The following is a 55831-nucleotide window of genomic DNA, read 5'->3' on the forward strand; positions in this document are numbered from 1 at the left end:
AACGAATTAGTGAACTCGCACAATTGCGAGCGAAGCGAAGCAATCCAGTTCAGTGCACCGCGCTGGATTGCTTCGTCGCTTCGCTCCTCGCAATGACGAGCGAGAAACGAAATCCCTTACGCCTTTTGCAGCAGCCCTTCGCTCTTCATTGCGTCTTGCACCTTCGGCCGGGCGGCGACGCGGGACTTGAAGGCGGCGAGGTTGGAGTAGGGGGCGAGGTCGATCTTCATCCGGTCGCACCAGCTCAGGATCACGAACAGATAGCCGTCGGCCACCGTGAACGACGAGCCCATCAGATAGTCCTTGCCGGCGAGCTGCTTGTCGACGTAGCCGAGGTGGCGGGCGATGCGGTCCTTGAAGAAATTCTTGGCGTCGTCGCCGAGCGTCGGGGCGAACAGCGGGCCGAAGCTCTTGTGCAGGTCGGTCGAGATGTAGTTCAGCCACTCCTGCAGCCGGTAGCGCTCCATCGTTCCGGCTTTCGGCGCCAGCTTGCCGGAGCCTTCCTGGTCGGCGATGAACTGCACGATCGCCGGCCCCTCGGTCAGCACCGAGCCGTCGTCGAGGCCGAGCGCCGGGACCGAGCCCTTCGGGTTGATCGCGGCATAGTCGTCGCCGTTCTCCAGCTTCTTGGCTCGGATATCGACCTTGACGAGGTCGAACGGCAGGCCGGCTTCGCTGAGCGCGATATGTGGCGACAGCGAACAGGCGCCTGGCGAGTAATATAGCTTCATGGGCGGCTTCCTCGGGTGGGATTGGATTTGTCGGCACGGGCGATTAAATGCCGGTGCATGGGCAAGTCAAGATTGATGCACCTGCATACACTGCGCTACAGTCGCTGCGGATGGACGAGCCGATGAAACGCAAACCGTCGACCGAGGCCACTGCCGCCTGGGTCCGCCTGATGCGGGTCCGGAGCCGGGTATTGGACGCTGTCGAGCAGGATCTGAAGAGGGCGGGCTTCCCGCCGCTGGCGTGGTACGACGCGCTGCTCGAACTGGCGCGCGCGCCGGGCGGGGAGATGCGCCCGGTCGAGCTCGAAAAGCAGATGCTGATCCCGCAATACTCCACCTCGCGCCTGGTCGACCGGCTGGTCGACGAGGGGCTGGTGGTGCGCCGCGAATGCCGCAGCGACAAGCGGGGTCAGTTCGTCGAAATCACCGAAGCGGGGCGCGACTTGCAAAAGAGAATGTGGACCGCCTATTCGGCGGCGATCGAAAAACACGTCGGCTCGAAATTATCCGATGCCGACGCGGTCAGCTTGTGCGGTCTACTCGACCGGCTCGGCTGCGCGTGCAACGGCTCCGCCGCTGCGCTCGATGCGCGAGACACCGCAGTCTCGCGATGATAAACAGCTCTCGCTTCGTGTTCGCGGTTGCTTCCGGCCGCGGTTTCCACCACCCCGCGTCGCCCGATCTCGCGCGCTTCTTTCGGACTTCCCATGGCGCGTGACCAGCTCGACATGACCCCGCTGAATTCGCGCGACGAACTGGTCGCGTGGCTTGAAGCGGGCGTAAAATCGCCGGCCGAATTTCGTATCGGCACCGAGCACGAGAAGACCCCCTTCACGCTCGACGGTCATCGCCCGGTGCCCTACGCCGGTGCGCGCGGCATAGGCGCGCTGCTCGACGGCATGCAGATCCTGCTCGGCTGGGACCCGATCATGGAGGGGCCGCACATCATCGGGCTGCACGACGTCACCGGCGGCGGTGCGATCTCGCTGGAGCCGGGCGGACAGTTCGAATTGTCGGGCGCACCGGTCGAGACCGTGCACCAGACCCACGCCGAACTGATGGCGCATCTTTCGCAGGTCCGGGAGGTCGCCACCCCGCTCGGCATCGGCTTCCTTGGCCTCGGTCTGACGCCGTCGTGGTCGCGCGGCGAAATCCCGGTGATGCCGAAGGGCCGCTACAAGATCATGACCAACTACATGCCGAAGGTCGGCTCCTACGGCCTCGACATGATGTACCGGACCTGCACGGTGCAGACCAATCTCGACTTCTCGTCCGAAGCCGACATGGTCAAGAAGCTGCGGGTGTCGTTGGCGCTGCAGCCGGTCGCGACCGCGCTGTTCGCGAACTCGCCGTTCACCGAGGGCAAGCCGAACGGCCTGTTGTCGTTCCGCTCCGAGATCTGGCGCGACACCGACAATGATCGGTCCGGCATGCTGCCGTGGGCGTTCGAAGACGGCATGGGATTCGAGCGCTGGGTCGACTACGCGCTCGACGTGCCGATGTACTTCGTCAAGCGCGGCGACGACTACATCGATGTCGCCGGTTCGTCGTTCCGCAAGTTTTTCGACGGTAACAACGAGAAGCTGCCCGGACAGCGTCCGACGCTGTCGGACTGGGCCAACCATCTGTCGACGATTTTCCCCGAGGTGCGGCTGAAGCGGTATCTCGAGATGCGCGGGGCCGACGGCCAGCCATGGGGCCGCCTGACCGCGCTGCCGGCGTTCTGGGTCGGGCTGCTGTACGACGATGCCAGCCTCGACGCCGCCTGGGAGCTGGCCAAGAACTGGAGCGCCGAGGAGCGCCAAACGCTGCGGGACGAGGTTCCGCGACTCGGGTTCAAGGCGAAGATCGGCAACCGTAGCCTGCTCGAAGTCTCCAAGGATTGCATGGCGCTGGCGCATGCGGGGCTGCGTCGCCGCGGCCGGATCGACGGCTCCGGTCTCGACGAATCGCGGCATCTGGCGCCGCTCGACCGCATCCTCGACAGCGGCCGCACGCCGGCCGAAGACATGCTGGAGAAGTATCACGGCGTCTGGCGCGGCTCGGTGGAGCCAGCCTACGACGAATACGCGTTCTGAACGCTGGCGGACCAAGACCACGCTGGTCCGCGGCGTTCATCCCCCATACAGGTTGTCAGCCGTCAGATGAAGGCTTGGGGCTGCGCTCCGGACCGGCCCGAGGTTCATCGGCCGGGATTCCGAGCCTAACGCGAAAGCAAGTGTGAATGCGAAGCGGCCTGCTCAGGGCGTGTTGGCTCGTGCTCGCCGTGGCAGCGGCGACGCTGTCGCCGCATGCGTCGTGGGCACAGGCGAATTTCGACCGGATCGGCGGCGACTATCTGCGCACGCCGGTAACCAGCGGCGATCCGGCCGAATGCGGACTGATGTGCGAACGCGACAAGCGTTGCCGGTCGTGGACTTTCAGCTATCCGCGCTCGCCCGAGGACGGGGCGATGTGCTGGCTGAAGAGCACTGTACCGCCACGTACACCCAGTTCGTGCTGCGTCTCGGGTGTCCGTGGTGCCGGGGTGCTGGAGCCGCGCAACGATTCCAACGAAGTTTCGATCGATCGTTACGGGGGCGACTATCGCAATTTCGAGCTGAAGGCCGGCGAGGGTGACGAGGCTTGCAAGGCGGCCTGCGTCGACGAGCACAAATGCCGGGCTTGGACCTACGCCCGCCCGGGCTATGTCGGGCGCAATGCGCGCTGCTTTCTGAAGAGCCACATCAAGCCGCCACGGCGGAAGCCTGGATTCATTTCGGGCGTGGTCAGGTAACATCCCGGCTTGTCCCAGCGTATCTGTTGCGCGCGGCCGAAGCGGCCCTGCGCTTGCAACGGAGGACTACGCCATGTCGCCGACCATCACCCGGAAGAGCTTCAACCGCGCTATGCTGGCAGCTGCCGTCGCCGCGCTGCTGCCGCTGTCGGGGGCGCTGGCTTCGACCGCCAGCCCGTACACGCCGGCAGCCTTCAAGGCGGCGCAGTCCGCCGGCGAGCCGGTGCTGATCGAAATTCACGCCGATTGGTGCCCGACCTGCAAGGCGCAGACGCCGATCATCCAGCGTCTTGCGGCCGATCCGAAATTCGCCAAGCTGAAGATTTTCCGCGTCGATTTCGACGGCCAGAAGGACGTGGTGAAGCAGTTCGGCGCCACCATGCAGTCGACCCTGATCGTGTTCAACGGCGCCGCCGAAAAGGGGCGCTCGGTCGGCGACACCAAGGAAGCCTCGATCGCATCGCTGCTCGCCAAGGCGCTTTGACGCCGTGACCGCGCTGGCACTGGCCTTTGTTGCCGGGCTGCTGTCGATCCTGTCGCCCTGCGTGCTGCCGCTGGTGCCGATCGTGCTCGGCGCCGCGGTGGCGCAGCATCGTCATGGGCCGCTGGCGCTGGCGGCGGGGCTGGCGCTATCGTTTACGCTGATCGGGCTGCTGGTCGCGGTGGCGGGCTTCAGCCTCGGCCTCGACGCCGGATTCTTTCGCGCGTTGGCGGCGGTGATCATGATCGCGCTCGGCGCCGTGTTGCTGGTGCCGTCGTGGCAGATGCGGCTCGCCGCTGCCGGTGGTCCGATGTCGAGCCTGGCGGATCAGTATTTCGGCCAAGCCTCCGGCTCGGGTCTCGCCGGGCAGTTCGGCATTGGTCTGCTGCTCGGGGCGGTGTGGTCGCCCTGCGTCGGGCCGACGCTCGGCGCGGCGTCGCTGCTGGCTTCACAAGGCCGCGATCTTCCGATGGTGGCGCTGACCATGGCGATGTTCGGGATCGGTGCGGCGCTGCCGCTGATCGCGCTCGGCCTGCTGTCGCGGGCGAGCCTGATGGCGGTCCGCGGCCGGCTGTTGTCGGCCGGCAAGCTCGGCAAGGCGGTGCTCGGCGTGGCCTTCGTCGCGATCGGCATTGCGATCGTCACCGGCCTCGACAAGCAGATCGAGGCGGCGCTGGTCGCCGTCTCGCCAGACTGGCTCACCAATCTGACGACGCGCTTCTGAGGGCGAGCGCGCGTCGCCCTCAATGCACCGAGGTGAAGAACCGCGCCACCCGGAAGCCGGACAGCCAGTCGGTGATCGGCTGACGGCGGACGCCGGGATTCCACGAGCCGACGATGGCATCGACGCGGCCGACAAGATCGTCGATCGGCAGCATGCCGACGCCGCCGTCGCGCACTGAGACACGGCTGTCGGAGGAGTTGTCGCGGTTGTCGCCCATCACGAACAGATGGCCGGGCGGCACCGTCACTTCCGGCGTGTTGTCGAGTCGGCCGTTATCGTAGAGCTTGAAGATCGGGTGGGCGACCCCGCCGGGCAGCGTTTCGATATAGCGCGCGGCGGTCTCGTAGGAGCCGTTGTCGTCCTCGGCCCGGCCGGTGCCATCCGCCGTCACCTTGGCGGCTTCGCCGTTGATGAACACCCGGCCGCCGTCGATCTGCACCCGGTCGCCCGGCAGGCCGATCACCCGCTTGACCCAGACCTGCGAGCGGTCGCCGGGCCAGCGGAACACCACCACGTCGCCGCGATGCGGGGCCGAGCCGAACAAGCGGCCGGTTTCCGGAAACGCCACATGGATCGGCAGCGACGCCGACGAATAGCCGTAGGGATATTTCGAGGCGAGCAGCGCATCGCCGATCAACAGCGTCGGCTCCATCGAGCCGGACGGCACGTAGAACGGTTCGGCCAGAGCCGCCTTGCCCACCAGGACGATCGCCACCACCGCGGCGAGCTGCGTGAACTGCGAGCCCCAGCGCCGCGCCTTGCTCGCGGCCGTCTCCGTCTTCGTCGTCATCCGCCGGTGCCTCCGACCGTAATCTTGTCCATGCGCAGCGTCGGCTGGCCGACGCCCACCGGCACGCCCTGGCCGTTCTTGCCGCAGGTGCCGATGCCGTCGTCGAGCTGCATGTCGCTTCCGATCATGGAAATGCGGTGCAAATCGGTCGGGCCGTTGCCGATCAGCATCGCGCCCTTCAGCGGTGCGCCGATCTTGCCGTTCTCGATCTTATAGGCCTCGGTGCACTGGAACACGTATTTGCCCGACGTGATGTCGACCTGACCGCCGCCGAAGTTCGCCGCGTAGATGCCGTTCTTCACCGAAGCGAGGATTTCGGCCGGGTCGCGCTGGCCGGCCAGCATGTAGGTGTTGGTCATCCGCGGCATCGGCACATGGGCGTAGGACTGCCGGCGGCCGTTGCCGGTCGGCTTCATGCCCATCAGCCGGGCGTTCTGACGGTCCTGCATGTAGCCGGTGAGGATGCCGTCCTCGATCAGCACGGTACGGCTGGTCGGAGTGCCCTCGTCGTCGATCGACAGCGAGCCGCGCCGCGCCGAAATCGTGCCGTCGTCGACCACGGTCACGCCCTTGGCGGCGACCTGCTGGCCCATCAGGCCGGCAAAAGCAGACGTCTTCTTGCGGTTGAAATCGCCCTCGAGGCCGTGGCCGACCGCCTCGTGCAGCATCACGCCGGGCCAGCCGGGGCCGAGCACCACATCCATTTCGCCGGCCGGGGCCGGCACCGATTCGAGGTTGACCAGCGCCTCGCGCAACGCGCCGTTGGCGGCGTCACGCCAGGCCTTGGTCTCGATGAAGCGCGCATAGGGCTCGCGGCCGCCATAACCCTTGGAGCCGCTCTCCTGCCGGTCGCCCTGGCCGGCGACCACCGAGACGTTGACCCGCACCAGCGGGCGGATGTCGCGGTAGCTCTCGCCGTCGGGGCGCAGGATCTCGACCACCTGCCAGGTGGCGCCGACCGACACCGACACCTGTCGCACCCGCGGGTCCTTGTCGCGAATATAGGCGTCGATCTCGCCGAGCAGCTTGACCTTGGCCTCGAAGCCCGGCGCGTCGAGCGGGTTGTCGTCGCCATACAGCCGCACATTGGTGTGCGCCGGCGCCACTGCCAGCGTGCCGCTGTAGTCGCCGCGCACGGCCGCGACCGCGTCCGCGGCGCGGATCAGCGCCGGCAGCGACACGTCGGAGGAATGCGCGTAGCCGACCGCGTCGTCCTTAACGGCGCGTAAACCGAAGCCCTGCGCGGTGTCGTAGGTCGCCTGCTTCAGCCGGCCGTTGTCGAACGCCAGCGCCTCGGTCTGGCTGTATTCGAAAAACAGCTCGCCATCGTCCGCCCCCTGCAGCCCCCGCGCGATCTCGCGCCTCACCTCGTCGCGATCAAGATTGGCGCGGTCGAGCAGGGAAGTCGTCGCTTGCGGAGATGTCATCAACAGGGCCCTCGGATTCGCGGACAACGGATCTCCGCCGACCGTCGGGTCGGCAGCATCCGCAATAATTCAGCTTCTCCTAGATAGGTGAGAAGCCGGCCCGCGACGAGCCCCGCCCGATCAGAACTTCGCGACGGCCGGGCCGAACGTCATGCTGACGCCGAACTGGCCGCCGAACGTGGTGACCTGAGACTGTCCCATCTGGCCGATCACCGCCGCATAGCCGGTGACGTTGGAGGCGATCTTGTAGCGCGTACCCAGCATCGCTGTTCCCCAATCGCGACCGAGACGGACTGCAGGCAGCGAGTAGGCCGGCGCGTTGACGTCGGTGGTTAGGCGCGCCGTCACCAGCCGATCGAGATCGGCCCATTCGTGATTCCACACCAGTTTGCCGAACGGCTGCCAGACGCCGAAATCCATGCTCGCCTGATAGCCGAGCTCGCTGATGGCCGAGTTGCGGAACTGCGTTTCGAACGCCAGCGCCGTGAAGCCACCCGTCGTCGCCGTGTAGGGATCGGTTTCGGCGAAGTTTCCGACGCGAATGCGCTGGAGCAGGATGCCGGCCACCGGGCCGTGCGACACCGCCCAGGTCGGGGCAGGTGCCTTGACCGGCAGCGCCGCGGTCGCACCGCTGCGCGAGCCGAACAGATATCCGCCTTCCAACGCAAACGAGTAGTTCGTGCCGCTGGTGCGGCCGACGTTGGCGATCGTCGTAATGCCGATCGGAACCACGCGGTTGACGTCGTACTTGGCGGCGCCCGCGGACGCAATGGCGTTGGCCCACACCGGGCCGGCCGCCACGGCGCTGTATACGCTGCCGGTGAATTCCGACTGCTTGTAGTCGCCGCCGAGACTGAACGTCTGTTTGGTATCGCTGAGCGAGAACGCGGCGCCGACCAGCCAATTCTGCATCGCCTGGTAATCGAAACCGATCGTGGTGGCGACCGGAGTGCCGGGATCGTCGGGGAAGCCGGTATTGCGGTTCGTCATCTTCAGCGACGACACGTCGCCCGCGGCCCAACCTCGGAAGGTGCCGACCGGTCCCTGCGCCGAGGCAGGAAGCTGATTACGAATCATCTCGACCACGCCGCTGCGCGTCTTCACCGGCGCTTCGGCCAGATAGGAGATCTGGCTCGGGGCGACGATCAGGCTGTAATCGTAATCGGCCTGGATCTTCTGTCCTGACACGGAAAAGTGCTCGTCGTCGCTGTAGAAACTGGTCTGCTGCGCATCCGCCGATCGCAGATAGGCGTAGCGGTTGCTCGGCGTCGTCGTGTTGACGCACCACTGGCCCCATCCGACGTTGGGTCCGCCTCCGCTCTGCAGAACACAGGCCGATCCCGTGTTGGGACCAGCGATGCCGGGCACCACTGTCGCGCCCGTGTAGCCGAACAGTTCGGGTGTCGATTGCACCGCCAGCCGCATGGCGCGCAGATCCGACGGGATGATGTTCACGCCGGCCGCCTTGACGGCATTCCACATCGACTGCGTCCACAACACGCCGAGCGCGCCCGACCCGGGCGAGCCGTGGACGACGATGTATTGCGCGCCGGCATCCTGTAGCGTGCGCAGCCCGGCCGCGAGCTGCGTCGTCTGTCCGACCAGATAGCTCCGGCGTGCAGCGGTGGGAAGGCTCTGAGCGAAGGTGATGTCGTTGCCGCCGGTGCCGACCAGATACAAGCCGTTTGGATTGGCGACGCCACTATTGGCGGCCAAGTAGTTGGCGATCTGCTGGACGGTCGAGGGCAGATTCGGGTTGGGGTTGAGGTTGCCGTCGTTGCCGTTCCGCGGCACGGCGGCCGTCAGGGCGCCCGAGATCGCATAGTTGGTGCCGCCAGCCTGGTTGGCGGGCATCGCCGTCAGGCCGAAACGCGAGGCGAGCACCGCGCCATTGGACAGCGAGCCCAATGCACCGACCGGCGCGCCGTTGCCGCCGGCGGCGATCGAATTTGTTATCACCCTGTCCTTGTTGGTATTTCCTGTCGCGTTTGAAGGGAGTGCGGCCTGCCACCAACCGGAGTCGATGGTGCTGTCGCCGAACGCCAGGAATTGGCCGAATTGCTGCGCCTGGGCCGCGCCGGATTGAACGGAAAGACAGATTAAAATTCCCGCAGCCAGACAGCCGGGCAGTCGCATGGTGTGACCGTGCACAGTATCCCCCAAAATTTACATGTACCGAATTTGTAAATGATGAAGGCCGACGACGGCCGAGGCCATCACCCGAATGGGGGATTAGTAGAAATTGGGACGGAGTGTTGCATAATTGCCACCGGTGGTTGCGTAGTCCCGCACCCGGCTTTGCTTGACAATATATCGCGCGCGATATAAATCACCCTCCATGAAATCGCCCTCGACAGTCTCCCGCGAGACGCGCGTCGCCGACAAGCAGAAGCTGGAGAACCAGCTTTGCTTTGCGCTGTATTCGACGCTGCTCGGGGTCAACAAGGTGTATCGCGGCCTGCTGCGCGAGTTCGATCTGACCTATCCGCAGTATCTGGTGATGCTGGTGCTGTGGGAGAAGGATCGGGTCAACGTCTCGGAGATCTGTGAGCAGCTCTATCTCGAGACGACGACGCTCACACCGCTGCTGAAGCGGCTCGAAGCGCGTGGGCTGATCAGCCGGCGACGTTCGGCCGAGGACGAGCGGCAGGTGATCGTCAGCCTCACCGAGGAGGGGCGGGCCCTGCGCCAGCAGCTCAAGCATGTGCCGGACTGTCTCGGCGCCGCGATGGGCGGTTCGCTCGACGACATCGTGGAGTTGCGCAACAAGCTGACCAAGGTTCGATCTAAATTGTTTCAGGCCGCCTGATGCGGAAGGGGCCCCGACAAATCGAGGAAGCGGTGCAAAAATATCGCGCACGATAATTATGCGAGCGATTAAAATCGATCGCAGAGTTTCCCAGGACCATCAACCCGAGAAGGACCACACCATGTCAGTCGAGAAAGTTCTCTACCGCGCCACGGCTACTGCAACGGGAGGCCGCGACGGGCGCGGCGTCAGCAGCGACGGACATCTCGACGTCGCTCTGACGACGCCGAAGGAGCTTGGCGGCGCCGGCGGCGCCGGCACCAATCCGGAGCAATTGTTTGCGGTCGGCTACTCCGCCTGCTTCCTCGGCGCGATGAAGTTCGTGGCAGGACGCGACAAGCTGCCGATCCCGAAGGACGTCAGCGTCACCGGTTCGGTCGGCATCGGTCCGATCCCGACCGGCTTCGGCATCGAGGTGGAGCTGAAGATCAGCCTGCCGGGCATGGACCCGGCGCAGGCGCAGACGCTGGTCGATCGCGCGCATATCGTCTGCCCGTATTCCAACGCCACGCGCGGCAACATCGACGTCACGCTGACGCTGGTCTGAGCGGCCGGGCCGCCTCGCCAAGGCGGCCGTTGACAACACTGACGTCATCGCCCGCGGATGCGGGCGACCCAGTATTCCAGGGCGCTTGTTGGTTCGCCGCGCGCTTGCCACGGAAGCTCTGCGATACTGGGTCCCCCGCATGCGCGGGGGATGACAGCATCATTCTGTTCACGGGCTTCTTGCCCAAAACGAGGACGGCTTGCGTTGCGCCGTCGTTCTTGCGCAGGGCGGCCTACGGCAGCTTGTCGTAGCCTTCGCCGAGGCCGTTCAGGCTGAGCGGGAAGCCGATGCCTTCTTCAGGCGTCTCGAAGATGATGAAGGTCGCGGTCTTGGCGCTGCGCAGCTGGGCGAGCAGCTTGTCGTCCATCACCACTTCCGCGACGCAGCCGTTCGGCAGGCAGCGCACGAAGCCGGCGCGGCCGATGTCCGCATTGTCGAGCTTGAGGCCGAGACCTGACGGCAGCAGCACGCCGAGCGGTGCCACCACGCGCATCAGCTTGCTCTTCTGATCGGCGGTCTTGAGAATGATGACGGTCAGGCCGGCGTTGGAGCGATCCTCCGCGACCACGCTCTGAATCAGCGCGCACTGCTCGGCCTTGGCGCCGGGCGGGGTATCGCAGCGGATCTGCCAGTCACCATGCACGGACTTCACCGCGCCCTGGGCCTGGGCCGTGCTGCTGCCGGCCACAGCGGCCAGCGCGATCAACCCGACCGCCAGCATGGCCCCCGACGCTGTGCGGCGGCTGGAGGCAAGGATCGGCGAAAGTCTGGCAAGGCCCATCAGAGGTGTTTCCGAGGTCGTAACGGGTGAACGATGTGGTTTGCGGCGGGTCCCGACTGACCGCCAATGACGGCGCCATGAAGGCAGCTCGCGCGCCGGCGAATCAGGCTTCCGTGACGTTCGGGTGCTTTGCCTACAGCGAGGCGAGCATCTGTCAAGACGGCCTCACATTTCCTGGTGGTCGTGTCAGTGTCCGGCGACGCAATCCATCGCCGATCAGAAGTTGAACCTGTTGTTTGTGCGAGCCCGTCTCAATCCTCATTGCGAGGGGCGCTGAATTGTGTTTCAAAAGTACAATAAGAAGCGTTCGCACTTTGGCTACGCTTTTGTGCCGGGCGCCAAAAAACTGCACGGTTGGTCACGCCGATACGGCGGGCTTGCTGTGACTAGTCATAGGGAGCGCGGCGGCATGAAGGTGTCGAAGGGGCGAATCGGGCGGTGGTCGCTGGGGCTTGCGATCGCTTGCTGTGCGGCAGCGGTCGGCGGGACCGCCTTTGCCGAAATGGGGCAGCCTGCGCCCTGGGAAATGACGCTGCAGCAACCCGCCTCACCGGTGATGCAGAACATCGTCTGGTTTCACAGCTTCCTGCTGTGGCTGGTCACCCTGATCACACTGTTCGTGCTGGCGCTGCTGGTGATCGTGGTGGTGAAGTTCAACGCCAAGGCCAACCCGGTCCCGTCCAAGACCACTCATAATACGCTGATCGAAGTCGCCTGGACGATCGTGCCGGTGCTGATCCTGGTGGCGGTCGCGGTGCCGTCGTTCCGGTTGTTGTTTCTCGAACTGGATATTCCGAAGCCGGACCTCACGGTGAAAGCCACCGGCAACCAGTGGAACTGGACCTACACCTATCCGGACGACAAGATCGAGTTCACCTCGATCATGCTCACCGACGAGGAGCGGGCCAAGATGAATCCGGTTCCGCCGCGACTGCTCGGCGTCGACAACGAGATGGTCGTGCCGGTCGACAAGGTGGTGCGGATCCAGACCACCGCAGCCGACGTGATCCATTCGTGGGCGGTGCCTTCGTTCGGCGTGAAGATCGACGCCGTTCCCGGCCGGCTCAACGAGGCGTGGTTCAAGGCGACCAAGGAAGGTCGCTATTACGGTCAGTGCTCGGAGCTGTGCGGGCGCGATCATGCGTTCATGCCGATCGTGGTCCATGTCGTGAACGAGCAGGAGTATCAAGCCTGGAAGAAAAAGCAGCAGGTGGCCTCGCGCAAGCGTGACGAGTCCTACGCCTCGGCCGCTTCCGCCACGCGTTGAGCGCGGCGGCAGCGGAGACGTCGAACGGGGACCGTGAGGTCCGAGGTTTTCAAGTCAGGATCTGAAGATGGCAATGGAAGCTGCAAGGGTCGCTCATTCCGATCACGCGCATGACGATCACGCACATGCGCATCCGACCGGATGGCGGCGCTACCTGTACTCGACCAACCACAAAGATATCGGCACCATGTACCTGGTGTTCGCAGTGATGGCCGGCATCATCGGCGGCGCGATGTCGATCGCGATCCGGATCGAGCTGATGTATCCCGGCGTTCAGATCTTCCACAATTCCCACACCTACAACGTGTTCGTCACCTCGCACGGCCTGATCATGATCTTCTTCATGGTGATGCCGGCGATGATCGGCGGGTTCGGCAATTGGTTCGTGCCGCTGATGATCGGCGCGCCGGACATGGCATTCCCGCGCATGAACAACATTTCGTTCTGGCTGCTGCCGGCCGCATTCGCGCTGCTGATCATCTCGACCTTCGTCGAGGGCGAGCCGTCATCGAACGGCGTCGGCACCGGCTGGACGATGTACGCGCCGCTGTCGACCACCGGGCATCCAGGACCTGCGGTGGATTTCGCGATTCTGGCGCTGCATCTGGCCGGCGCATCCTCGATTCTCGGTGCGATCAACTTCATCACCACCATCTTCAACATGCGCGCGCCGGGCATGACCCTGCACAAGATGCCGCTGTTCGTGTGGTCGGTGCTGATCACTGCGTTCCTGCTGTTGCTGTCGTTGCCGGTGCTCGCCGGTGCCATCACCATGCTGCTGACCGACCGCAATTTCGGAACGACCTTCTTCTCAGCCGAAGGCGGTGGCGATCCGCTGCTGTTCCAGCATCTGTTCTGGTTCTTTGGCCACCCCGAAGTCTACATCCTGATCCTGCCGGGCTTCGGCATGATCAGCCAGATCGTCTCGACCTTCTCGCGGAAGCCGGTGTTCGGCTATCTCGGCATGGCCTACGCGATGGTGGCGATCGGCGTGATCGGTTTCGTGGTGTGGGCTCACCACATGTACACCGTCGGCATGTCGAGCACGACGCAGGCCTATTTCGTCGCCGCCACGATGGTGATTGCGGTGCCGACCGGCGTGAAGGTGTTCTCCTGGATCGCCACGATGTGGGGCGGTTCGATCGAGTTCAAGACGCCGATGCTGTGGGCGGTCGGGTTCATCTTCCTGTTCACGGTCGGCGGCGTCACTGGCGTGGTGCTGGCGAATGCCGGCGTCGACCGGGTGTTGCAGGATACCTATTACGTCGTCGCGCACTTCCACTACGTGCTGTCGCTCGGCGCGGTGTTCGCCATCTTCGCCGGCTGGTACTACTGGTTCCCGAAGATGACCGGCTACATGTACAGCGAGACCATCGGCAAGCTGCACTTCTGGCTCACCTTCATCGGCGTCAACATGGTGTTCTTCCCGCAGCACTTCCTCGGCCTGTCCGGGATGCCGCGACGCTACGTCGATTATCCGGACGCCTTCGCCGGCTGGAATCTGGTGTCGTCGATCGGCTCCTACATCTCCGGCTTCGCGGTCTTGGTATTCCTTTACGGGATGACGCTTGCCTTCATTCGCAAGGAGCGCGCGGCGGACAATCCGTGGGGCCCCGGCGCGACCACGCTGGAGTGGACGTTGTCGTCGCCGCCGCCGTTCCACCAGTTCGAAGTGCTGCCGCAGGTCCGTTGAGACCGGTCCTGGAACCTGCATCCGCTGCCGCTGTTGCGCTAGCGGGTGCAGTTCGAAACGAAAGGTGAGTCCGTGTCGGTCATCGATGCCAATCCGATCCCGCTTGCGCCCCGGATTTCCGAGGCCGGCGTCGCCGACTACATCGCACTGCTGAAGCCGCGGGTGATGTCGCTGGTGGTGTTCACCGCGCTGGTCGGCCTGCTGATGGCCCCCGGCAGCTTCCATCCGGTGCTGGCGATCACCGCGATCATTTGCATCGCCGTCGGCGGCGGCGCCGCCGGCGCGTTGAACATGTGGTACGAAGACGACATCGACGTCAAGATGACCCGGACCGCTAACCGGCCGATCCCGCGCGGCCGGGTGACGCGGCCGGAGGCGCTGACCTTCGGCATGACGCTGGCGTTCTTCTCGGTGGTGACGCTCGGCATCCTGGTGAACTGGATCGCAGCCGCACTACTCGCCTTCACCATCTTCTTCTACGTGGTGATCTACACGATGTGGCTGAAGCGCTGGACCGCGCAGAACATCGTAATCGGCGGTGCCGCCGGTGCGCTGCCGCCGGTGGTGGCGTGGGCGTCGGTCACCGGATCGCTGGCGGTCGAGCCGATCCTGCTGTTCCTGATCATCTTCTTCTGGACGCCGCCGCATTTCTGGGCGCTCGCTCTGTTCCGCAACGACGATTACGCCCGCGCCGGGGTGCCGATGCTGCCTGTGGTCGCCGGTCCCGATCACACCCGGCTGCAGATCCTGCTCTACACCGTTGCGCTGGTCGCGGTGGCGGCTGCGCCGTGGCCGCTCGGCTATTTCGGCGCGATCTATGGCGTCGCCTCGCTGGCGCTCGGCGGCTGGATGCTGGTGCTGGCGGTGCGGGTGTATCGGCAGCGCTCCGGCAGCGCGGCGCTGCGCGCGACCCGGAATTTATTCAAGTTCTCGATCCTGTATCTGTTCGCCCTGTTTGCTATCCTCCTGGTCGAGGTCGTTGTCGCGGCGGTTCTGCGGCTGATCGGATGATGGAGGACGCGATGGAGCCAGTTCACAAGCCGCCGCCGGGCATAGTTCTCACCGAGGCACAGAAGAAACGCCAGCGCGAGCGTTCGATCGCGATCGCTGTGGCGCTCGGCGTGCTGGTGGTGCTGTTCTTCGCGGTCACCATGGTCAAGGGCCCCGCGGTCTTGCACCGGCCGATCTGAGGATGCCGACGATGTCGCCTCCGCCCTCCCAAACTCCGCCGCAACCCGCGCCGCATCGCGGGCTCGGGCGTGATACGGCGGTGGCGGCGGTGTGTGGTCTGGTGGTCGCGCTGATGGTCGGTGCGTCGTTCGCCGCGGTGCCGTTCTATAACTGGTTCTGCCGCACCACCGGCTTCAACGGCACCACACAGGTGGCGCGCGCCGCGCCGAGCGCCGCGCCGCTGGCCCGGACCGTCACGGTCGGCTTCGATTCCAACGTCAATGGCCTGCCGTGGAAGTTCGAGCCCGAGCAGCGCGAGATCGATGTTCCGATCGGCAAGGTGGTGACGATCTACTACCGCGTCACCAATCTCTCCAAGCACGCCACCACCGGACAGGCGGCCTACAACGTTACGCCGCTGACCGTCGGATCCTACTTCACCAAGATCAACTGCTTCTGCTTCACCGAACAGACCCTGGCGGCCGGTGAAAGCCGCGACATGCCGGTAGTGTTCTACATCGATCCGGCATTCGCCGCCGATTCGGAGAACGACACCGTCAAGACCATCACCTTGTCCTACACCTACTACCCGGTGCGCGATCCGGCGCCGAAGCCGGTGGCTTCGAGCGAACCGGCACCGCGCAAAGGCAATCTCTGATAGGAAACGCGGCAACAAGAACAGACCGGGACTTAAAGTAACGCCATCCCGGAGGGACCGAAACGGAGAGCGACCATGGCCACGGCGCACGTCAAGCACCACGACTATCATCTCGTCGATCCGAGCCCCTGGCCGTTCGTCGGCTCGGTGTCGGCGTTCGTCATGGCGCTCGGTGCGGTATCCTGGATGCACCAGATGTATCAGGGCGCACCGATCGTGTTCGGCGTCGGGGTGATCGGCGTGCTCTACACCATGGCGAGCTGGTGGAGCGACGTGATCCGCGAGGCGCAGTATCAGCACGACCACACCCGCGTGGTGCAGCTCAGCCACCGCTACGGCATGATCCTGTTCATCGCCTCCGAAGTGATGTTCTTCGTCGCCTGGTTCTGGGCCTATTTCAACTCGGCGCTGTTTCCGGCCGACCCGGTCCACGCTACCCGCGATGCGCTGTTCGGCGGGGTATGGCCGCCGAAGGGGATCGAGACGTTCGATCCGTGGCACCTGCCGCTGCTCAATACGCTGATCCTGCTGACCTCCGGCACCACGGTAACCTGGGCGCATCACGCTCTGCTGCACAACGACCGCAAGGGACTGAAGCAGGGGCTGATCTTCACCGTCCTGCTCGGTGCCACGTTCTCCTGTGTGCAGGTCTACGAATACAGCCACGCCACCTTCTCGTTCGCGGGCAACATCTATGGCGCCACCTTCTTCATGGCGACCGGCTTCCATGGCTTCCACGTCCTGGTCGGCACCATCTTCCTGCTGGTCTGCCTGATCCGCGCCTATGCCGGCCATTTCACGCCGAAGCAGCATCTGGGCTTCGAATTCGCCGCCTGGTACTGGCACTTCGTCGACGTCGTGTGGCTGTTCCTGTTCGTCTGCATCTACGTTTGGGGCCATGGTGCGTCAGCCATGGCGCACGGCGCGCATTGAACCGGGCATAGCCGTCGAGGGCGGCCCGTGCGGCCGCCCTCGCTGCTTTCAAGGCTGAACGATGATGCGGTCGATCTCATCCGTCATTGCGAGCGAAGCGAAACAATCCAGAGACGCGTATCGGAGTCTCCGGATTGCTTCGTCGCTTCGCTTCTCGCAATAACGCGAAATGGAGAAGTCGTCTCCCACCCTCATGCAAAGCGCCCTGCGCGGCATTGCCTGCCGCTGCCCGCGCTGCGGCGAAGGTAAGCTTTATTCCGGCTTCCTGACTCTGGCGCCGCGCTGCGAGGTCTGCGGTCTCGATTTCGGATTCACCGATGTCGGTGACGGCGCTGCGGTGTTCACCATCCTGATCGGCGGCGCGATCGTGGTGCTGTGCGCGCTGATCGTCGAGGTCAAATATCAGCCGCCGTTCTGGCTTCATGCGGTGTTGTGGCTGCCGATGGTGCTGATCACCACGCTCTTGCCACTGCGCTCGATCAAGGCGCTGTTGATCGCGCTGCAATTCCATCACAAGGCGCGGGAGGGCCGCCTGGTCGGCCGCGAGCCGCAATGACCGCGTCCGCCGCGCGCCGGCGCAGCATCGCGGGCATGAGCCTGATCGCTTTGACGATGGTGGCAGTGCTGTTGTCGCTGGGGATCTGGCAATTGCAGCGGCGCGACGAGAAGCATCGGCTGATCGCAGCACTCCACGAGCGGCTGGCGGCCGGCCCGGTGGCGCTGCCGGCGGCGCGCGACTGGCCGTCGCTCGATCCGGCGCACGACGAATTCCGACGCGTCCGGTTCACCGCGACCTATCTGAAGCTGCCCGACGTGATGGTGTATTCGTCGGGCTCGGCGGTGCGCGACGACGTCGCCGGTCCCGGCACCTGGGCGTTTCTGCCGGCGCGGTTGCCGGATGGCCGCACCGTGGTGATCAACGCCGGCTTCGTGCCCAATACCATGCAGGATCGCGGTGCCGAGAACCGTGCTGTGCAACCGCTGTTGAGCGGGGAGGCGGCGACGCTGACCGGCTATTTGCGGTTTCCCGAGCAGCCCGGCCTGTTCGTCCCGGCCCCGAACCTTGACACGCGGTTGTGGTTCAGCCGCGACGTTCCGGCGATGGCCGTGGCGCTCGGTTGGGACAAGGCGGCCGACATCACGCCGTTCTATATCGACCTCGAGACGCCGCAGCCGGCCAACGGCGTGCCCAAGCCCGGGCCGCTCGGCGTGCATCTGCGCGACAACCACATGCAATACGCCATCACCTGGTTCGGCCTGGCGCTCGCGGTTGCGATTGCATTCGGGGTCTGGCTGTTCGGCCAGCGGCGGCGTCCCGCCCCCGTGCTCGGTTGACGCCGCGGGCTTGGCCGGCCGCCGGCGTATCGTGTAGGATCGCCACAAGCGTTGGTCTGGTTCAGTCCTTGTGGGCCCAGGAGCCACCTCATGCCGTCAAGCTACAGCTACTCGGTCATTCTCGAGCCCCAGGAAGGCGGCGGTTTCACCGTGCTCGTCCCGGCGCTTCCCGAGGTCGTGACGGAGGGGGACACCGAGCAGGAAGCGCTGGCTAACGCCGAGGAGGCGATCCGTGCCGTCCTAGCCTACCGGCGGGACCAGGGAAGGGCGCCTCCATCCGATGCCCATCCCGAAATTCGCTACGTGACTGTAGCTGCCTGACATGGGCGACGGCCGGCTGCCAGTCATCGGCGGCAGGCGGGTGATCCAGGCGCTCATGAGAACGGGTTTTGTCGTCGATCGGATCGTCGGCAGCCACCATGTTCTGGTCTATCCCGGCGATCCGGCGCGCACCGTGACGGTTCCGGTTCATGCAGGACGAGACCTGAAGCCGGGCACGTTGCGATCAATTATCCGGCAGACCGGGCTGACAGTGGAGGAGTTCGTCGACCTTCTTTGAAGCCGCATCCCCCGCTGCACAGGTGGCAACGTGCAGCGGCAACGTCCCGTTGCCTGTCTGAGCGACGAACAGGGGCTTCTCCGATGGGAGCGATTTCCCCTGCGCCTCAAACTCCTTTATGGTGAGGCCGATTTCACCCGCGCGTGAGACTGAACTCGATCAATATCAAAGGCTTGGGCGTTCGGCCGGGCCTTTGGAGGCACCCTTGACGACCTATGTTTCGACCCGGGGCGATGCCCCGCGCCTCGGCTTTTGCGACGTGATGCTGACCGGGCTGGCCCGTGACGGCGGGCTGTATATTCCCGAAATCTGGCCCCAGCTCACTCCCGACACCATCACCGGCCTGTTCGGCCGGCCGTATTGGGAGGTCGCCGTCGAGGTGATCCGGCCATTCGTTGCCGGCGAGATTTCCGACGCCGAGCTCGGCCGCATGGCCAGCGACGCCTACGCCACGTTCCGGCATCCGGCGGTGGTGCCGCTGCGCCAGACCGGCCCGAGCCAATTCGTGCTCGAACTGTTCCACGGCCCGACGCTGGCGTTCAAGGACGTCGCGATGCAGCTTCTGTCGCGGCTGATGGATCATGTGCTCGAGAAGCGCAAGCAGCGCACCACCATCGTGGTGGCGACCTCCGGTGACACCGGCGGTGCCGCGGTCGAAGCTTTCGCCAATCTGAACAATGTCGACCTCGTCGTGCTGTTTCCGCACGGCCGGATCTCCGACGTGCAGCGGATGATGATGACCACGTCGGGCGCGCCGAACGTGCATCCGCTGGCGATCGAGGGCCATTTCGACGATTGCCAGGCGATTGTGAAAGGGCTGTTCAATCACCACAAATTCCGCGACCAGGTGGCGCTGTCGGGCGTCAATTCGATCAACTGGGCTCGGATCGTGGCCCAGGTGGTGTACTACTTCACCAGCGCGGTGGCGCTGGGAGCGCCGAACCGCGTGGTCGACTTCACCGTGCCGACCGGCAATTTCGGCGACATCTTCGCCGGCTACGTCGCCAAGAAGATGGGCCTGCCGGTGCGGCGGCTGAAGATCGCCGCCAACGTCAACGACATCCTGGCGCGCACGCTGAAGACCGGCATCTACGAGGTCCGTGAGGTCCACGCCACCACCTCGCCGTCGATGGACATTCAGGTGTCGTCGAATTTCGAGCGGCTGCTGTTCGAGGCCTCCGGTCGCGACGCTGCGCTGATCCGGTCGCTGATGGGCTCGCTGTCCCAATCCGGCCGTTTCGTGCTGCCGGATACGGTGCTGGCCGCAATCCGCGAGGAGTTCGACGCCGGCCGCGCCGACGAGCCGGAAACCGAATCCGCGATCCGTGCCGCCTGGCGCGAGGCGGGCGACCTGATCGATCCGCACACCGCGGTGGCGCTGGCCGTGGCCGATCGCGACACCACCGATTCGAGCGTGCCGAACATCGTTCTGTCGACCGCCCATGCGGCCAAGTTTCCGGACGCCGTGGAAGCGGCCTGCGGCATTCGGCCGGAACTGCCGGCATGGCTCGACGGGCTGATGAGCAAGCCCGAATCGATCAAGATCATGCCGCGCGATCAGGTGGCGATTGAACGTCATGTGCTGGCGGTGAGCCGCGCCGCCAAGCAAGGAGTCGCCGGATGACCGTGGAAGTCAGCAAGCTGCCCTCCGGCCTCACGGTCGTCACCGACACCATGCCGCATCTCGAAACCGCGGCGCTCGGTGTCTGGACCGGCGTCGGCGGCCGCGACGAGAAGCCCGACGAGCACGGCATTTCGCACCTTCTCGAACACATGGCGTTCAAGGGCACCACGCGCCGGACCTCGCGCGAGATCGCCGAGGAGATCGAGGCTGTCGGCGGTGACCTCAATGCCGGCACCTCCACCGAGACCACGGCCTATTATGCGCGGGTGATGAAGGCCGACGTGCCGCTGGCGCTCGACGTGCTGTCGGACATCCTGGCCAATCCGTCGTTCGAGGCCGAAGAACTCGAACGCGAGAAGAGCGTGATCGTGCAGGAGATCGGCGCCGCCCAGGACACGCCCGACGACGTCGTGTTCGAATATCTCAACGAGCTTTGCTACCCGGAGCAGCCGATCGGCCGCTCGCTGCTCGGCACCGCCAAGACGCTGAAGAGTTTCAGCCGCGAGAAGCTGCAGTCGTATCTGTCGACGCATTATCGCGGGCCCGACATGGTCGTGGCGGCGGCAGGCGCGGTCGACCACGCTCGCATCGTCGAGGAAGTGTCGCACCGATTTGCCAGTTTCGATGCCAACCCGGCGCCCAAGCCGCAGCCGGCGATGTTCGGCGCCGGCGGCGCACGCGTGGTGCACCGCGACCTCGAGCAGGCGCATCTGACGCTGGCGCTGGAGGGACTGCCGCAGTCCGCACCGTCCCTGTTCAGCCTGCAGGTGTTCACCAACATCCTCGGCGGCGGGATGTCGTCGCGGCTGTTCCAGGAGGTGCGGGAGAAGCGCGGGCTGTGCTACTCGATCTACACCTTCCACGCGCCCTACAGCGACACCGGCTTCTTCGGCCTCTACACCGGCACCGATCCGGCGGATGCGCCGGAGATGATGGAGGTGATCGTCGACGTCATCAACGACGCGGTCGATACCCTCACCGAAGCCGAGATCGCCCGCGCCAAAGCCCAGATGAAGGCCGGCCTGCTGATGGCGCTGGAAAGCTGCTCGTCGCGCGCCGAACAGCTCGCCCGCCACATTCTCGCTTACGGCCGGCCGCTGCCGGTCGAGGAGCTGGTCGGCCGGATCGATGCCGTCACCGTCGAGACCGCCCGCGAAGCGGGGCGCACGCTGTTGTCGCGCAGCCGCCCCGCAGTGGTGGCGCTCGGCAGCGGCCGCGGTCTCGACAGAGCAGCCGGCTTTGCTGAAGGCTTGACACAATCCAAGTCCAAGACGTCCTATCATTGATCTGACGCCGCGGGTCGCGGCGTTCGTGGCCCGCCGAATCTGCGGGTCGGGAGTGCCGCGATGGCGCTGTTTCGTATGCCCTCCGTCGGCCCCGCTGCGCTGGCGCCGCGTGGCAATGGGTTGCTGCTGCGCGCGCCGCAGATGGCGGATTTTCCGCAATGGGCCGAGCTGCGTGAATACAGCCGGGCCTATCTGACGCCGTGGGAGCCGATCTGGCCATCGGACGATCTGACTCGCGCCGGCTTCCGCCGCCGGCTGCGGCGGTACGCCGAGGATATCGCCGCGGACCGCTCCTATCCGTTTCTGGTGTTTCGCGAGCCGGACAATCAGTTGGTCGGCGGTGTCACCCTGGCAAACGTCCGCCGCGGCATCGTTCAGGCCGGCACCATCGGCTATTGGATCGGCCAGCCGTTCGCCCGTCAGGGTTTCATGACGGCTGCTTTGCGCGTGCTTCTGCCGACGTTGTTCGGCGAACTCAATCTGCACCGCGTCGAAGCCGCCTGCATCCCCACCAACGCCCCGTCGATCCGGGTGCTGGAGAAATGCGGCTTCACCCGCGAGGGGCTGGCGCGGCGTTATCTGTGCATCAACGGCGTCTGGCAGGACCATCTGCTGTTCGGCCTTCTGCACGAGGACTTTCGCGGCTGATTCGTCCGGTGCCGGACCGCCCGCCGCCTTTGGTTCGCCGGCATTGCTTTGCTATAACCCCGGCCGACGAAACGATGGCAATGCCGGGTGGAATGAATGGCTCAGGAGATTGAACGGGTGCCGGCGCGGTACTGGACCTCGCGGGCGGCGCGGGGCGCGGTCGCGGTGGCGATCTGCGGCACGGTGCTGGCGGCGACGCCGGCGTGGTCGCAATCGATCACCGACCGCTTCAAGAGCCTGTTCGGCGGCTCGTCCGATCGGGACCAGGCGCCGACCGTCACCAACGGTCCTCCGGTCGAAAGCGAACTGACCTGTCCGTCGGTAACGGTGCGCTCCGGCGCCTCGACCTATGCGGTCGGCCTGCCGGGCAAGGAAGCCAGCGGCGCCGATCTGCGCTATCAGGCGGTGATCAGCCGCACCGCGCGCGAATGCAATCTCAACGCCGGCATCATCTCGGCCAAGATCGGCATTCAGGGCCGAATCATTGCCGGTCCGGCCGGCGCGCCGACCTCGGTCGAAGTGCCGCTGCGTGTCGCCGTGGTGCAGGAAGGCGTGTCGCCGAAGACGGTGTTCACCAAGGCGTATCGGACAACGGTTTCGATGCAGCCGGACGGCAGTGTGCCGTTCAGCCTGGTGGCCGAGGACGTCGCCTATCCGGCGCCGTCGGTCAGCGCCAATGATGCCTACGTGTTCTATATCGGCTTCGACCCGCAGGCGCTGAAGCCGGAACCGCGGTCGCGCAAACGCAGATAGCCCGCAGTTCGATCGGATCAGCTGCGACGCCGATCGCATAACTACCGCGGAAAACAAAAAGGCCGGCGCGATTGCTCGCGCCGGCCTTTGATTGTTTGAGAGGCGTCAGCTCAGTTGAGCTTGCCGCGGACTTCCTGGATGCCCTTGCTGAGAAGGTCGTCGGCGAGGTTGCCCTTGACCGATTCCGACAGGATCCGCGAGGCCGCGGCGACCGCTGCCTCGGCTGCCGCCGCGCGAACGTCGGCAAGGGCCTGGGCTTCGGCGAGGGCGATCTTGCTCTCCGCGGTCTTGGTGCGGCGGGCGACGAAGTCTTCCAGCTTGGCCTTGGCTTCCGCCGCGATCCGTTCGGCATCGGCCTTGGCGCTCTCGACGATCGCCTGAGCTTCGCGTTCGGCCGAAGCGCGGCGCGCCCGATAGTCGGCGAGCAGCTTGGCAGCCTCGTCCTTCAGCTTACGCGCCTCGTCGAGTTCCGCCTTGATCCGATCGCGACGCTTGTCCAGCGCCTGCAGCACGGTGCGATGCACGCCCACATAGGCGAACACGCCCATCAGAATGACGAACGCAATCGCGACCCAAGTCTCTGCTTCTGCGAAGATTGCCATCAGCCTCAGCCCTTCAACGAAGCGTCGACTGCGCTATCCACCGCCTTGCCGTCCGGCGTGACGCCGGCAAGCTGCTGGACGATCGCCGAGGCGGCGTCCGACGCGATGTTGCGCACGTTACCCATCGCGGCGGTACGAGTCGCTGCGATGGTCTTCTCGGCGTCGGCGAGCTTCGCCGCCAGCCGTTCTTCCAGCGTCTTGCGCTCGGCTTCCGCCTGCGCGTTGAGCTTTTCGCGGGTCTCCGCGCCGATCGCCTGGGCCCGGGCGCGGGCATCGGCGAGTTCGGCCTCGTAGGCCTTCAGCGCGTCGTCCGCTTCGCCCTTCAGCTTCTGTGCCGCCGCCAGATCGCCGTCGACGGTCTTCTGCCGCTCTTCGATCACACCGCCGACGCGCGGCAGTGCGATCTTGGAAACGATCAGGTAGAGCGCAACGAATGCGATCGCCAGCGACACCAGTTGCGAGGCAAAGGTTTCCTGCTGGAAGGGCGGGAACGGCGCCTTGTGGCCTCCGTCCGCTTCCGTGTGGGCAGTGCTGCCCTTGGCGTCGCCATGACCTTGAGCCACGGGCTTCTCCTGTTCGGCCGGTCGCGACCCGCAAGGGTCAGGACCGGATTTTGGATCTTAGAGGGCGAACAGCAGCAGCAGCGCGATCAGCAGCGAGAAGATGCCGAGCGCTTCGGTCACCGCGAAGCCGAAAATCAGGTTGCCGAACTGGCCCTGAGCGGCCGAGGGATTGCGCACCGCAGCGGCGAGATAGTTGCCGAAGATGATGCCCACGCCAGCGCCGGCGCCGCCCATGCCAATGCAGGCAATACCAGCGCCAATGTACTTCGCGGCAATCGGATCCATGTAACGAACTCCTGTTGGGGTTGGGTGTAGACGTTTGCGAGTGGGTCTTTAGTGGCCCGGATGAATTGCATCGTTGAGATAGATGCAAGTCAGAATGGCGAACACATAAGCCTGCAGGAACGCGACCAGCAGCTCCAGCGCGGTCAGCGCAATGGTCAGGCCGAGCGGCAGCACGGCGCCGAACCAGCCGACGACGCCGAGTGCACCGAGCATCGCCACGAAGCTCGCGAACACCTTCAGCGCGATGTGGCCCGCCAGCATGTTGGCGAACAGACGCACCGAGTGCGAAACCGGCTTGAGGAAGAACGAGATCACTTCGATGAAGACGACCAGCGGCAGGATGTAGATCGGCACGCCGGAGGGAACGAACAGCTTGAAGAACTTCAGCCCGTTCTTGGCGAAGCCGTAGATCAACACCGTGAAGAACACCAGCAGGGCCAGCGCGACGGTGACGATCAGATGGCTCGACACCGTGAAGGTGTAGGGGATGATGCCGATCAGGTTCGACACTGCGATGAACATGAACAGCGAGAACACCAACGGGAAGAACTTCAGGCCTTCCTTGCCGGCCGTCGACCGGATCATGTTGGCGACAAATTCGTAGGACAGCTCGGCGATCGACTGGAACCGGCTCGGCACGAGCTGGCGGCCCGGCACCAGCATCAGGATCCCAATCAGGGCTACTGTGCCGAACATGTAGGCCGACGAATTGGTGAACGCGATTTCCTGCCCGCCAATGTGACCGATGGTGAAGAGCTTGGTGATCTGGAACTGATGGATCGGATCGGCGGCCATTCGTGTCTCGGTCTGTCAGTGGCGCGATCTTGCGCGGGAATCGAACGATCGGATGCGCTTCGGATCCCGTTCAGAGCCGCTCGGATTGCTTCGCCATCACACCCGCTGCCCTCATCACATTGATCACGCCGGCAATGAAGCCGACGATCGCAAATCCGATGAGGCCCCAGGGCGAGGTCGACAACAAGCGATCGAAACCCCAGCCGAGAGCCGCTCCGCCAAGAACGCCCGCGACCAGTTCCGAGGAAAGCCGAAAACCGAGTGCCATGGCCGAAGCTCTGGCAGGTCCGTCTTCACTTCCTGTTCCGGATTGGTCCGACTGGAGCTTCCGGCTTTCCCGAGAATGGGCCAGCCGTTGTTCCAGGCTTCCGAGCCTTGCGGAAAGCGCGGCCTCCTCGGGCGATCCGTCGCGCGGTTCATTCGATCGTCGGCTGCCGTCGTGCGTGTCGTCCGCCATGATGTGGAGACCCGAACTAGCTGCCGCTAACGATGAAATAACGCCCCGGAGACCCTTAAAAGCCGCGCGGACCATACTGACCACCTGTAGGCAAGTCAAGATTCGGTCGCAGCCCCTTACAGCGTTGTTTTGGCTGATTTTATTGATGATCTGCGAGTCGATGCGATAACTTGTCCGCAGTGCATTTGCGGCGCTGCGCTATGATCCGGCTTGCACGGTGCGAATGGCTCTGATCCGATGCGCCGGCTTCCAGCGATCCGTTCGCAACGGTTTGGGAGGAAGCTCTCGCCATCGGAGCCCGCATGTCGCGTCGGATAGACTATTACTTCTCGTTCCAATCGCCCTGGGCCTATATCGGCCACCAGTCGTTGCGGCGGCTGGCGGATACCTACGATTTGAAGCTCATCTACAAACCCGTGCTGTTGACCGGGCTGTTCTCCGAAACCGGCGGTATGCCGCTGGCGAAGCGGCATCCGGCACGGCAGCACTATCGGACGGTCGAGCTGCAGCGTTGGCGTGACAAGCGTGGCCTCGACTTCAAGTTGTGGCCGAAGCACTGGCCGTTCGACGCGCGGCTCGCCGATGGCGTGGTGATCGCCGCACTCGCCGCCGGGATCGACCCCGAGCCGTATGTGCAGCGCGCTTATGCCGCGGTGTGGGAGCGCGAACTCGATCTCGCCCAGCCGGCAGTGCTGGTCGAACTCGCCGATGCGGCTGGTCTGCCGGGCGAAAGACTGGTGACGCAGGCCAGCTCTGACGAGATTAGCGCCGCTTACGAGCAAAACCGGCTCGATGCGATCGCCGGCGACGTGTTCGGCTCGCCCGCTTACGTGCTCGACGGCGAAGTGTTCTGGGGTCAGGATCGGATCGAACTGATCGAGGACGCGTTGAAATCCGGTCGCGGGCCGTACCGGCCGGTCGACCGGGCCCCCATATAGGCGGGGTCTGGAATCGTAATGCGGAGCATCCCGATGAGCTTTGCACGCCTGGCCGTGGACCTCCCCGGCGGCGCCCGCCGCGCCCCCCGGGCGGCCGTACTGGCGTTCCTGGTCGCGGTCGGCGGCGCCGGTGGCGCGGTGGCCGAAACGCCGCTGCCGGACAGCGAGAATGGCCGCTACACCTTCACCCCGTCCGCCGACGGGGTGGTGCGGCTCGATACCCGCACCGGCAAGGTCTCGACCTGCACGGATAAAGGCAGCGGCTGGGCCTGCTATGCGATCGCCGACGAGCGCGCCGCATTCGATGCCGAGACCGGGCGGCTGCAGGCCGAGATCGATCGGCTGAAGCAGGAAGCCGATGCGCTGCGCGCCGCCAACGACAGCCTGAAAGCGCAGCTCGCCAGCGCCGGCCAGTCCGGCGGCAAGATCGACGAGGCCCTGCCGAAGAGCGATCGGCTGCCGCAGCCGCAGGTCACCGAAAAGGATGGCCAGCGCAAGCTGGAGATCCCGTTGCCCAGCGACCAGGACGTCAATCGGGTCATGAGCTTCCTCGAGCGGGCTTGGCGGCGCTTGGTCGAGACGGCCAATCGGCTGCAGAGGGACTTCAGCGGCGACAAGATCTGACCGTCGTGGAGCGAGATCGCCGATGAGTTCATCCCGCATTCTCGGTCGCGCGCCGCTGGCGCGCGCGGCCGTCACCAGCGTCGTGTCCTCGTCGCTGACCGTGCAGACCGGCGGCGCCGGGTTCACCGACATCAGCCGCGAGGTCGCGGCATTCATCACCGAGGCGCAGGCGCGCGACGGCGGCCTCACCGTGTTCGTCCGACATACGTCGGCATCGCTGACGATCCAGGAAAATGCCGACCCGACCGTGCTGGCCGATCTCGCCGCGGTGTTGAACCGGCTCGCGCCGGAAAACGCTGGCTGGCGCCACGACACCGAGGGGGCGGACGACATGCCGGCCCACGTCAAGACCATGCTGACGTCGGTGTCGCTGCAGATTCCGGTGCTGCAGGGCCGGCTCGCGCTCGGCACCTGGCAAGGTGTGTATCTGATTGAGCACCGCGCGCGGCCGCATCGCCGCGAGGCGGTGCTGCAGTTCATCGGCACGACGGAATGATCACACTGCTCGATGGCTTCGTCATTTCGAGCGAAGCAATCCGGTTCGGCGCACTGAGCCGGAATGCTTCGTCGCGTTGCTCGTCGCAATGACGGCGTGGTTGGTATCAATCTGTAAAAACAAAGCGGCCGCGGATTGCTCCGCGGCCGCTGCGATATGGGTGGTCCGGCGCGTGCGCCGGACCGCTGGTCATCAGGTCTTGCTGATGTCGACGTTCTTGGTCTCGGGCAGGAAAATCAGGCCGATCACCACCGTGATCGACGCGAACACGATCGGGTACCACAGGCCGGCGTAGATATCGCCGGTCGAGGCGACGATCGCGAATGCGGTCGCCGGCAGCAGGCCGCCGAACCAGCCGTTGCCGATGTGATAGGGCAACGACATCGAGGTGTAGCGGATCCGGGTCGGGAATAGTTCGACCAGCAGCGCCGCGATCGGCCCGTAGACCATGGTGACGAACAGCACCAGGACGAACAGCAGCCCGATCACCGCGGCGGTGTTCGGATTGAACACGTCGAACGGGTGCGCCATCTTGATGATCTCGGGGTTGCCGGCCTTCGGATAGCCGGCTTCGTGCACCGCTGCCAGCACCTGAGGATTCGAGGCCTTGGCGTCGGTGTACGGCACCTCCTTGTCGTTCACCATCACCTTGACGCCGGAGCCGGCGGGGCCGCTGACGGTGGAGTACTTCACCGAGGACTTCGACAGGAAGTCGCGAGCGGTGTCGCACGGCTTGGAGAAGACGCGGGTGCCGACCGGGTTGAACAGATCGCCGCAGCCGGCGGGATCGGCAACGACCTGCACCTTCACGGTCTCGATCGCCTTCTCCAGTGCCGGATTGGCGTAGGTCGTAATCATCCGGAAGATCGGGAAGAACGACAGCGCCGCGATCAGGCACCCGGTGAGGATGATCGGCTTGCGGCCGATCTTGTCCGACAGCCAACCGAACAAGATGAAGAAGCCGGTGCCGAGCAGCAGCGACCAGGCGATCAGCAGGTTCGAGGTGTAGCCGTCGACCTTCAGGATCGATTGCAGGAAGAACAGCGCGTAGAACTGGCCGGTGTACCAGACCACGCCCTGGCCCATCACCGCGCCGAGCAGTGCAATCAGCACGATCTTCGCGTTGCCCCAATTGGCGAACGCTTCGGTCAGGGGCGCCTTCGAGGTCTTGCCCTCTTCCTTCATCTGCTTGAACACCGGCGACTCGTTGAGCCGGAGCCGGATCCAGACCGAAACGCCGAGCAGAGCGACCGACACCAGGAACGGCACGCGCCAGCCCCAATCGGCGAACGCCGCTTCGCCCACGATGGTGCGCGTGGCGAGGATCACCAGCAGTGACAGGAACAGGCCGAGGGTCGCGGTGGTCTGGATGAACGAGGTGTAGTAGCCGCGTTTGCCGGGCGGGGCGTGTTCGGCCACGTAGGTTGCGGCGCCGCCATATTCGCCGCCGAGCGCGAGGCCCTGCAGCAGGCGCAGCGTGATCAGGATGATCGGCGCGGCGATACCGATCGTCGCCGCGTTGGGCAGCAGGCCGACGATGAAGGTCGACAGGCCCATGATCAGGATGGTGACCAGAAAGGTGTATTTGCGGCCGACGATGTCGCCGATCCGGCCGAACACGATGGCGCCGAACGGGCGCACCAGGAAGCCGGCGGCGAAGGCGAGCAGCGCGAAGATGTCCCGGGTGGCCGGCGGATAGGCGCTAAAGAACTGCGCACCGATGATCGCGGCGAGCGATCCGTACAGATAGAAATCGTACCATTCGAAAACGGTACCGAGCGAAGAAGCGAGAATGACGAACCGCTCGTCGCGGGTCATTCCGCCCGATCGCCTGCTCGTCGCGGCGAGTGTAGCCATCAGCGTTTGCCTCCCTGAGGTTGTTTCGAGGGCTATGTTGTTGTTTTTATTGCGCACGCGCCGTGCATCATGGCTCCGGCAAATCGTGCGACAGTGTACGGTAGCACCGCCGCTGCGTTGCGGCATTACGACTTTCGACGCCGAAAACGCGCATAGTTGCGCTTGCTCAATGTTTTCGGTCGCGTGTGAGGGCATGATGATACGGACGAGGCGGTCACGTCCGCCTTGCCAGCCGTCCATCTGAGGGCGACACTTGCAACCGGTTCGCTGCGGCGTGCCGGGAGAAGACGGTTCGGTTTCAGCTTGCGAGTAAGGGACATCATGAGCACCCCCGCCAGCACGCACTTGATCATTGCCGACGACCACCCGTTGTTTCGCGATGCGCTCCGTCTGGCGGTTGCCAGCGTCGTTTCGACCGCGAAGATCGGTGAGGTCGGATCTTTCGAAGACCTGACTGCGATGCTCGAGCGCGAGGGCGACGTCGACCTTGTGCTGCTCGACCTCAAAATGCCGGGGATCAGCGGCTTTTCCGGGCTGATCTATCTAAGGGCGCAGTATCCGGCGATCCCGGTGGTGGTGGTGTCCGCCAGCGACGACGTCGAAACCATTCGCCGCTCGCTGGATTTCGGCGCCTCGGGCTTCGTGCCGAAGCGGTTCGGCGTCGAGAAGCTCGGCGAGGCGATCCTGCGGGTGCTGGACGGCGACGTCTGGGTGCCGCCGGACGTCGACCTGTCGGCGGCCTCCGATCCGGAGACCTCCAAGCTGCGTGACCGGCTGGTGACGCTGACGCCGCAGCAGGTGCGGGTGCTGATGATGCTGTCCGAGGGGCTGCTCAACAAGCAGATCGCCTACGAACTCGGTGTGTCGGAGGCGACCATCAAGGCGCACGTCTCGGCGATCCTGCAGAAGCTCGGGGTCGAGAGCCGCACCCAGGCGGTGATCGCCGCGGCGAAGATCTCCGGCAACCAGTGGCGCCAGGAAGAGCCGATCGCGTCGTAAGGCGCCGCTTCCGCATAAACGAATTTCTGCGTTGTGGCCGGGCTTGTCCCGGCCATCCGCGTTTTTGGGGGGCTCCTCAAGGACGTAGGTGGCCGCGACAAGCGTGGGCACCTCGGGGGTGACGTGATCTGCTCTCGGGCCGAGCTGGGGCTTCCCTGAAGCGGGGGCCGCCGTTACTCCGCCGCCACTGATTGCTGGGCGTGCCACTGACTGAGCAGAGCTCGCAGCGAGGCGGCCTTCACCGGCTTGTTCAGCACCGCGATTTCCTCCTGCCGTGCCGAGGCCCGCACGCCGGGGCTGCGGTCAGCGGTGATCAGGATCGCCGGAATGCTCTGGCCGAAGCGCTGACGGATCTCGCGGATCGCCGCGATGCCGTTGCCGCGGTCGAGGTGGTAGTCGACCAGAAGGCCGGTGACGCGCTGGTCGCTGCTCTCGATCGCGCGGATCGCGGCCTCCGGATCGGCGACCGCGATCACCTTGGCGTCCCAGGTGGTCAGCAGCGTCTTCATGCCGTCGAGGATCGCCGGATCGTTCTCGATGCAGACCACGAGGATGCCGCTCATCGAGGCGCGTGACAGCGGCGTCGCGCTGGTCACCGCCGCGGTGTGGTTGACGACTTCGGCGACCGGCACCGTCACCGAGAAGCACGAGCCGCCGCCGCGGTTGGAGTCCAGCGCGATGCCGTGGTTGAGCACCCGCGCCAGCCGCTCGACGATCGACAGGCCGAGGCCGAGACCGCGGGCGATCCGGGCGCCCTGTTCGAGCCGGTGGAATTCCTTGAAGATCTCGCCGCGCTTGAGGATCGGCACGCCGACGCCGGTGTCGTAGATGCCGATTCTCAGCGATTGGCCCTGCCGCCGGCAGCCGACCAGCACCTGGCCCTGCGGGGTGTATTTGATGGCGTTGGAGATCAGGTTCTGCAGCAGCCGCCGCAGCATCAGCCGGTCAGACTGCACCGGCAGCGAGCACGGCACGAAGGTCAGCTCCAGCCCCTTGGCGCGCGCCGTCGGGGCGAATTCGATTTCCAGTGATCGCATCAGATCGCCGATCACGAAGCTGGAGATCGACGGCGTCATCGCGCCGGCGTCGAGCCGCGAGATGTCGAGCAGCGCGCCGATGATTTCTTCGATCGCCTGCAGCGACTCGTCGATGTTGTCGACCAGCCGCGAGTCTTCGCCGCCGGCCTGGCGTTCGACCAGGCTGGTGGCATAGAGCCGCGCCGCATTGAGCGGCTGCAGAATGTCGTGGCTGGCCGCGGCGAGAAAGCGGGTCTTGGAGATGTTGGCTTCTTCGGCGGTGCTCTTGGCCAAAGCGAGCTGCGAATTCAGTCGGGTCAGCTCCTCGGTGCGTTCACGCACCCGGCGCTCCAGCGTGGCGTTGGCGCGCTCCAGCGCTTCGGCGGCTTCGAAGCTCGGTGTGACGTCGGAGAACGTGATCACCAGTCCGCCGTCCGGCATCCGGTTGGCCCGGACCTCGACCACCAGATGGCGGTCCGGAAACCGTTCGATGAACGGCTCGCCCTCGGTGGTGTAGGCCGCCATCCGCATCTGGGTGTGGGCCTCGGCGTCGGTCGGGGCGATGCCGTTGCTGGCGAGGAATTCCAGGATCTCGATCAGCGGAATGCCGATCTGAATGATGTGCGGCGGCAGCCCCAAAATCTCGCCGAACTGCCGGTTCGAGCAGATCAGTTGCAGTTCGGGATTGAACACCGCGATGCCCTGGCGGACGTGGTTCAGCGCGGTTTGCAGGATCTCGCGGTTGAAATGCAGGGCCGCGTGGGAGTCGTCGAGCAGCTTCAGCGCGGCTTCCGCCGACACCGTGCGCTTGCGCAGCAGCAGCGACAGCACCAGTCGCGACGAGGCCGCGCCGATCGATGAGGCGATCAGATGTTCGGCGTGTTTCAGCAGCTCGAAATCCGCCGGTGCGGCGGGGTCGAGTGTGATGCGCCGGCCGGCGGCGAAGTTGCGGAACGAGTCCCGGGCGCGGTCCGGACCGAGATATTGCGACACCGCCCCGACGATGTCCTGCACCGTGACGGTGGTGCGCCAGCGCCGGAACGCGGGGGTCATCGGCGTCAGCGTGTCGGGCACGAACACTTCGGCCTGAAGCCGCTCGATCGACGACGGCTGCCGCAGCAGCGACAGCACGAGATAGGCGAGGAGATTGAGCGACAGGCTCCACAGCACGCCGTGCAGCAGCGGCGGCAGATCGGAGCCGAACAGCGCCTGCGGTCGCAGCGCCTCGATGCCCCACGGCCCGTGCTGCAACAGCAGCAGCCCGGCGGTCGAGCTCTCCATGAAGCTCGGGATGAACAGCGTGTAGGCCCACACCGCGAACCCGACCAAGAGGCCGCCGATCGCGCCCCGCGCGGTGGCGCGGCGCCAGATCAGGCCGCCGAAGAACGACGGTGCGAACTGGGCGATCGCGGCGAACGACAATAGGCCGATCGCGGCGAGCTGAGTGTTACCGAGTGCGCGGTAGTACAGATAGGCGAGGATCAGGATTCCGAAGATCGCCAGCCGCCGCACCGTCAGCAGGAAGCTGCCGAAATTACGCTGTTCGTCGGAACGCGGCGCGCCGTGACGCTTCAGCACCAGCGGCATCACCAGATCGTTCGACACCATCACGGCCAGCGCGACGCATTCGACGATCACCATCGCGGTCGCGGCCGACAGCCCGCCGATGAACACCGCGACGCTGAGCATCGGGGCGTTGGCCTCGATCGGCAGCGCCAGCACGTACATGTCGCTGTCGACCTTGCCGAACGGGAATTTGACCAGGCCGGCCAGCGCGATCGGGATCACGAACAGGTTGATCGTCACCAGGTACAGCGGAAACAGCCAGCGGGCGCGGCCGACCTCGGCCTCGTTGGAATTCTCCACCACGCTGACGTGGAATTGCCGGGGGAGCATCATGAAGGCGCAGAACGACAGTGCCGTCATGGTCAGGAAATTGGCCGGCGATGCCGAGTCGAGGGCCCGGACCGCTTCCGGCATCTGCATCGCCCGCTCGATCAGAGCCGACGGACTGAACAGCCAGAAGGTGACGAAGATGCCGGCTGCCAGGAACGCCACCAGCTTGACGATCGACTCGGTCGCGACCGCCAGCATCAGGCCGTGCTGGTGCTCGGTGGCGCTGGCCTGGCGGGTGCCGAACAGAACAGTGAACACCGCCATCGCCATCGCGACGATCAGCGCGATGTCGCCGACGATCGGAATGTCGGCGATGTTGTGGTCGTCGCCGAGGATGGTCTGGAGCGACGACGACACCGCCTTCAATTGCAGCGCGATATAGGGCACCGAGCCGATGATGGCGATGATCGCCACAGTGGCGGCGACCTTCTGGCTCTTGCCGTAGCGGGCGGCGATGAAGTCGGCGATCGAGGTGATGTTCTGCGATTTCGCCAGCCGGATGACGCGGCGCAGCAGCGGCGTCGCCACCATGATCATCAGCACCGGGCCGACATAGATCGCCAGAAAGTCGAAGCTGGAGCGGCTGGCGAAGCCGACCGACCCGAAGAACGTCCAGGAGGTGCAGTAGATCGCCAGCGACAGCGGATAGATCAGCCCGCCGGCGCGTTCGCGCTGGCCTTGGGACAGCCGGTCGCCCCAGCTCGCGACGCAGAACAGAAACCCGATATAGGCGAGAGCGGCTGCGATCACGCCCCAATCGTGCAGCATCGCGGTCGTGCTCCCTCGCGCCAGGCGGCAGGCGATTGATCGATCGCCCGTACCCAGCCGGATGCGGCCTTGCAGGACGTGATCGCCAGTCTACCAAAATCGAAGGGGCGCCTGCGACAGGGATTTTCCCGGCCGCGGGCGCCCCCGCTGAATAGTCGTTACCGTATCGCGCGCGCGGTGCGGATCACTCCGCGGCGATCGCCTTCGCGCCGAGCGGCAGGCCGAGCTCGTTCCAGACCTGCACCAAAGATTCGGCCAGCGCGTCGATCAGCTTGTCGTCGTGATACGGCGACGGCGTGATCCGCAGCCGCTCCAGGCCGCGGGCGACGGTCGGATAGTTGATCGGCTGGATGTAGATGCCGTGCTGCTCGAGCAGCAGATCGGACGCCTTCTTGCACTTCTCGGCATCGCCGACGAACACCGGCACGATGTGGGTGTCGGTCGGCATCACCGGAATGCCGGCGTTGTTCAGCACCGCCTTGACACGGGCGGCGCGGTCCTGATGCCGCTCACGCTCCCAGGTCGAGGCGCGCAGGTGCTTGATCGCGGCGGTCGCGGCGGCGCAGATCGGCGGCGGCAGCGAGGTGGTGAAGATGAAGCCCGGCGCGTAGGAGCGCACCGCGTCGATCACCTCGGCCTTGCCGGCGATGTAGCCGCCGAGGCAGCCGAACGCCTTGGCGAGGGTCGCCTCGATGATGTCGATCCGCGCCATCACGCCGTCACGCTCGGCGACGCCGGCACCGTGAGCACCGTACATGCCGACTGCGTGCACTTCGTCGCAATAGGTCATCGCATTGTACTTCTCGGCGAGATCGCAGATCTTCGCCAGTGGCGCGGTGTCGCCATCCATTGAGTACAGGCTTTCGAATGCGATCAGCTTCGGCCGGTCCGGTCCGGCTGCGATCAGCAGTTCTTCGAGGTGCGCCGTGTCGTTGTGGCGCCACACCACGCGCTCGCAACCCGATTGGCGAATGCCTTCGATCATCGAATTGTGGTTGAGCGCGTCCGACAGGATCAGGCAGTTCGGGATCAGCTTGCCGAGGGTCGACAGGCCGGTCTGGTTGGAGACGTAGCCCGAGGTGAACAGCAGTGCCGCTTCCTTGCCGTGCAGCGAAGCGATTTCCTGTTCGAGCTGCACCAGCGGATGATGCGTGCCGGCGATGTTGCGGGTGCCGCCGGCGCCGGTGCCGATCCGCGTTGCGGTCTCGACCATCGCGCCGACCACTTTCGGGTGCTGGCCCATGCCCAAGTAATCGTTCGAGCACCAGATCACGACATCGCGAGGTCCGGAAGCGGAGTGCCAAGTGGCGTGCGGGAACCTGCCGGCGAGTCGCTCGAGATCGGCGAACACGCGGTAACGACGCTCCTCGTGCAGGCGGTTGAGAGCGTCTTGAAAGAACTGGTTGTACTGCATCGCGATGACCTGTTGGGGAGGCGGATCGAACGACGGAACGCCGTGGGCGGCGAAACTATTAGAACTCTTCCATCACCGAAGTCGAGGCGCAATTCGACGATCGAGCTGCGCCGGTTCCGATCCATATCACCGCTCTCGCAGGTGATTGCTTGATGAAGATCAATGCCATTGCGAGGGGCTGTCCCGGCTTGTCCGGGAACACGCGGACAGCGAGTCCAAAAGTTAAGTCGGCGTAAATCGCAGAATGCCGTCGGTGTTCGGTGCGATCTGCAATCTGTTCTGTGCAAGCATGTAGTTGACGTGTGCGATCAGCTCGCCGACTGCGAAGCCGGTCTGATGTGCGTCGAGCACATGTTTGTGAAACACCACCGGGACCAGCTCCGCCGAGCTCATCGGCGCGTCGCGGCAGGCATCGGCGATCATGCCGCAGCGCTCCTCGTGATGATCGGATAGCTGTTTGATGCGGGTTTTGACACCGTGAAACGGCAAGCCGTGCCCGGGCAGCACCAGCGCATCGTCGGGCAAAAGCGCATCGAGCTCCGTGAGCGAGGCGAGGTAGGAGCCGAGCGCGTCTTCGTCCGGCTCGTGGGCCCAGACGCTGACGTTCGGCGAGATCTTGCTGAGTACCTGATCGGCGGAGAGGAACAGTTTCTCCGCGGCGCAGTAAAGCATCACCTGGTCGGGCGAGTGGCCGGCGCCGGTGATAATACGAAACGACCGCTCGCCGATCCGAATCTCCTGCCCCTTGGCGAGGCGGCGGTACGCCGCGGGCAGCGGTACTGTCTTCTTCAAATAGTCCTGGCCGCGGCCGACCAATTGCTCGATCACATTTTCGTCAATGCCGTGGCGGCGGAAGAACGCGCGGTTGTTGACCAGCCGCTCGTCGGTCCGCCTGTTCTGGTGATACACGCCATGCAGATACTCGATCTGCGACATGTAGAACGGGCAGCCGAACCGCTGCACGATCCAGCCCGCCATGCCGACGTGGTCCGGATGCGCGTGGGTGACGATCACCCGGCTGATTGCAAAGCCCGCGAGCGCACCGTCGAACAGCGTTTCCCAAGCCGCGATGGTGGCGTCGTTGCCGAAGCCGGTGTCGACCATCGTCCATCCGTCGCCGTCGGCGAGCAGGTAGATGTTCACATGGTTGAGCCTGAACGGCAGCTTGAGCCGCAGCCACAATACCCCCGGCGCGACTTCGACCGCCTGATCCGGCCCTGGGTGGCTGTCGTACAGATAATGGAGTTCGTCGTGCGATGTGGTGGCGTCGGTCTTCTTATTCATTCGGCGCAGGCTCCCTGACCCGGCTTAGCGGGAGCGGAGCGGAGGCGCCAGCCGAAAAACCGCTGGGGCGGCTGCAGCCACCACAGGGCTGAGCCCTGCCGCGCCAAAGCGCGTCGGCGGCAGCGCCTGGACGCAAAAAAGGCCGGCGGCGCGTGCGCCACCGGCCGTTCGATCCTCCGCCCCGCCGGTCAGGCGGCCCGGATATTGGTCAGGAACGCGTCGATCTCTTCGCGGAGCAGCGCCGCTTCCTGGCGCAGCGATCCCGAGGCGTTGAGTACCTCGGCGGCCGCAGAGCCGGCCTGAGAGGCCGCGGCGCTGACGCCGACGATATTGCTGGAGACCTCGCTGGTGCCGCCGGCGGCGTGCTGGATGTTGCGGGCGATCTCGCGGGTCGCCGCGCCCTGTTGCTCGACCGCGGCGGTGATGGCGGTGGTCACCTCGTTGATCGAGGTGATGGTCTGGCCGATGTTGCGGATCGCGCCGACCGCGGTGCTCGTCACCCCTTGCATCGCGGCGATCTGGGCCCGGATTTCCTCGGTCGCCTTCGCGGTCTGGCTGGCGAGGTCCTTGACCTCGGCCGCCACCACCGCAAAGCCGCGTCCGGCGTCGCCGGCGCGCGCCGCTTCGATCGTGGCGTTCAGGGCGAGCAGGTTGGTCTGCGACGCGATGCTCTGGATCAGGTCGATCACCGCGCTGATCCGCTCGGCGTTGTCGGCGAGCCCCTGCATTGTCGTGTCGGTCTCGCCGGCTTCGCGCACCGCGCGGGTGGCGATCTCCGCCGACGTGGTGACCTGACGGCTGATCTCGGCGATCGAGGAGGCGAGCTGCTCGGTGCCGGTCGCGACCGTCTGGACGTTGACCGAGGTCTCTTCGGCCGCCGAGGCGACGGTGGTGACCAGCGCGCTCGACTGCTCCGATGTGGTCGCCATCGCGTCCGCGGTTTCCTGCATCTGGTCGGCGGAGGATTGCAGCTTCTCCATCGCGCTGCGCACGGTCGCTTCGAACTCGGCGATTCGCGCCTCGATTCGCTGGGTCCGCTCGGCCTTGGAGGCGCGATCCTTGTCCTGCTCCTCGCTCAAGGCCCGCGCCCGGATCATGCTGTCGCGGAACACTTCGAGCGTTTCGGCCATCACGGCGATTTCGTCGCGGCGGCTGCCGCGATCGATCGCGGTCTCGAGATCGCCGGCCGACAGGCTCTGCATCGACTTCTGCAGGCCGCCGATCCGGCGCAGGATGCTGCGGCCGACATACAGCCAGACGAACAGCGCGGAGCCGATCAAGGTGAGCGCGCCGAGCGCGACCATGACCTGGGTCGCCAGCGTGATTTGTGACTGTGCCTGCGACGTTCCGACCGAGGTTTCGTTGCGAACGGTGTCGACGAGCTGCTTGACGCTGATGCCGAGGCCGACATTGAGCTTGCGGGTTTCGTCGAGCAGCAGATCGCGATAGTCGCGGGCGTCCAGTTCGAGCTGCCGCAGCTTGAAGGCGCCGGTCTTGCCGTCGCCGATGGCCATCAGCTTCTGCGCGGCGGCCTTGATCTCGGTCGTGGTCTGGTTGTCGGGAAGGCCGTCCAGATTGGTGTTCACGACCTGCCGGGCTTCCTTGAAGCTGGCTTCCACCGGCTCCAGATCGTCAGAGCTTGAGGCCGACAGCGCGGCCATCAGATCGGAGGCGATCAGATTGCTCAAGGCGATCACGTTGCCGAGCTGTTCGATTCGCCGGCCGGCGTTGGTGGCGTCGTCTTGCGACAGGTTGGCCGATCCAAGCAGCGCGTTCATCTGGGTTTGAGCGTCGAGCATCGCCGGATTGGCGACGGCAATGAAGGCGTCGTGCGACTGACGCAGCTCGGCATAGAGCTTGGCGTGTTGCGTACTCAGATCGAGCCGCTCCTTAGCGGCGGAGCCGAGGCTGCGGATGGTGTCGGCGATGTTCTTCAGCGTCTCGTTGAGCGCCGACACGACGGCTTTGTCGCCGCCGTAAGTGGTGATGTCGGCGAGCTTCTGAAGCGCCACCTGCTGCGCCGCCTTCATACGAGCCGAACGCTCGCGGAGTTGCGCCTCGGTCTGCGAGTCGAGCAGGATCGGTGCCTGACTGGCGAGGCTTTCGCTCTCGGTGGCGAGTTGCAGGCTGGCGGCCAGCTTGGGAATGTCGCGGCCGCTCAGCTCCGACATCGTCCTGCCGAGCTCGTGCAGGCTCATGCCTGCCCAGGCACTGATCACGATCGCCATGCCGGCAATCACAGCGAATGCGGCGAACAGGCTGCCACGAATTCCGAGTTGCGGACAACGAAGCCGCGGACGTCGGAATTTCGGGAATTTCCCAGACATATTTCCCCCACCTGGCACGATTCAACGTGGCGTCGGTCTCGGCGACGCCTGGCGGGAGTATCAGGTTAGGGAGTTAATATTCTTCACGTAACTTCACGAGGATCGGTCGCAATTTGAGCGATCGGTTCGGCGTTGGTCGACATGGTTTCACAAATGAAAAAGGGCCGGCGCGAGGCCGGCCCTTTCCTGCTTCCAAGAGAGGAAGCGATCAGGTCTTAGTACTTGGCGACGACCGGACCGCCCCAGTTGAAGCGGTAGTTCAGGCCGGCCTTGACCACGTGCTCGTCGTTCTTGACGGTGTAGCCCGGGGCGAGGGTGACGTTGCCGAAGTCGTAGTACTGGTACTCGATCTTGCCCGACCAGTTCGGAGCGAACAGGTATTCGAGACCGCCACCGACGGTGTAACCATCGGTCTTGCTGTCGATCGCAATGCCAGTCGTTACGCCAGTATTGCTGGTGAACACATAGCTGCTCGAATAGTCGGCATAAGCCCAACCGCCCTTGACGTAGAGCAGCGCCGGACCCCAGGTGTAGCCGAGGCGGCCGGTGACCGAGGCCAGACCACGCTGGTTGTCGGCATAGGTATAGGTGCCAGCGATATTGTTGTAAGTGTCATTCCACTGAACCGAGCTGTTGGTGCCGCTCAGCCAGGAGTACTGGCCTTCAACACCGAGCACCCAGTTCGGAGCGAACTGCCAGTCGTAACCGGCCTGCACACCGCCGAGGAACTTGCCGTCGTTGCCGGCGGTGACGCCGGTGCCGATGCTGTTGTCGCCCGAGAAGGCGCCACCGATGTGACCACCGATGTAGAAGCCGGTCCAGTTGTAGATCGGGGCCGGGGCGTAGGCCGGAGCCTTGGTGTACGGACGGGCAGCGAGGTCGGCGGCGAGGGCCGGGGCCGCGCCGAGGGCGACCAGGGCCACGGTGCCGAGCAGAATCTTCTTCATGATGTTGTCTCCAGACTTTGTCAGACGCACCGTTCGTCGGCGCCATCTGCTGCATGGCTTAGCGGGATTTTACGCAAAATGCTGTCACCGGGAGGCCACACTCCCTTCGGAACTAAGCTCATGAGACCGCACAATTTTTTATGGCTAATGGAACCTTAATCGAGTCTAAATTCCGCCTTAATTTGGAACTCGGCGCGCCGTCGCATTAGGCGGTGAAAAGTCCGCTCTGCTCAAACTTTCGGCGGCTGCTGGATCCCCGTTTAACGCCTTGATTTATGACGGTTATGTACGGTCCGGCACGCTTGCTTCCATCCGCCAGAATGATGTTATGATGTAACGAGAGCGCGGTCTGTGGCTGGCGATGGGATTGGGCGTGAGCGAGTTTTCCTCTTCATCTTCTCACCCGAGAAGCGCCGCGCACCATGTGCATCTGCATGTCCACGGCGCCGAATCGCCGCACCCCCCGCAGCCAGCGCCCTGGTCGATCCTGAGAATGGGGCTGGCCAGCCGGGTCGCGGCGGCTTCCGCGGCCAGCGCCGTGCTGTGGGCGCTGGTGTTGCTGGCAATGAGGTGACGATGACCGCGCAGCTCACCTTCCAGAACGTCACGCTGGGCTACGATCGCCACCCCGCGGTACATCACCTCTCCGGTTGTGTTGAAGCCGGCACTCTGCTGGCTGTGGTCGGCCCCAATGGCGCCGGCAAATCGACCCTGTTCCGCGGCATCGTCGGGATTCTGAAGCCTTTGGCCGGATCGATCGACCGCGACGGCATCGATGTCCATGACATCGCCTATCTGCCGCAGAGCGCCGAGATCGACCGGACGTTTCCGATCTCGGTGTTTGATTTCGTCGGCACCGGACTGTGGCGCGCGACCGGTGCGTTCGGCAGCCTCGGCCGGCAGGCCAAGCAGCGGATCTCCGGCGCGCTGGCCGCGGTCGGGCTGTCCGGCTTCGAGAATCGCAACATCGGCACGCTGTCGGGTGGCCAGATGCAACGCATGCTGTTTGCGCGCGTGCTGCTGCAGGATGCACGGGTGATCGTGCTCGACGAGCCGTTCAATGCTGTGGATGCCCGGACGACGGCGGATCTGGTGCATCTGGTGCAGCATTGGCACGAGGAGGGGCGAACCGTGATCGCCGCGCTGCACGACATGGAACTGGTGCATGCCAGTTTCCCAGAGACGCTGTTGCTCGCGCGGACTGCGGTGGCGTGGGGGCCGACGGCCGAGGTGCTGACCCCCGATAACCAGACCGAAGCCCGGCGGATGTGCGAGGCCTTCGACGACGGCGCGCCGGCCTGCACCGCGGCTCCGCAGGCGGCCTGACACCATGATGCTGTATCAGGCGCTGATTGCGCCGTTCACCGAATTCGAATTCATGCGCCGGGCGCTCGCCGGTGTCGTCGCGCTGTCGCTTGGGGGCGCGCCGATCGGCGTGTTTCTGATGCTGCGGCGGATGAGCCTGGTCGGCGACGCGATGGCCCACGCCATCCTGCCCGGCGCGGCGATCGGCTTCCTGCTGTCGGGACTCAACCTGTTCGCGATGACGTTCGGCGGCCTGATCGCCGGCTTCGCGGTGGCGATTCTGGCCGGACTGGTGTCGCGCGTCACCGAGCTGAAGGAAGACGCCTCGCTGGCGGCGTTCTACCTGGTGTCGCTGGCGCTCGGCGTCACCATCGTGTCGATGCGCGGCACCAATATCGACCTGCTGCATGTGCTGTTCGGCAACATCCTGGCGATGGACGATCGCACCCTGCTGGTGATCGCCTTCAATGCGACGCTGACACTGCTGGCGCTCGCGGTGATCTGGCGGCCGCTGGTGATCGAATGCGTCGATCCGTTGTTTCTGCGCACCGTGAGTCGCGCCGGCGCGCCGGCGCATCTGATCTTCATGGCGCTGGTGGTGATCAATCTGGTCAACGGCTTTCATGCGCTCGGCACGCTGCTCGCGGTCGGCTTGATGATCCTGCCGGCCGGTATCGCCAAATTCTGGGCCCGCGACATTTCCGGGATGATGCTGGTGGCGGTCGGCAGCGCAATGCTGTCGGGCTATTGCGGCCTGGTGCTGTCGTATCACGGCGGCCTGCCATCGGGCCCCGCGATCATTCTGGTCGCGGCGGTGATCTATCTGATTTCGCTGTTTTTCGGTCGGTCCGGCGGAGTGGTTCGCAAGCTGTTTCCCGGCCGTCACCTGGAGGCTTGAGGACGATGATCCGTTTGGGAATGGTGTTGATCGCGGCGCTGCTGATGGCGGGTCCGGCGCAGGCCGATGATCGTGTTCGCGTGGTCGCGAGCTTTTCGATTCTCGGTGATTTCGTCCGCAACGTCGGCGGCGATCGCGTCGAGGTCTCCACGCTGGTCGGGCCGAACGGCGACGCTCACGTCTACACGCCGTCTCCGGCCGACGCCAAGACTATCGCCGACGCCAGGCTGGTGGTGGTCAACGGCCTCGGTCTCGAAGGCTGGCTGCCGCGGTTGGTGCAGTCGTCGGGCGGCAAGGCGACCATCGTCACCGCGACCAAGGGCATCAAGGTGCGCGAGGCCGATGCCGATGATGATCACGGCCATCGCGGCGGCGATCATGCCCACGATCACGGCAAGACCGATCCGCACGCTTGGCAGTCCGTGCCCAACGCCAAGATCTACGTGGCCAACATTCGCGATGCACTGATCGCGGCCGATCCCGCCGGCGCCGCAACCTACCGCGCCAATGCCGAGGCCTATCTCGTCAAGCTCGACGCGCTCGACCGCGACGTCCGCGCCGCGGTTGCGTCGATCCCTGCTGCCCGCCGCAAGGTGATCTCGACCCATGAGGCGTTCGGCTATTTCGCAGACGCCTATGGTATCGCCTTCATTGCCCCGCAGGGCGTTTCGACCGAGTCCGAGGCGAGCGCCCGCGACGTCGCCAGCATCATCACTCAGATCCGCAAGGACAAAGTGCCGGCGGTGTTCCTGGAGAACATCAGCGACCCGCGGCTGATGCAGCGGATCAGCGCCGAGACCGGCGCCAAGATCGGCGGGACGCTGTATTCCGACAGCCTGACGCCCGAAAACGGCGACGCCCCCACTTACATTGATATGGTGAGGCACAATATAAAGACGCTGACCGGCGCGCTGAGCAGTTAGCGGCCCGGTCCCGCTGCGTCCGGCCGCCCGGCGAAACGCGCGGTCCCCGCCCTTTCCGGCCCCGACTTTCGAGACGCGCAGACCGTGTGTTTCAGGCCGGGGCTCCGTGCTGGAGCAAGTACCCGATGTCCTCTGTCGCTGCCTCGAAAATTCCCGTCACCGTGCTCACCGGCTATCTCGGCGCCGGCAAGACGACGTTGCTGAACCGCATCCTGTCGGAAAACCACGGCAAGAAATATGCGGTGATCGTCAACGAGTTCGGCGAGATCGGCATCGACAATGACCTGATCATCGGCGCGGACGAAGAAGTGTTCGAGATGAACAACGGCTGCGTCTGCTGCACGGTGCGCGGCGACCTGGTGCGGATTCTCGCCGGGCTGATGAAGCGCAAGGGCAAGTTCGACGCGATCATCGTCGAGACCACCGGACTGGCTGATCCGGCGCCTGTCGCGCAGACCTTCTTCGTCGACGAAGACGTGCAGAACGCCGCGCGGCTCGACGCGGTGGTGACCGTCGCCGACGCCAAATGGCTGAGCGAGCGGCTGAAGGACGCGCCGGAAGCCAAGAACCAGATCGCGTTCGCCGACGTCATCGTGCTGAACAAGACCGATCTTGTCTCTCCGGCCGAACTCGCCGAAGTCGAAGCGCGGATCCGCGCCATCAACCCTTACGCCAAGCTGCATCGGACCGAGCGTTGTCAGGTCGCGCTCGCCGACGTGCTGGAGCGCGGCGCGTTCGATCTCGACCGGATTCTGGAGATCGAGCCGGCCTTCCTCGAGGCCGACGAACATGATCATCATCACGATCACGACCATCACCACGGTCACGATCATCATCATGGTCATGGGCTGAAGCACTATCACGACGAGGACATGCAATCGCTGTCGCTCAAGAGCGACAAGCCGCTCGATCCGGCCAAGTTCATGCCCTGGCTGCAGCAATTGGTGCAGACCGAAGGCGGTAAGATCCTGCGTTCCAAGGGCATTCTCGCCTTCAGAGGCGACGATGATCGTTATGTGTTCCAGGGCGTTCACATGATGCTGGAAGGTGATCACCAGCGGCCTTGGAAGGACGATGAGCCGCGCGAAAGCCGCGTCGTGTTCATCGGTCGCGATCTGCCCGAACAGGCGATCCGCGACGGCTTCGCCAAGTGCATCGCGTCATGAGCGGCTTCGAGGCGCCCGGCGAGGCCGGGTCGATCGCGTCGGTCACCGACCGGGTGAAGCCGGTCACGATCGAAGGCGGCGCTGGTGCGGTTCACTTCCTCGGCGATACCGCGGTGTTCATCGGCACCGAAGAAAACGCGACGCTGGTCGCCGCCGATGGCACGACTTCGACCGTCCCGCTGCACGGCGGCGGCATTCTCAATGCGGTGTGCGACGGCAAGCGCATCGTCACCGGCGGTGACGACGGCAAGGTGATGCTGCTGGACGCATCGGGCAAGGCCGAGACCATCACCACCGATGCCAAGCGGCGCTGGATCGACAACGTCGCGCTGCATCCGGACGGCGCGGTGGCGTGGTCGGCCGGCAAGATCGCCTATGTCCGCGCGCCCAAGGGCGAAGACAAGTTTTTCGAAGTGCCCTCGACCGTCGGCGGCCTCGCTTTCGCGCCGAAGGGGCTGCGGCTGGCGATTGCGCATTACAACGGCGTGACGCTGTGGTTTCCGAACATGGCCGGCAACGCTGAATTCCTCGAATGGGCCGGCTCGCATCTCGGCGTGATGTTCAGCCCGGACAACCGCTTCCTGGTCACCGCGATGCACGAGCCGGCGCTGCATGGTTGGCGCCTGGCGGATTCCAAGCACATGCGGATGACCGGCTATCCCGGCCGGGTGCGGTCGATGGCCTGGACGGTCGGCGGCAAGGGGCTCGCCACCTCCGGGGCCGATACCGTGATCATCTGGCCGTTCGCCAGCAAGGACGGGCCGATGGGCAAGCAGCCGGCGATGCTGGCGCCGCTCGGGGCGCGCGTCAGCGCGGTCGCCTGCCATCCGAAGAACGACATCCTCGCTGCCGGCTACAATGACGGCACCGTGCTGCTGGTGCGGATGAACGACGGTGCCGAAATCCTCGCCCGTCGCAACGGCACCCCGCCGATCGCGGCACTCGGCTGGAATCCCGGCGGCACGCTGCTGGCGTTCGCCGACGAGGATGGTGCGGGCGGCATTCTTCCGCTGTAAGAGAAAGCCGTCTCCGAAAGCAGGCGGCTTCCGATGCGCTTCCTCACCACCTTCCAGACAGCGGACTTCTTCGACACGCTGGTCAGCCTCACCGTCGCGTTCGTGCTCGGGATGCTGATCGGCGCGGAGCGGCAATATCGGACCCGTGCGGCGGGACTGCGCACCAACGTGCTGGTGGCGGTCGGCGCTGCCGCCTTCGTCGATCTGGCGATGCATCTGGCCGGTGCCGACGGCGCCGTTCGGGTGATCGCCTATGTGGTCTCCGGCATCGGTTTTCTCGGCGCCGGCGTGATCATGAAAGAGGGCATGAACGTCCGCGGCCTGAACACCGCCGCGACGTTGTGGAGCTCGGCCGCGGTCGGCTGCTGCGCCGGCGGCGACATGGCGGCGCAAGCGACTGCGCTGACGGTGTTCGTGATCGCCGGCAACACGCTGCTCCGGCCGCTGGTGAATGCCATCGACCGTATCCCCTTCGACGAGCGTACCTCGGAGGCGACCTATGCGGTCCGCCTGACCGCCGGGAGCGCTGCTGCCGGCCGGCTGCGCGAGCACCTCGAAGAACGCCTGGAACAGGCCGACTATCCGGTCGCGGAGGTCGAGGTGGAAGCTGCCGAACGAGCCGACGACAAGGTCGAGATCGTCGCCACCCTGGTCTCGACCGCTGTCGAGCCGAGCGAGCTGGACGCGGTGGTCGCCGAGCTGGGCAAGGAACCGGGCGTAGATTACGCCTCCTGGGAAACCAGCACTAAAGATTGATTCACCTTGTCGGCAATTGCGACCGTTCTGGAACCCGGTGCGACACCGGAACCCGGAACGATGCCCGCGCGCGCCCGTTGGTCCGGCGAGCAAGGGGATGAGAAACATGACGGCGAACGACGACGACAAGGAGCGCGGCCTGAAGCGGGATCTGCTGCTGGCCTTCGCGCTGATCGCGGCGGGTGTGGTGCTGTCCGGCCTGTCGCTGACGCAGATCGACAGCCGAACCGGCCGCGTCCACTTCGCCCAGGCGACGCCGCAGCCGCCGACCTCGACGCCCGGCGCGGAAAGCAAGCCGACGGCCCCGGACGATCCGAAGCCGACCGGCGCGCGCCCGCACGATATTCCGCCGCAGCCGGCGCGCCCTGATCAGGACGCGATCCAGTCCGGCGCCAAGCCGGCGCTGCCGCCGGCGCCGCCGGAGAAGATCGGCGAGCCGATCAAGCCGAAGGGTGGCTAACCGCCGCCACCAAGAAACGGTCGACGATCACCTCACCGGGCTCGCATTTGCGGGCTCGGTTTTTTGGTGATCAGTGGTAGTCGGCGAAGGAGCCCCAAGCACAGCGCACCTCTCCCGCTTGCGGGAGAGGTCGGATCGGGTGGCGATCCGGGTGAGGGCACTCCTATCAACGAGTCGCTGAGTCAGTGCCCGCGTCGCCCTCACCCCAGCCCTCTCCCGCAAGCGGGAGAGGGGGCGCGCTGCGACGAGGGCAGCGGCGCGTGTACTTATTTGAAGCTGAAATCGCCGTGGAGGCGACCTCGTTGCCTCAACGTACCAGCACGTTCTTGAACTGCCACGGATCGGAGGTGTCGATGTCCTCCGGGAACAGGCCGGGGCGGTCGGCGAGCGGGGTCCAGTCGGTGTAGTAGCCCTTCACCGGGCCGAGATACGGCTTCTGCACTTCGAGGCAGCGGCGGAAGTCCATCTCGTCGGCTTCGACAATGCCGGCTTCCGGATTTTCCAGCGCCCACACCATGCCGGCGAGCACGGCCGACGACACCTGCATGCCGGTGGCGTTCTGATACGGGCAGACTTCGCGGGTTTCTTCGATCGAGAGCTGCGAGCCGTACCAATAGGCGTTCTTGGCGTGGCCGTAGACCAGCACGCCGAGCTCATCGATGCCGTCGACGATCTCGTTTTCATCCAGGATGTGCCACTTCGGCTGCATCTTGCCCTCGGCGCCGAACATCTCGTGCAGCGACAGCACGGCGTCGCCCGCCGGATGATAGGCGTAGTGGCAGGTCGGCCGGTAGACCACGTTCTGGCCGTCCCGCACCGTGAAGTAATCGGCGATCGAGATCGATTCGTTGTGGGTGACGAGGAAGCCGTACTGCGCGCCCGGCGTCGGGCACCAGGTGCGGACGCGGGTGTTGGCGCCCGGCTGCAGCAGATAGATCGCGGCCTGACAGCCTTCGGTATGCTTGCGACCGTTGTCCGGAATCCACTTCTCGTGCGTACCCCAGCCGAGTTCGGCCGGCTGCAGACCTTCGGACACGAAGCCTTCCACCGACCAGGTGTTGACGAACACGTTCATCGGCTTCGGGGTCTTGGCGCGCTGGGTGTCACGCTCGGCGATGTGGATGCCCTTGACGCCGAGCTTCTGGGCGAGTTGGCCCCAGCCTTCGCGGCTCTTCGGCTCGTTGAATTCCAGGCCGGTATCGCGGGCGATGTCGAGCAACGCCTGCTTGACGAACCACGACACCATGCCGGGGTTGGCGCCGCAGGTCGATACCGCGGTGGTGCCGCCGGGATTCTTGGCCTTTGCGGCCAGCAGTGTCTCGCGCAGCGCGTAGTTGGAGCGCTTCTCCGGACCAGCGTTCTTGTCGAAGTAGAACCCGAGCCACGGCTCGACCACGGTGTCGATGTACAGAGAGCCGATCTCACGGCACATCGTCATGATGTCGACCGAGCCGGTATCGACCGACAGGTTGACGCAGAAGCCCTGGCCGCCGCCTTCGGTCAGCAGCGGGATCAGCAGTTCGCGGTAATTGTCCTTGGTCACCGCCTGCTTGATGAAGCGGACGCCGTGCTTCTCGGCGAGTTCGCCGTCGGCATGCGGGTCGATGATCACGAACCGCTTCTTGTCGTACTCGAAGTGCCGCTCGATCAAGGGCAGCGTGCCCTTGCCGATCGAGCCGAAGCCGATCATCACGATGGGGCCGGTGATCTTGGCGTGGATCTTCGAGGTAGACGACATCAGGTTTGCACTCCGGACAGGGGGATAGGGATCACGCCGCTATGTGCGGACAGGACGGTTCGGGAATACGACGGCGAGGTGAATTTCGGATGTCACCTGCGACCGGCAGTCAGTTCGGTTCGGACACGCTGAGCACCGTCAGGGAGCGCTGCTCGCCCGACGGGGTCTCGAAGCTGATCGACTGTCCGACGGTGAGGCCGATAAGCGCGGCCCCGATCGGGGTCAATACCGAAATACGGCCCGATTCGACGTCGGCTTCGGTCGGATACACCAGCGTCACCTGCTTTTCCTTGCCGGTGGTATCGTCCCGGAAGGTGAGGGCGGAGTCCATGCAGACGATCCCCGGCAGGGGGGCATTGTCGGGCGCAACATTGGCTCGGGCGACCTCGCCGGCAAGGAATTCGGCCGTGGCCGGGTATCGTTGCGCGGCGGCTTCGGCGAGCTGGCCGAGCCGTTCGGCGTCGCAATTGCGGATGGTAATCGGTGGGCGCTGTGTACGAATGGATTGCATCATGTCTTTCACGGGTCCTTGTCACGCCGCACGCGTCATGCGCATCGGCATTCATGGGATAAGTAGCAGTCTGAAAAAGGGGAGAAGTCGTCGACGAGATCGTTAAGCCCGGACGGCGCACGCGCGCGCCCGGGTCACCTTCCTGCGTGAAGGCGACCGGCGCGCAGCGTCAAACGGTTGCGGGGCAAGATCATCATGATCGTCGGAACCTAGGGCTCCCCGCCGGAAAGTCAACGGGGAGCCGATTATCGTATGATTAGATGGGCTTAGCTGCGGCGCTTGGCGGTGACTTCGATTTCGATCTTCATTTCCGGCTTGTACAGGCCGGCAACCGCGACGATCGTGGCCGCCGGGCGGATCTCCGACAGGTTCTCGCCGCACACCGCGAACACCGCGTCCGCATCCTTCGGATCGGTGATGTAGTAGGTCGCGCGCACGATGTCCTCCATCGCAAAGCCCGCCTCCTTCAGCGCCGCGCCGATGGTCTTGAAGCAGTTGCGGGTCTGCGAGGTGACGTCCTCCGGCAGAGTCATCGTGGTGTAGTCGTAGCCAGTGGTGCCGGAGACAAAGACGAAATCGCCGTCGACCACGGCGCGGCTGTAGCCGGCGGTCTTTTCAAACGGCGATCCGGTGGAAATCAGGCGACGCGACATCGTAACAATCCTGGAACTGAGGGAAGATCGGCAGCCAATGCCGTGTCTGATTTTGCAAATCAAGGCCGAGACTGTCTCAGCCCTGACACACGATCGGGTTAGGCTGCGGTTGTCTCGGCGCTGCGGTCCCGCCGCCTGCGCCAGGCATCGACGGCGATCTTGAGGGCGAACACGGCGAGCACCAGCACCGTGACGCGCGGCCGCTTGGCCGGGTCGCGCGGTGCGAAGACGCGGTGAGTCGGGCGCGGGAAACTCAGAATACGCATCGGACCATCCTTACGCTTACGCGGCGCGACGAAGACGCACCCGCTCGGCGCGCGCCGGCTTGGCGGCAGCACCGGTGGCGACGATAAGGCCGGCGGCGCCATCGAGCGCGCCTTCGCGCAGTTCGAGCCCGAGCAGGCGGTCGCGTTCGAACGGACCGGGCAGCGCCAGCTCACCCATCTTCTCGGCCGAGAAGCCGAACCGGGCGTAGTACGGCGCATCGCCGAGCAGGATCACGGCGTCGTGGCCGCGTGCGGCGGCTTCCGCCAGCGCGACGCGCATCAGCGCGCCGCCGACGCCGAACTCACGGCACGACGAATCGACGGCGAGGGGGCCGAGCACGAGTGCGGCCCGGCCCCCTGCGTCGACATGCCAGAGGCGCACCGTGCCCACCAGCCGGCCTTGACGGACCGCGGAGAAGGCGAGGCCTTCCGCGGGCGCGCGTCCATCACGCAAACGCTGGCAGGTGCGCGCATGCCGGCCTTCGCCGAAGCACGCATCCAGCAGGCGCTCACGCGCGGCAATATCGGAGCTCTTTTCCGCACGGATCGCGAACGGAACGGCTGCGACGTCCAAGGCAGTCAGGGTGGCGAGGGTGTTCGTCATGGCACGTCGATCCCCACGCTGTCCGGCGAACCGCGCCGGCAGCATGTTGTCAGCAAAAAAACGCATGTGACGGGAGAGGCCGGCGAGCCGGCCTCGACTTTTTCTGCTTCCTCTCCCGCGCACGGGAGAGGGCCGGAGTGAGGGCGACACGAGTCGCTGCTTCACCCTGCTATCCGACCCCTCCGCAAGCGGGGAGGGGAAAGCTCAGATGTGGTAGGTCGCCAGCGGCGGGAAGCCGTTGAACGCCACCGCCGAGTAGGTCGACGTATAGGCGCCGGTGCCTTCGATCAGCAGCTTGTCGCCGATCTCGAGCGTCACCGGCAGCGGATACGGCAGCTTCTCGTACAGCACGTCGGCGGAGTCGCAGGTCGGGCCAGCGAGCACGCACGGCGTCATCTCGGCGCCGTCGTGGCGCGACTTGATCGCGTAGCGGATCGACTCGTCCATCGTCTCGGCGAGACCGCCGAACTTGCCGATGTCGAGATACACCCAGCGGGTCTCGTCCTCGTCGCTCTTCTTCGAGATCAGCACGACTTCGGTCTCGATCACGCCGGCATTGCCGACCATGCCGCGGCCCGGCTCGATGATGGTCTCCGGGATCTGGTTGCCGAAGTGCTTGCGCAGCGCCCGGAAGATCGAGCGTCCGTACTGCACCACGGCCGGCACTTCCTTCAGGTACTTGGTCGGGAAGCCGCCGCCCATGTTGACCATCGACAGGTTGATGCCGCGCTCGGCGCAGTCGCGGAACACCTGCGCGGCCATCGCCAACGCGCGGTCCCACGCCTTCACCTTGCGCTGCTGGGAGCCGACATGGAACGAGATGCCGTAGGCTTCCAGGCCGAGACGCTTGGCAACGTCGAGCACGTCCACCGCCATCTCCGGATCGCAGCCGAACTTGCGCGACAGCGGCCACTCGGCGCCGGCGCAATCGTACAGGATGCGGCAGAACACCTTCGAGCCGGGCGCGGCGCGCGCGATCTTCTCCACCTCGGCGGTGCAGTCGACCGAGAACAGGCGGATACCGAGCTCGTAGGCGCGCGCGATGTCGCGCTCCTTCTTGATGGTGTTACCGAACGAGATGCGGTCCGGGGTCGCTCCCGCGGCCAGCGCCATCTGGATTTCCTGCACCGAGGCGCAGTCGAAGCACGAGCCGAGCGAGGCCAGCAGCGACAGCACTTCCGGCGCCGGGTTGGCCTTGATCGCATAGAACACGCGGCTGTCCGGCAGCGCCTTGGCGAAGTGCATGAAGTTGTCGCGGACCACTTCGAGGTCGACGACCAGGCACGGCTCGACGTCCAGACCCTTGGCGCGGCGGTCGCGCAGGAATTCGCGGATACGTTCGGTCATGGCACTCTCCCACGCGCCCAGCGACGGACGCGAACCAAAACGATGGCGCTGGTCCGACGGCTTCAGCGCCGTCGCGCGATGGAGGCGCGGCGAGCGATCAGCTCGGACAAGCAGTGCTGCCTTGGATTGGTTGGGAAGGATCCCGCCCGCTCACTGGCAATGAAGGACAAGCCTCTTCGGTATTCGCGCCGGCTGTTGGAAAGCCGGCAGAGACCAAAAAAGCCCGCTCCGTCGTTGCTTTAAGTCGCGTCCCCCGTTGAGAACGAGGTGCGCCGGTTCGCCTCCGGCTGTCAGTCACGGTTGCAAGAGAGGAAGCTACCTTCAACGGCATCTCTTGAGAGAGATGCTGGCCTCGGCGCGTCGCCGCTTCGAGACCCTCGGCTCTTCATCCCTTGGCGGCTGTCCGGCCTCTTGTCCGGATACCTACCGACTGACACACGACCACGGGCACGTGCGAAATTGGGCAAGGGTCAAATAGGTGTTTCGATGCCGGGCTGCAAGATTTTTTTTGTCTTAACCGGCGAATTACTCCGCACCCGTCGCGAAGCGTTGCCGATCCATCACACCGCCGCGGGCGAAGCTGAACATCTGTTCAAGTTCGTCAATAACCACGGGCGTAAATGTGACGGCGGCGTGGCGGCGAGCTCGCGCGCAGTACCGGGAAATCAGGCGCGCTTGAAGAACGGCTCGATGCGCTGCGCGTTGCGGACGAAGCCGATCATGATTACCACGCCGATCACGAACAGCACCGCCTGCAGGATATGAGCGGCGTCGTCGCCGAGCCCGAACAGGATTGCCAATGCCCACCCGCCTGCGAATGCGGCTCCGAACACCTCGGCGCCGATCAGGACGGCTGCGCTGATGACGGTGATGACGCTCGGCCAGGCGATCTGGCGCGATCCGGCGGCGGTGACAGGCTTGCTCATGGTTCGAAAGGTCCTTCTGGCGGGCGCAATCTAGCGAAATCGCCCGCGGCGGCAAGCGGTACGCGATGGTCTGGTAAAGTGTCAGCAGTGGGGCACCCGGTTCAACCTGCGCAATTTACCGGCATCGGCGCGGTGTTCCGGGCGCAAAAAAGCCTTACCCAATGGTATATGTCGAAACCCGAAACGCTCCGCACGCAGGATGGATTGATGTCAGAGAGCTCCGCGCCGATTGCCGCACCCCTCACGTCCGGCAATCCGCTGCTTGCCGCCTGGACCACCCCGTTCCAAACCCCGCCGTTCACCGAGATTGCGCCTGAGCACTTCATGCCCGCGTTCGAGCGGGCGTTCGGCGATCACGCTGGCGAGATCGCCGCGATCGTCAACGACCCGGCTGAGCCGGATTTCGACAACACCATCACGGCACTGGAGCGCTCCGGCAAGCTGCTGAACCGGGTCGCTGCGGTGTTCTATGACCTGGTGTCGGCGCATTCGAGCCCGGAGCTGCTGAAGATCGACGAAGAGGTGTCGCTGCGGATGGCGCGGCACTGGAATCCGATCATGATGAACGCGGTGCTGTTCGGCCGGATCGCGGCGCTGCGCGACAAGCGCGACAGTCTCGACCTCACGCCCGAGCAGAGCCGGCTGCTCGACCGCACGTACACCCGCTTCCATCGCTCCGGTGCCGGCCTCGATGAGGCGGCGAAGGCGCGGATGGCCGAGATCAACGAGCGGTTGGCGCAGCTCGGCACCAGCTTCAGCCATCATCTGCTCGGCGACGAACAGGACTGGTTCATGGAGCTCGCCGAAGGCGACACCGACGGACTGCCGGCCAGCTTCGTCGCGGCCGCCCGTGCGGCGGCCGAAGAGCGAGGGATGTCCGGCAAGGCGGTGGTGACGCTGTCGCGCTCGTCGGTCGAGCCATTCCTGAAGATGTCGAACCGGCGCGATCTGCGCGAGAAGGCGTATCGGGCCTTCATCGCCCGCGGCGACAACGGCAACGATAACGATAACAACACGATCATCGGCGAGATCCTGAGCCTGCGCGAGGAGAGCGCCAAGCTGCTCGGCTACCCGACCTTCGCGGCCTACCGGCTGGAAGATTCGATGGCCAAGACGCCGGAGGCGGTGCGCGGCCTTCTGGAGCGGGTGTGGAAACCGGCGCGCGCCCGCGCGCTTGCCGACCGCGACGCGCTGCAGGAGCTGGTGACGGAGGAGGGCGGCAACTTCAAGCTGGCGCCGTGGGATTGGCGCTATTACGCCGAGAAGCTGCGGCAGCGCCGCGCCAATTTCGACGACGCCGCGATCAAACCGTATCTAACGCTCGACAACATGATTGCCGCGGCGTTCGACACCGCCACGCGGCTGTTCGGCATCACCTTCGAGGAACGCAAGGACGTGCCGGTGTGGCATCCGGACGTCCGGGTCTGGGAGGTGAAGGACGCCGATGGCGGCCATCGCGGACTGTTTTATGGCGATTACTATGCCCGGCCGTCGAAGCGCTCAGGCGCCTGGATGACCTCGCTGCGCGATCAGCAGAAGCTCGACGGCGACGTCTCCCCTCTGATCATCAACGTCTGCAACTTCGCCAAGGGCGCGGGCGGCGAGCCGTCGCTGCTGTCGCCGGACGATGCCCGCACGCTGTTCCACGAATTCGGCCACGGCCTGCACGGCATGCTGTCGGATGTGACCTATCCGTCGCTGTCCGGCACCAGCGTGTTTACCGACTTCGTCGAGCTGCCGTCGCAGCTCTACGAGCACTGGCAGGAGCAGCCTCAGGTGCTGCGGCAATTCGCCCGCCACTATCAGACCGGCGAGCCGCTGCCGGACGAGTTGCTGCAACGCTTCCTGAAGGCGCGCAAATTCGGCCAGGGCTTCGCTACGGTCGAGTTCGTCTCCTCGGCGCTGCTCGATCTCGAATTCCACACCCAGCCGGCCGCCAGCATCGGCGAGATCCGCGCTTTCGAGCGCAAGGAACTCGAAAAGATCGGTATGCCGGATGAAATCGCAATGCGGCACCGGCCGACCCAGTTCGGCCACATCTTCTCCGGCGATCATTATGCCTCGGGCTACTACAGCTACATGTGGAGCGAGGTGATGGATGCCGACGCGTTCGGCGCGTTCGAAGAGGCCGGTGACATCTTCGCGGCCGACGTGGCCAAGCGGCTGCGCGACGACATCTATTCGTCCGGCGGTTCGCGCGACCCGGAGGAAGCCTATGTAGCGTTCCGCGGCCGCAAGCCGGAGCCCGACGCGCTGCTGCGCCGCCGCGGCCTGCTCGATACGCCGGAGGCCGCGTAGCCGCATGATCGGCCTGTTGCGCCGCGCCGCTATCCGCTCCGCGCTGATCGCGGCCGTGCTGGCCCTGGTGGGCATCGGCGCCGCCGAGGCGCACCCGCACGTCTGGGTGACCTCGACCAGCGAACTGGTCTATGCGCCGGACGGCTCGTTCACCGGCGTGCGGCATTCCTGGGCGTTCGACGACATGTTCTCGACCTACGCCCTGCAGGGCATCGAGACCAAAGAGAAGGGCGTGTATACCCGCGAGGATCTGGCGCCGCTGGCGCAGACCAACGTCGAGTCGCTGAAGGACTTCGCCTACTTCACCTTCGCCAAGGTCGGCGGCAAGAAGCAGAAATTCGGCGAGCCGGTCGATTACTATCTGTCCTACAAGGACAGCGTGCTGACGCTGCACTTCTTCCTGCCGCTGAAGACCCCGGTGAAGAGCAGCGAGCTGGCGGTCGAAGTGTTCGACCCGAGCTACTTCATCGACTTCTCCTTCGCCGAGAAGAATCCGGTCAGTCTGGTCGGCGCGCCGGCCGGCTGCAAATTCGACTTCCAGCGCCCCAACGACGGCACCGCGACGGCTCAACGGATGAGCGAGGACAACTTCCTCAACGGCGACAATTCCAACTACGGCGCCATGTTCGCCAACAAGATCACGGTGACCTGCCCATGACGTCTCATCGCCGGTTTGCGTTTGCCACCTTGTTCGTCTGCGTCGC

Annotated in this window: 58 protein-coding genes (1 of these 58 cut by a window edge); 35 read left to right on the top strand and 23 right to left on the bottom strand. The window is 65.1% G+C overall.

Translation table 11 applies throughout. The features are described 5' to 3' along the window. Positions 1–116: 116 nt before the first annotated feature. Complete coding sequence (gene gstA / locus M9H71_RS14425; protein WP_455405661.1) at positions 117–731, bottom strand: glutathione transferase GstA; 615 nt, start codon at positions 729–731, stop codon at positions 117–119. Between the two features lie 122 nt (positions 732–853). On the opposite strand from gstA, the gene M9H71_RS14430 reads away from it, so the two are divergent. The 5 genes from M9H71_RS14430 to M9H71_RS14450 all read left to right on the top strand — a co-directional run bounded on the left by M9H71_RS14430 (position 854) and on the right by M9H71_RS14450 (position 4712). Then, on the top strand, positions 854–1345 hold the full coding sequence (locus M9H71_RS14430) for a MarR family winged helix-turn-helix transcriptional regulator (protein WP_455405662.1): 492 nt from the start codon (positions 854–856) through the stop codon (positions 1343–1345). Between the two features lie 93 nt (positions 1346–1438). Continuing rightward, complete coding sequence (locus M9H71_RS14435; protein WP_455405663.1) at positions 1439–2809, top strand: glutamate--cysteine ligase; 1371 nt, start codon at positions 1439–1441, stop codon at positions 2807–2809. 146 nt (positions 2810–2955) lie between these two features. After that, positions 2956–3507: a PAN domain-containing protein gene (locus tag M9H71_RS14440; RefSeq protein WP_455405664.1), complete on the top strand. Its 552-nt coding sequence runs from the start codon at positions 2956–2958 to the stop codon at positions 3505–3507. 73 nt (positions 3508–3580) lie between these two features. Then, a complete protein-coding gene (locus M9H71_RS14445; RefSeq protein WP_455405665.1) occupies positions 3581–3991 on the top strand; it encodes a thioredoxin family protein in 411 nt (136 codons plus the stop codon). Positions 3992–3995: 4 nt separating this feature from the next. Continuing rightward, a complete protein-coding gene (locus tag M9H71_RS14450) occupies positions 3996–4712 on the top strand; it encodes a cytochrome c biogenesis CcdA family protein (protein WP_455405666.1) in 717 nt (238 codons plus the stop codon). Between the two features lie 19 nt (positions 4713–4731). Here M9H71_RS14450 and lepB read toward each other — a convergent pair whose 3' ends face one another. From lepB to M9H71_RS14465, 3 genes are all read right to left on the bottom strand, one after another. Continuing rightward, positions 4732–5502, bottom strand: a complete 771-nt coding sequence (lepB, locus tag M9H71_RS14455) for a signal peptidase I (protein WP_455405667.1) — start codon at positions 5500–5502, stop codon at positions 4732–4734. Beyond that, entirely contained in the window at positions 5499–6929 is a 1431-nt protein-coding gene (tldD, locus tag M9H71_RS14460) for a metalloprotease TldD (protein ID WP_455405668.1), read from the bottom strand. The genes lepB and tldD overlap by 4 nt, the downstream gene beginning before the upstream one ends. Positions 6930–7049: 120 nt before the next feature. Then, positions 7050–8888 carry an autotransporter outer membrane beta-barrel domain-containing protein gene (locus tag M9H71_RS14465; protein ID WP_455405669.1) on the bottom strand — a complete coding sequence of 613 codons (1839 nt, stop codon included), beginning with the start codon at positions 8886–8888 and terminating at the stop codon, positions 7050–7052. A 379-nt stretch (positions 8889–9267) separates the two neighbouring features. On the opposite strand from M9H71_RS14465, the gene M9H71_RS14470 reads away from it, so the two are divergent. Both M9H71_RS14470 and M9H71_RS14475 read left to right on the top strand, forming a co-directional pair. Beyond that, positions 9268–9738: a MarR family winged helix-turn-helix transcriptional regulator gene (locus tag M9H71_RS14470; RefSeq protein ID WP_455405670.1), complete on the top strand. Its 471-nt coding sequence runs from the start codon at positions 9268–9270 to the stop codon at positions 9736–9738. A 121-nt stretch (positions 9739–9859) separates the two neighbouring features. Further along, a complete protein-coding gene (locus tag M9H71_RS14475) occupies positions 9860–10285 on the top strand; it encodes an organic hydroperoxide resistance protein (RefSeq protein WP_011156581.1) in 426 nt (141 codons plus the stop codon). 232 nt (positions 10286–10517) lie between these two features. Here M9H71_RS14475 and M9H71_RS14480 read toward each other — a convergent pair whose 3' ends face one another. Next, entirely contained in the window at positions 10518–11066 is a 549-nt protein-coding gene (locus tag M9H71_RS14480) for an invasion associated locus B family protein (protein WP_455405671.1), read from the bottom strand. Positions 11067–11475: 409 nt separating this feature from the next. On the opposite strand from M9H71_RS14480, the gene coxB reads away from it, so the two are divergent. From coxB to M9H71_RS14550, 14 genes are all read left to right on the top strand, one after another. Beyond that, positions 11476–12333 (top strand): cytochrome c oxidase subunit II, encoded by an 858-nt coding sequence (gene coxB / locus M9H71_RS14485; RefSeq protein ID WP_455405672.1) that lies wholly within the window; start codon positions 11476–11478, stop codon positions 12331–12333. 67 nt (positions 12334–12400) lie between these two features. Then, complete coding sequence (gene ctaD, locus M9H71_RS14490) at positions 12401–14026, top strand: cytochrome c oxidase subunit I (RefSeq protein WP_455405673.1); 1626 nt, start codon at positions 12401–12403, stop codon at positions 14024–14026. A 72-nt stretch (positions 14027–14098) separates the two neighbouring features. After that, positions 14099–15037: a heme o synthase gene (locus M9H71_RS14495; protein WP_455405674.1), complete on the top strand. Its 939-nt coding sequence runs from the start codon at positions 14099–14101 to the stop codon at positions 15035–15037. Between the two features lie 11 nt (positions 15038–15048). Then, the gene (locus M9H71_RS14500; protein WP_164605742.1) at positions 15049–15216 is read left to right on the top strand and encodes a CoxF protein; all 168 of its coding nucleotides are present in this window, start codon (positions 15049–15051) and stop codon (positions 15214–15216) included. 2 nt (positions 15217–15218) lie between these two features. Then, positions 15219–15854: a cytochrome c oxidase assembly protein gene (locus M9H71_RS14505; RefSeq protein ID WP_455405675.1), complete on the top strand. Its 636-nt coding sequence runs from the start codon at positions 15219–15221 to the stop codon at positions 15852–15854. A 75-nt stretch (positions 15855–15929) separates the two neighbouring features. After that, positions 15930–16787 (top strand): cytochrome c oxidase subunit 3, encoded by an 858-nt coding sequence (locus M9H71_RS14510; protein ID WP_455405676.1) that lies wholly within the window; start codon positions 15930–15932, stop codon positions 16785–16787. A gap of 169 nt (positions 16788–16956) precedes the next feature. Further along, the gene (locus M9H71_RS14515) at positions 16957–17343 is read left to right on the top strand and encodes a DUF983 domain-containing protein (protein WP_455405677.1); all 387 of its coding nucleotides are present in this window, start codon (positions 16957–16959) and stop codon (positions 17341–17343) included. After that, on the top strand, positions 17340–18122 hold the full coding sequence (locus M9H71_RS14520) for an SURF1 family protein (RefSeq protein WP_455405678.1): 783 nt from the start codon (positions 17340–17342) through the stop codon (positions 18120–18122). The genes M9H71_RS14515 and M9H71_RS14520 overlap by 4 nt, the downstream gene beginning before the upstream one ends. A 90-nt stretch (positions 18123–18212) precedes the next feature. Beyond that, positions 18213–18443, top strand: coding sequence for a type II toxin-antitoxin system HicB family antitoxin (locus M9H71_RS14525; RefSeq protein ID WP_013500789.1), 231 nt, complete (start codon positions 18213–18215; stop codon positions 18441–18443). Position 18444: 1 nt separating this feature from the next. Then, positions 18445–18681 (top strand): type II toxin-antitoxin system HicA family toxin, encoded by a 237-nt coding sequence (locus tag M9H71_RS14530; RefSeq protein ID WP_164605747.1) that lies wholly within the window; start codon positions 18445–18447, stop codon positions 18679–18681. A gap of 205 nt (positions 18682–18886) precedes the next feature. Beyond that, the gene (gene thrC / locus M9H71_RS14535) at positions 18887–20305 is read left to right on the top strand and encodes a threonine synthase (RefSeq protein WP_455405679.1); all 1419 of its coding nucleotides are present in this window, start codon (positions 18887–18889) and stop codon (positions 20303–20305) included. Then, complete coding sequence (locus M9H71_RS14540; protein ID WP_455405680.1) at positions 20302–21591, top strand: M16 family metallopeptidase; 1290 nt, start codon at positions 20302–20304, stop codon at positions 21589–21591. Before thrC ends, M9H71_RS14540 begins: the two co-directional genes overlap by 4 nt. Before the next feature lie 60 nt (positions 21592–21651). Continuing rightward, on the top strand, positions 21652–22239 hold the full coding sequence (locus tag M9H71_RS14545) for a GNAT family N-acetyltransferase (protein ID WP_455405681.1): 588 nt from the start codon (positions 21652–21654) through the stop codon (positions 22237–22239). A 96-nt stretch (positions 22240–22335) separates the two neighbouring features. Continuing rightward, positions 22336–22992, top strand: coding sequence for a hypothetical protein (locus M9H71_RS14550; RefSeq protein WP_455405682.1), 657 nt, complete (start codon positions 22336–22338; stop codon positions 22990–22992). Between the two features lie 110 nt (positions 22993–23102). Here the strand turns inward: M9H71_RS14550 and M9H71_RS14555 are convergent, their stop codons facing one another. The 5 genes from M9H71_RS14555 to M9H71_RS14575 form a co-directional block, all read right to left on the bottom strand. Then, positions 23103–23594 carry a F0F1 ATP synthase subunit B family protein gene (locus M9H71_RS14555; protein ID WP_455405683.1) on the bottom strand — a complete coding sequence of 164 codons (492 nt, stop codon included), beginning with the start codon at positions 23592–23594 and terminating at the stop codon, positions 23103–23105. Positions 23595–23599: 5 nt separating this feature from the next. Then, the gene (locus tag M9H71_RS14560) at positions 23600–24157 is read right to left on the bottom strand and encodes a F0F1 ATP synthase subunit B family protein (protein WP_455405684.1); all 558 of its coding nucleotides are present in this window, start codon (positions 24155–24157) and stop codon (positions 23600–23602) included. Positions 24158–24214: 57 nt separating this feature from the next. Further along, positions 24215–24442 (bottom strand): F0F1 ATP synthase subunit C, encoded by a 228-nt coding sequence (locus M9H71_RS14565; RefSeq protein ID WP_009796340.1) that lies wholly within the window; start codon positions 24440–24442, stop codon positions 24215–24217. 48 nt (positions 24443–24490) lie between these two features. Beyond that, positions 24491–25237 (bottom strand): F0F1 ATP synthase subunit A, encoded by a 747-nt coding sequence (locus M9H71_RS14570; RefSeq protein ID WP_455405685.1) that lies wholly within the window; start codon positions 25235–25237, stop codon positions 24491–24493. Between the two features lie 70 nt (positions 25238–25307). Continuing rightward, positions 25308–25694, bottom strand: a complete 387-nt coding sequence (locus M9H71_RS14575) for an AtpZ/AtpI family protein (RefSeq protein WP_455405686.1) — start codon at positions 25692–25694, stop codon at positions 25308–25310. A gap of 302 nt (positions 25695–25996) precedes the next feature. On the opposite strand from M9H71_RS14575, the gene M9H71_RS14580 reads away from it, so the two are divergent. From M9H71_RS14580 to M9H71_RS14590, 3 genes are read left to right on the top strand one after another with little or no spacing between them, the layout of a single operon-like run. Beyond that, positions 25997–26632, top strand: coding sequence for a DsbA family protein (locus M9H71_RS14580; RefSeq protein WP_455405687.1), 636 nt, complete (start codon positions 25997–25999; stop codon positions 26630–26632). A gap of 33 nt (positions 26633–26665) precedes the next feature. After that, positions 26666–27256 (top strand): hypothetical protein, encoded by a 591-nt coding sequence (locus M9H71_RS14585; protein ID WP_455405688.1) that lies wholly within the window; start codon positions 26666–26668, stop codon positions 27254–27256. A gap of 22 nt (positions 27257–27278) precedes the next feature. Beyond that, on the top strand, positions 27279–27752 hold the full coding sequence (locus tag M9H71_RS14590; RefSeq protein WP_455405689.1) for a secondary thiamine-phosphate synthase enzyme YjbQ: 474 nt from the start codon (positions 27279–27281) through the stop codon (positions 27750–27752). A 192-nt stretch (positions 27753–27944) separates the two neighbouring features. On the opposite strand, the gene M9H71_RS14595 is transcribed toward M9H71_RS14590, so the two are convergent. After that, on the bottom strand, positions 27945–29609 hold the full coding sequence (locus tag M9H71_RS14595) for an MFS transporter (RefSeq protein ID WP_455405690.1): 1665 nt from the start codon (positions 29607–29609) through the stop codon (positions 27945–27947). A 321-nt stretch (positions 29610–29930) separates the two neighbouring features. Here M9H71_RS14595 and M9H71_RS14600 point away from each other — a divergent pair, with 321 nt between their 5' ends. Continuing rightward, positions 29931–30608, top strand: coding sequence for a response regulator transcription factor (locus tag M9H71_RS14600; protein ID WP_455405691.1), 678 nt, complete (start codon positions 29931–29933; stop codon positions 30606–30608). A 173-nt stretch (positions 30609–30781) separates the two neighbouring features. Here M9H71_RS14600 and M9H71_RS14605 read toward each other — a convergent pair whose 3' ends face one another. The 5 genes from M9H71_RS14605 to M9H71_RS14625 form a co-directional block, all read right to left on the bottom strand. After that, the gene (locus M9H71_RS14605; RefSeq protein WP_455405692.1) at positions 30782–34288 is read right to left on the bottom strand and encodes a hybrid sensor histidine kinase/response regulator; all 3507 of its coding nucleotides are present in this window, start codon (positions 34286–34288) and stop codon (positions 30782–30784) included. Positions 34289–34472: 184 nt separating this feature from the next. Next, a complete protein-coding gene (gene hemA / locus M9H71_RS14610; RefSeq protein WP_455405693.1) occupies positions 34473–35702 on the bottom strand; it encodes a 5-aminolevulinate synthase in 1230 nt (409 codons plus the stop codon). Positions 35703–35924: 222 nt separating this feature from the next. Further along, a complete protein-coding gene (locus tag M9H71_RS14615) occupies positions 35925–36986 on the bottom strand; it encodes an MBL fold metallo-hydrolase (RefSeq protein WP_455405694.1) in 1062 nt (353 codons plus the stop codon). Between the two features lie 188 nt (positions 36987–37174). Then, positions 37175–39313 (bottom strand): methyl-accepting chemotaxis protein, encoded by a 2139-nt coding sequence (locus M9H71_RS14620; protein ID WP_455405695.1) that lies wholly within the window; start codon positions 39311–39313, stop codon positions 37175–37177. A gap of 215 nt (positions 39314–39528) precedes the next feature. Further along, on the bottom strand, positions 39529–40260 hold the full coding sequence (locus tag M9H71_RS14625; RefSeq protein WP_455405696.1) for an outer membrane protein: 732 nt from the start codon (positions 40258–40260) through the stop codon (positions 39529–39531). A gap of 576 nt (positions 40261–40836) precedes the next feature. Here M9H71_RS14625 and M9H71_RS14630 point away from each other — a divergent pair. The 7 genes from M9H71_RS14630 to M9H71_RS14660 all read left to right on the top strand — a co-directional run bounded on the left by M9H71_RS14630 (position 40837) and on the right by M9H71_RS14660 (position 46784). Then, complete coding sequence (locus tag M9H71_RS14630) at positions 40837–41586, top strand: metal ABC transporter ATP-binding protein (RefSeq protein WP_455405697.1); 750 nt, start codon at positions 40837–40839, stop codon at positions 41584–41586. Between the two features lie 7 nt (positions 41587–41593). Further along, complete coding sequence (locus M9H71_RS14635; RefSeq protein WP_455405774.1) at positions 41594–42463, top strand: metal ABC transporter permease; 870 nt, start codon at positions 41594–41596, stop codon at positions 42461–42463. Positions 42464–42468: 5 nt separating this feature from the next. Further along, complete coding sequence (locus M9H71_RS14640) at positions 42469–43386, top strand: metal ABC transporter substrate-binding protein (protein ID WP_455405698.1); 918 nt, start codon at positions 42469–42471, stop codon at positions 43384–43386. Positions 43387–43511: 125 nt separating this feature from the next. Then, a complete protein-coding gene (locus tag M9H71_RS14645; protein WP_455405699.1) occupies positions 43512–44552 on the top strand; it encodes a CobW family GTP-binding protein in 1041 nt (346 codons plus the stop codon). Next, entirely contained in the window at positions 44549–45568 is a 1020-nt protein-coding gene (locus M9H71_RS14650) for a WD40 repeat domain-containing protein (protein WP_455405700.1), read from the top strand. Before M9H71_RS14645 ends, M9H71_RS14650 begins: the two co-directional genes overlap by 4 nt. 33 nt (positions 45569–45601) lie before the next feature. Then, positions 45602–46324 carry an MgtC/SapB family protein gene (locus M9H71_RS14655; protein WP_455405701.1) on the top strand — a complete coding sequence of 241 codons (723 nt, stop codon included), beginning with the start codon at positions 45602–45604 and terminating at the stop codon, positions 46322–46324. A 106-nt stretch (positions 46325–46430) separates the two neighbouring features. Beyond that, positions 46431–46784, top strand: coding sequence for a hypothetical protein (locus M9H71_RS14660; protein WP_455405702.1), 354 nt, complete (start codon positions 46431–46433; stop codon positions 46782–46784). Positions 46785–47091: 307 nt separating this feature from the next. On the opposite strand, the gene M9H71_RS14665 is transcribed toward M9H71_RS14660, so the two are convergent. From M9H71_RS14665 to M9H71_RS14695, 7 genes are all read right to left on the bottom strand, one after another. After that, on the bottom strand, positions 47092–48522 hold the full coding sequence (locus M9H71_RS14665; RefSeq protein ID WP_455405703.1) for a homospermidine synthase: 1431 nt from the start codon (positions 48520–48522) through the stop codon (positions 47092–47094). Positions 48523–48631: 109 nt separating this feature from the next. Beyond that, positions 48632–49036, bottom strand: a complete 405-nt coding sequence (rnk, locus tag M9H71_RS14670) for a nucleoside diphosphate kinase regulator (protein WP_455405704.1) — start codon at positions 49034–49036, stop codon at positions 48632–48634. 263 nt (positions 49037–49299) lie between these two features. Next, complete coding sequence (locus tag M9H71_RS14675; protein ID WP_013500818.1) at positions 49300–49686, bottom strand: RidA family protein; 387 nt, start codon at positions 49684–49686, stop codon at positions 49300–49302. A 98-nt stretch (positions 49687–49784) separates the two neighbouring features. Beyond that, positions 49785–49952 (bottom strand): hypothetical protein, encoded by a 168-nt coding sequence (locus M9H71_RS14680; protein ID WP_455405705.1) that lies wholly within the window; start codon positions 49950–49952, stop codon positions 49785–49787. 16 nt (positions 49953–49968) lie between these two features. Beyond that, positions 49969–50556, bottom strand: a complete 588-nt coding sequence (locus M9H71_RS14685) for a GNAT family N-acetyltransferase (RefSeq protein WP_455405706.1) — start codon at positions 50554–50556, stop codon at positions 49969–49971. 204 nt (positions 50557–50760) lie between these two features. Then, on the bottom strand, positions 50761–51903 hold the full coding sequence (locus tag M9H71_RS14690; RefSeq protein WP_455405707.1) for a type III PLP-dependent enzyme: 1143 nt from the start codon (positions 51901–51903) through the stop codon (positions 50761–50763). A gap of 665 nt (positions 51904–52568) precedes the next feature. Beyond that, positions 52569–52829, bottom strand: a complete 261-nt coding sequence (locus M9H71_RS14695; RefSeq protein ID WP_455405708.1) for a hypothetical protein — start codon at positions 52827–52829, stop codon at positions 52569–52571. A gap of 207 nt (positions 52830–53036) precedes the next feature. Here M9H71_RS14695 and M9H71_RS14700 point away from each other — a divergent pair, with 207 nt between their 5' ends. The 3 genes in view from M9H71_RS14700 to M9H71_RS14710 are tightly spaced (at most 4 nt apart) and all read left to right on the top strand, a layout consistent with a single transcriptional unit that may run on beyond the window. Then, a complete protein-coding gene (locus M9H71_RS14700; RefSeq protein ID WP_455405709.1) occupies positions 53037–55127 on the top strand; it encodes a M3 family metallopeptidase in 2091 nt (696 codons plus the stop codon). Positions 55128–55131: 4 nt separating this feature from the next. Continuing rightward, complete coding sequence (locus M9H71_RS14705) at positions 55132–55785, top strand: DUF1007 family protein (RefSeq protein ID WP_455405710.1); 654 nt, start codon at positions 55132–55134, stop codon at positions 55783–55785. Beyond that, positions 55782–55831 carry the beginning of a nickel/cobalt transporter gene (locus M9H71_RS14710; protein ID WP_455405711.1) on the top strand. Its footprint extends 1120 nt past the window's final position, so 50 of the gene's 1170 nt are visible here — the first part of the coding sequence; it begins with the start codon at positions 55782–55784; its stop codon lies beyond the right edge, outside the window. The genes M9H71_RS14705 and M9H71_RS14710 overlap by 4 nt, the downstream gene beginning before the upstream one ends.

This window comes from Rhodopseudomonas parapalustris, from assembly GCF_053772255.1.

Excerpts from the sequence above, each read along its gene's own strand:
- M9H71_RS14655 (WP_455405701.1), top strand. The coding sequence starts at position 45,602 with ATGCGCTTCCTCACCACCTTCCAGACAGCGGACTTCTTCGACACGCTG.
- M9H71_RS14630 (WP_455405697.1), top strand. The coding sequence starts at position 40,837 with ATGACCGCGCAGCTCACCTTCCAGAACGTCACGCTGGGCTACGATCGC.
- M9H71_RS14685 (WP_455405706.1), bottom strand. The coding sequence starts at position 50,556 with ATGACGAACACCCTCGCCACCCTGACTGCCTTGGACGTCGCAGCCGTT.
- M9H71_RS14590 (WP_455405689.1), top strand. The coding sequence starts at position 27,279 with ATGAGTTCATCCCGCATTCTCGGTCGCGCGCCGCTGGCGCGCGCGGCC.
- M9H71_RS14620 (WP_455405695.1), bottom strand. The coding sequence starts at position 39,313 with ATGTCTGGGAAATTCCCGAAATTCCGACGTCCGCGGCTTCGTTGTCCG.
- M9H71_RS14660 (WP_455405702.1), top strand. The coding sequence starts at position 46,431 with ATGACGGCGAACGACGACGACAAGGAGCGCGGCCTGAAGCGGGATCTG.
- M9H71_RS14525 (WP_013500789.1), top strand. The coding sequence starts at position 18,213 with ATGCCGTCAAGCTACAGCTACTCGGTCATTCTCGAGCCCCAGGAAGGC.
- M9H71_RS14635 (WP_455405774.1), top strand. The coding sequence starts at position 41,594 with ATGCTGTATCAGGCGCTGATTGCGCCGTTCACCGAATTCGAATTCATG.
- M9H71_RS14510 (WP_455405676.1), top strand. The coding sequence starts at position 15,930 with ATGGCCACGGCGCACGTCAAGCACCACGACTATCATCTCGTCGATCCG.
- M9H71_RS14695 (WP_455405708.1), bottom strand. The coding sequence starts at position 52,829 with ATGAGCAAGCCTGTCACCGCCGCCGGATCGCGCCAGATCGCCTGGCCG.
- M9H71_RS14505 (WP_455405675.1), top strand. The coding sequence starts at position 15,219 with ATGCCGACGATGTCGCCTCCGCCCTCCCAAACTCCGCCGCAACCCGCG.
- M9H71_RS14585 (WP_455405688.1), top strand. The coding sequence starts at position 26,666 with ATGAGCTTTGCACGCCTGGCCGTGGACCTCCCCGGCGGCGCCCGCCGC.
- M9H71_RS14565 (WP_009796340.1), bottom strand. The coding sequence starts at position 24,442 with ATGGATCCGATTGCCGCGAAGTACATTGGCGCTGGTATTGCCTGCATT.
- M9H71_RS14570 (WP_455405685.1), bottom strand. The coding sequence starts at position 25,237 with ATGGCCGCCGATCCGATCCATCAGTTCCAGATCACCAAGCTCTTCACC.
- M9H71_RS14605 (WP_455405692.1), bottom strand. The coding sequence starts at position 34,288 with ATGCTGCACGATTGGGGCGTGATCGCAGCCGCTCTCGCCTATATCGGG.
- M9H71_RS14470 (WP_455405670.1), top strand. The coding sequence starts at position 9,268 with ATGAAATCGCCCTCGACAGTCTCCCGCGAGACGCGCGTCGCCGACAAG.
- M9H71_RS14445 (WP_455405665.1), top strand. The coding sequence starts at position 3,581 with ATGTCGCCGACCATCACCCGGAAGAGCTTCAACCGCGCTATGCTGGCA.
- M9H71_RS14575 (WP_455405686.1), bottom strand. The coding sequence starts at position 25,694 with ATGGCGGACGACACGCACGACGGCAGCCGACGATCGAATGAACCGCGC.
- M9H71_RS14625 (WP_455405696.1), bottom strand. The coding sequence starts at position 40,260 with ATGAAGAAGATTCTGCTCGGCACCGTGGCCCTGGTCGCCCTCGGCGCG.
- M9H71_RS14645 (WP_455405699.1), top strand. The coding sequence starts at position 43,512 with ATGTCCTCTGTCGCTGCCTCGAAAATTCCCGTCACCGTGCTCACCGGC.
- M9H71_RS14430 (WP_455405662.1), top strand. The coding sequence starts at position 854 with ATGAAACGCAAACCGTCGACCGAGGCCACTGCCGCCTGGGTCCGCCTG.
- M9H71_RS14540 (WP_455405680.1), top strand. The coding sequence starts at position 20,302 with ATGACCGTGGAAGTCAGCAAGCTGCCCTCCGGCCTCACGGTCGTCACC.
- M9H71_RS14595 (WP_455405690.1), bottom strand. The coding sequence starts at position 29,609 with ATGGCTACACTCGCCGCGACGAGCAGGCGATCGGGCGGAATGACCCGC.
- M9H71_RS14705 (WP_455405710.1), top strand. The coding sequence starts at position 55,132 with ATGATCGGCCTGTTGCGCCGCGCCGCTATCCGCTCCGCGCTGATCGCG.
- M9H71_RS14580 (WP_455405687.1), top strand. The coding sequence starts at position 25,997 with ATGTCGCGTCGGATAGACTATTACTTCTCGTTCCAATCGCCCTGGGCC.
- M9H71_RS14600 (WP_455405691.1), top strand. The coding sequence starts at position 29,931 with ATGAGCACCCCCGCCAGCACGCACTTGATCATTGCCGACGACCACCCG.
- M9H71_RS14530 (WP_164605747.1), top strand. The coding sequence starts at position 18,445 with ATGGGCGACGGCCGGCTGCCAGTCATCGGCGGCAGGCGGGTGATCCAG.
- ctaD (WP_455405673.1), top strand. The coding sequence starts at position 12,401 with ATGGCAATGGAAGCTGCAAGGGTCGCTCATTCCGATCACGCGCATGAC.
- M9H71_RS14520 (WP_455405678.1), top strand. The coding sequence starts at position 17,340 with ATGACCGCGTCCGCCGCGCGCCGGCGCAGCATCGCGGGCATGAGCCTG.
- M9H71_RS14615 (WP_455405694.1), bottom strand. The coding sequence starts at position 36,986 with ATGAATAAGAAGACCGACGCCACCACATCGCACGACGAACTCCATTAT.
- M9H71_RS14700 (WP_455405709.1), top strand. The coding sequence starts at position 53,037 with ATGTCAGAGAGCTCCGCGCCGATTGCCGCACCCCTCACGTCCGGCAAT.
- M9H71_RS14555 (WP_455405683.1), bottom strand. The coding sequence starts at position 23,594 with ATGGCAATCTTCGCAGAAGCAGAGACTTGGGTCGCGATTGCGTTCGTC.
- gstA (WP_455405661.1), bottom strand. The coding sequence starts at position 731 with ATGAAGCTATATTACTCGCCAGGCGCCTGTTCGCTGTCGCCACATATC.
- hemA (WP_455405693.1), bottom strand. The coding sequence starts at position 35,702 with ATGCAGTACAACCAGTTCTTTCAAGACGCTCTCAACCGCCTGCACGAG.
- rnk (WP_455405704.1), bottom strand. The coding sequence starts at position 49,036 with ATGATGCAATCCATTCGTACACAGCGCCCACCGATTACCATCCGCAAT.
- M9H71_RS14435 (WP_455405663.1), top strand. The coding sequence starts at position 1,439 with ATGGCGCGTGACCAGCTCGACATGACCCCGCTGAATTCGCGCGACGAA.
- M9H71_RS14550 (WP_455405682.1), top strand. The coding sequence starts at position 22,336 with ATGGCTCAGGAGATTGAACGGGTGCCGGCGCGGTACTGGACCTCGCGG.
- lepB (WP_455405667.1), bottom strand. The coding sequence starts at position 5,502 with ATGACGACGAAGACGGAGACGGCCGCGAGCAAGGCGCGGCGCTGGGGC.
- M9H71_RS14640 (WP_455405698.1), top strand. The coding sequence starts at position 42,469 with ATGATCCGTTTGGGAATGGTGTTGATCGCGGCGCTGCTGATGGCGGGT.
- coxB (WP_455405672.1), top strand. The coding sequence starts at position 11,476 with ATGAAGGTGTCGAAGGGGCGAATCGGGCGGTGGTCGCTGGGGCTTGCG.
- M9H71_RS14650 (WP_455405700.1), top strand. The coding sequence starts at position 44,549 with ATGAGCGGCTTCGAGGCGCCCGGCGAGGCCGGGTCGATCGCGTCGGTC.
- tldD (WP_455405668.1), bottom strand. The coding sequence starts at position 6,929 with ATGACATCTCCGCAAGCGACGACTTCCCTGCTCGACCGCGCCAATCTT.
- M9H71_RS14680 (WP_455405705.1), bottom strand. The coding sequence starts at position 49,952 with ATGCGTATTCTGAGTTTCCCGCGCCCGACTCACCGCGTCTTCGCACCG.
- M9H71_RS14665 (WP_455405703.1), bottom strand. The coding sequence starts at position 48,522 with ATGTCGTCTACCTCGAAGATCCACGCCAAGATCACCGGCCCCATCGTG.
- M9H71_RS14675 (WP_013500818.1), bottom strand. The coding sequence starts at position 49,686 with ATGTCGCGTCGCCTGATTTCCACCGGATCGCCGTTTGAAAAGACCGCC.
- M9H71_RS14440 (WP_455405664.1), top strand. The coding sequence starts at position 2,956 with ATGCGAAGCGGCCTGCTCAGGGCGTGTTGGCTCGTGCTCGCCGTGGCA.
- M9H71_RS14500 (WP_164605742.1), top strand. The coding sequence starts at position 15,049 with ATGGAGCCAGTTCACAAGCCGCCGCCGGGCATAGTTCTCACCGAGGCA.
- M9H71_RS14545 (WP_455405681.1), top strand. The coding sequence starts at position 21,652 with ATGGCGCTGTTTCGTATGCCCTCCGTCGGCCCCGCTGCGCTGGCGCCG.
- M9H71_RS14480 (WP_455405671.1), bottom strand. The coding sequence starts at position 11,066 with ATGGGCCTTGCCAGACTTTCGCCGATCCTTGCCTCCAGCCGCCGCACA.
- M9H71_RS14690 (WP_455405707.1), bottom strand. The coding sequence starts at position 51,903 with ATGACCGAACGTATCCGCGAATTCCTGCGCGACCGCCGCGCCAAGGGT.
- M9H71_RS14475 (WP_011156581.1), top strand. The coding sequence starts at position 9,860 with ATGTCAGTCGAGAAAGTTCTCTACCGCGCCACGGCTACTGCAACGGGA.
- M9H71_RS14515 (WP_455405677.1), top strand. The coding sequence starts at position 16,957 with ATGGAGAAGTCGTCTCCCACCCTCATGCAAAGCGCCCTGCGCGGCATT.